At 53.8% G+C, this 57,671-nt stretch carries 54 protein-coding genes (1 of these 54 running past the window's edge); 7 read left to right on the top strand and 47 right to left on the bottom strand.

What is annotated here, in order from left to right:
* The 16 genes from KQX66_RS28640 to cymR all read right to left on the bottom strand — a co-directional run.
* Positions 1 to 911, bottom strand: the 5' portion of a protein-coding gene (locus tag KQX66_RS28640) for a methyl-accepting chemotaxis protein (protein WP_216796260.1). 1,267 nt of this gene lie to the left of the window's left edge; only the first 911 of its 2,178 coding nucleotides appear in the window; the start codon lies at positions 909 to 911; the stop codon falls past the left edge of the window.
* A 385-nt stretch (positions 912 to 1,296) separates the two neighbouring features.
* A complete protein-coding gene (locus KQX66_RS28635) occupies positions 1,297 to 2,586 on the bottom strand; it encodes a peptidase U32 family protein (RefSeq protein WP_216796259.1) in 1,290 nt (429 codons plus the stop codon).
* A 33-nt stretch (positions 2,587 to 2,619) separates the two neighbouring features.
* Positions 2,620 to 3,561: a peptidase U32 family protein gene (locus KQX66_RS28630; protein WP_216796258.1), complete on the bottom strand. Its 942-nt coding sequence runs from the start codon at positions 3,559 to 3,561 to the stop codon at positions 2,620 to 2,622.
* Positions 3,562 to 3,593: 32 nt separating this feature from the next.
* Positions 3,594 to 4,652, bottom strand: a complete 1,059-nt coding sequence (mltG, locus tag KQX66_RS28625; protein WP_216796257.1) for an endolytic transglycosylase MltG — start codon at positions 4,650 to 4,652, stop codon at positions 3,594 to 3,596.
* Between the two features lie 85 nt (positions 4,653 to 4,737).
* A complete protein-coding gene (locus KQX66_RS28620) occupies positions 4,738 to 5,034 on the bottom strand; it encodes a DUF1292 domain-containing protein (protein ID WP_036689997.1) in 297 nt (98 codons plus the stop codon).
* A 69-nt stretch (positions 5,035 to 5,103) separates the two neighbouring features.
* A complete protein-coding gene (locus KQX66_RS28615) occupies positions 5,104 to 5,430 on the bottom strand; it encodes a DUF1292 domain-containing protein (protein WP_216796256.1) in 327 nt (108 codons plus the stop codon).
* Between the two features lie 6 nt (positions 5,431 to 5,436).
* Positions 5,437 to 5,859, bottom strand: coding sequence for a Holliday junction resolvase RuvX (gene ruvX, locus KQX66_RS28610; protein ID WP_216796255.1), 423 nt, complete (start codon positions 5,857 to 5,859; stop codon positions 5,437 to 5,439).
* A gap of 192 nt (positions 5,860 to 6,051) precedes the next feature.
* Positions 6,052 to 6,315 (bottom strand): IreB family regulatory phosphoprotein, encoded by a 264-nt coding sequence (locus KQX66_RS28605; RefSeq protein WP_025850272.1) that lies wholly within the window; start codon positions 6,313 to 6,315, stop codon positions 6,052 to 6,054.
* A gap of 77 nt (positions 6,316 to 6,392) precedes the next feature.
* Positions 6,393 to 9,014: an alanine--tRNA ligase gene (gene alaS, locus KQX66_RS28600; RefSeq protein ID WP_216796254.1), complete on the bottom strand. Its 2,622-nt coding sequence runs from the start codon at positions 9,012 to 9,014 to the stop codon at positions 6,393 to 6,395.
* 387 nt (positions 9,015 to 9,401) lie between these two features.
* Positions 9,402 to 9,686, bottom strand: coding sequence for a hypothetical protein (locus KQX66_RS28595; RefSeq protein WP_088832898.1), 285 nt, complete (start codon positions 9,684 to 9,686; stop codon positions 9,402 to 9,404).
* A gap of 32 nt (positions 9,687 to 9,718) precedes the next feature.
* Entirely contained in the window at positions 9,719 to 10,999 is a 1,281-nt protein-coding gene (locus KQX66_RS28590) for an ArsB/NhaD family transporter (RefSeq protein ID WP_216796253.1), read from the bottom strand.
* Between the two features lie 265 nt (positions 11,000 to 11,264).
* Positions 11,265 to 12,335 (bottom strand): AI-2E family transporter, encoded by a 1,071-nt coding sequence (locus KQX66_RS28585; RefSeq protein WP_216796252.1) that lies wholly within the window; start codon positions 12,333 to 12,335, stop codon positions 11,265 to 11,267.
* A 159-nt stretch (positions 12,336 to 12,494) separates the two neighbouring features.
* On the bottom strand, positions 12,495 to 12,692 hold the full coding sequence (locus tag KQX66_RS28580; RefSeq protein WP_010497085.1) for a YrzR-like zinc ribbon domain: 198 nt from the start codon (positions 12,690 to 12,692) through the stop codon (positions 12,495 to 12,497).
* A 10-nt stretch (positions 12,693 to 12,702) separates the two neighbouring features.
* Positions 12,703 to 13,224, bottom strand: coding sequence for a PRC-barrel domain-containing protein (locus tag KQX66_RS28575; protein ID WP_010497083.1), 522 nt, complete (start codon positions 13,222 to 13,224; stop codon positions 12,703 to 12,705).
* A gap of 36 nt (positions 13,225 to 13,260) precedes the next feature.
* Entirely contained in the window at positions 13,261 to 14,412 is a 1,152-nt protein-coding gene (locus KQX66_RS28570) for a cysteine desulfurase family protein (RefSeq protein ID WP_216796251.1), read from the bottom strand.
* A gap of 38 nt (positions 14,413 to 14,450) precedes the next feature.
* Complete coding sequence (cymR, locus tag KQX66_RS28565; protein ID WP_216796250.1) at positions 14,451 to 14,873, bottom strand: cysteine metabolism transcriptional regulator CymR; 423 nt, start codon at positions 14,871 to 14,873, stop codon at positions 14,451 to 14,453.
* A 173-nt stretch (positions 14,874 to 15,046) separates the two neighbouring features.
* Between cymR and mnmA the strand changes: the two genes are divergently transcribed.
* The gene (mnmA, locus tag KQX66_RS28560) at positions 15,047 to 16,138 is read left to right on the top strand and encodes a tRNA 2-thiouridine(34) synthase MnmA (RefSeq protein ID WP_438804214.1); all 1,092 of its coding nucleotides are present in this window, start codon (positions 15,047 to 15,049) and stop codon (positions 16,136 to 16,138) included.
* Between the two features lie 67 nt (positions 16,139 to 16,205).
* On the opposite strand, the gene KQX66_RS28555 is transcribed toward mnmA, so the two are convergent.
* From KQX66_RS28555 to KQX66_RS28540, 4 genes are all read right to left on the bottom strand, one after another.
* A complete protein-coding gene (locus KQX66_RS28555; RefSeq protein WP_216796248.1) occupies positions 16,206 to 17,495 on the bottom strand; it encodes an extracellular solute-binding protein in 1,290 nt (429 codons plus the stop codon).
* Positions 17,496 to 17,653: 158 nt separating this feature from the next.
* The gene (locus KQX66_RS28550) at positions 17,654 to 19,207 is read right to left on the bottom strand and encodes an MDR family MFS transporter (RefSeq protein ID WP_216796247.1); all 1,554 of its coding nucleotides are present in this window, start codon (positions 19,205 to 19,207) and stop codon (positions 17,654 to 17,656) included.
* The gene (locus KQX66_RS28545; protein ID WP_216796246.1) at positions 19,188 to 19,910 is read right to left on the bottom strand and encodes a polymer-forming cytoskeletal protein; all 723 of its coding nucleotides are present in this window, start codon (positions 19,908 to 19,910) and stop codon (positions 19,188 to 19,190) included. The genes KQX66_RS28550 and KQX66_RS28545 overlap by 20 nt, the downstream gene beginning before the upstream one ends.
* Before the next feature lie 47 nt (positions 19,911 to 19,957).
* Positions 19,958 to 20,584, bottom strand: a complete 627-nt coding sequence (locus KQX66_RS28540) for a YhbD family protein (RefSeq protein ID WP_308647293.1) — start codon at positions 20,582 to 20,584, stop codon at positions 19,958 to 19,960.
* A gap of 284 nt (positions 20,585 to 20,868) precedes the next feature.
* On the opposite strand from KQX66_RS28540, the gene KQX66_RS28535 reads away from it, so the two are divergent.
* Positions 20,869 to 21,549 (top strand): sensor domain-containing protein, encoded by a 681-nt coding sequence (locus tag KQX66_RS28535; protein ID WP_216796245.1) that lies wholly within the window; start codon positions 20,869 to 20,871, stop codon positions 21,547 to 21,549.
* Positions 21,550 to 21,613: 64 nt separating this feature from the next.
* Here the strand turns inward: KQX66_RS28535 and KQX66_RS28530 are convergent, their stop codons facing one another.
* The 12 genes from KQX66_RS28530 to KQX66_RS28475 all read right to left on the bottom strand — a co-directional run bounded on the left by KQX66_RS28530 (position 21,614) and on the right by KQX66_RS28475 (position 36,700).
* Positions 21,614 to 22,867, bottom strand: a complete 1,254-nt coding sequence (locus KQX66_RS28530; protein ID WP_216796244.1) for a replication-associated recombination protein A — start codon at positions 22,865 to 22,867, stop codon at positions 21,614 to 21,616.
* 133 nt (positions 22,868 to 23,000) lie between these two features.
* Positions 23,001 to 23,465 carry a hypothetical protein gene (locus KQX66_RS28525; protein WP_216796243.1) on the bottom strand — a complete coding sequence of 155 codons (465 nt, stop codon included), beginning with the start codon at positions 23,463 to 23,465 and terminating at the stop codon, positions 23,001 to 23,003.
* Between the two features lie 2 nt (positions 23,466 to 23,467).
* A complete protein-coding gene (locus KQX66_RS28520; RefSeq protein WP_216796242.1) occupies positions 23,468 to 24,253 on the bottom strand; it encodes a hypothetical protein in 786 nt (261 codons plus the stop codon).
* A 143-nt stretch (positions 24,254 to 24,396) separates the two neighbouring features.
* The gene (locus KQX66_RS28515; RefSeq protein WP_216796241.1) at positions 24,397 to 25,149 is read right to left on the bottom strand and encodes a tRNA threonylcarbamoyladenosine dehydratase; all 753 of its coding nucleotides are present in this window, start codon (positions 25,147 to 25,149) and stop codon (positions 24,397 to 24,399) included.
* A 32-nt stretch (positions 25,150 to 25,181) separates the two neighbouring features.
* Positions 25,182 to 26,969, bottom strand: a complete 1,788-nt coding sequence (gene aspS, locus KQX66_RS28510) for an aspartate--tRNA ligase (RefSeq protein WP_216796240.1) — start codon at positions 26,967 to 26,969, stop codon at positions 25,182 to 25,184.
* 25 nt (positions 26,970 to 26,994) lie between these two features.
* Entirely contained in the window at positions 26,995 to 28,257 is a 1,263-nt protein-coding gene (gene hisS, locus KQX66_RS28505) for a histidine--tRNA ligase (protein ID WP_216796239.1), read from the bottom strand.
* A 464-nt stretch (positions 28,258 to 28,721) separates the two neighbouring features.
* The gene (locus KQX66_RS28500; RefSeq protein ID WP_216796238.1) at positions 28,722 to 30,683 is read right to left on the bottom strand and encodes an FAD-dependent oxidoreductase; all 1,962 of its coding nucleotides are present in this window, start codon (positions 30,681 to 30,683) and stop codon (positions 28,722 to 28,724) included.
* Positions 30,684 to 30,757: 74 nt separating this feature from the next.
* On the bottom strand, positions 30,758 to 32,296 hold the full coding sequence (locus KQX66_RS28495; protein WP_216796237.1) for a coproporphyrinogen III oxidase: 1,539 nt from the start codon (positions 32,294 to 32,296) through the stop codon (positions 30,758 to 30,760).
* Between the two features lie 199 nt (positions 32,297 to 32,495).
* A complete protein-coding gene (locus KQX66_RS28490) occupies positions 32,496 to 32,672 on the bottom strand; it encodes a hypothetical protein (RefSeq protein WP_010498701.1) in 177 nt (58 codons plus the stop codon).
* Positions 32,673 to 32,811: 139 nt separating this feature from the next.
* Positions 32,812 to 33,258 (bottom strand): D-aminoacyl-tRNA deacylase, encoded by a 447-nt coding sequence (gene dtd / locus KQX66_RS28485; RefSeq protein WP_216796236.1) that lies wholly within the window; start codon positions 33,256 to 33,258, stop codon positions 32,812 to 32,814.
* A 41-nt stretch (positions 33,259 to 33,299) separates the two neighbouring features.
* Positions 33,300 to 35,495: a RelA/SpoT family protein gene (locus KQX66_RS28480; RefSeq protein ID WP_127461949.1), complete on the bottom strand. Its 2,196-nt coding sequence runs from the start codon at positions 35,493 to 35,495 to the stop codon at positions 33,300 to 33,302.
* A gap of 134 nt (positions 35,496 to 35,629) precedes the next feature.
* Complete coding sequence (locus KQX66_RS28475) at positions 35,630 to 36,700, bottom strand: CotH kinase family protein (RefSeq protein WP_216796235.1); 1,071 nt, start codon at positions 36,698 to 36,700, stop codon at positions 35,630 to 35,632.
* A gap of 486 nt (positions 36,701 to 37,186) precedes the next feature.
* On the opposite strand from KQX66_RS28475, the gene KQX66_RS28470 reads away from it, so the two are divergent.
* Positions 37,187 to 37,834 carry a hypothetical protein gene (locus KQX66_RS28470; RefSeq protein WP_216796234.1) on the top strand — a complete coding sequence of 216 codons (648 nt, stop codon included), beginning with the start codon at positions 37,187 to 37,189 and terminating at the stop codon, positions 37,832 to 37,834.
* Between the two features lie 119 nt (positions 37,835 to 37,953).
* On the top strand, positions 37,954 to 38,616 hold the full coding sequence (locus tag KQX66_RS28465) for a YwrJ family protein (RefSeq protein ID WP_216796233.1): 663 nt from the start codon (positions 37,954 to 37,956) through the stop codon (positions 38,614 to 38,616).
* Between the two features lie 54 nt (positions 38,617 to 38,670).
* Here the strand turns inward: KQX66_RS28465 and KQX66_RS28460 are convergent, their stop codons facing one another.
* The 6 genes from KQX66_RS28460 to KQX66_RS38030 all read right to left on the bottom strand — a co-directional run bounded on the left by KQX66_RS28460 (position 38,671) and on the right by KQX66_RS38030 (position 45,662).
* Complete coding sequence (locus tag KQX66_RS28460) at positions 38,671 to 39,183, bottom strand: adenine phosphoribosyltransferase (protein ID WP_216796232.1); 513 nt, start codon at positions 39,181 to 39,183, stop codon at positions 38,671 to 38,673.
* Complete coding sequence (gene recJ / locus KQX66_RS28455; protein ID WP_216796231.1) at positions 39,180 to 41,633, bottom strand: single-stranded-DNA-specific exonuclease RecJ; 2,454 nt, start codon at positions 41,631 to 41,633, stop codon at positions 39,180 to 39,182. The genes KQX66_RS28460 and recJ overlap by 4 nt, the downstream gene beginning before the upstream one ends.
* 23 nt (positions 41,634 to 41,656) lie before the next feature.
* A complete protein-coding gene (locus KQX66_RS28450) occupies positions 41,657 to 42,607 on the bottom strand; it encodes a cation diffusion facilitator family transporter (RefSeq protein ID WP_216796230.1) in 951 nt (316 codons plus the stop codon).
* A 96-nt stretch (positions 42,608 to 42,703) separates the two neighbouring features.
* On the bottom strand, positions 42,704 to 43,621 hold the full coding sequence (gene secF / locus KQX66_RS28445) for a protein translocase subunit SecF (RefSeq protein WP_216796229.1): 918 nt from the start codon (positions 43,619 to 43,621) through the stop codon (positions 42,704 to 42,706).
* Positions 43,611 to 44,843: a protein translocase subunit SecD gene (gene secD / locus KQX66_RS28440; protein WP_216796228.1), complete on the bottom strand. Its 1,233-nt coding sequence runs from the start codon at positions 44,841 to 44,843 to the stop codon at positions 43,611 to 43,613. Before secD ends, secF begins: the two co-directional genes overlap by 11 nt.
* A 111-nt stretch (positions 44,844 to 44,954) precedes the next feature.
* Positions 44,955 to 45,662: a post-transcriptional regulator gene (locus tag KQX66_RS38030; RefSeq protein WP_306665896.1), complete on the bottom strand. Its 708-nt coding sequence runs from the start codon at positions 45,660 to 45,662 to the stop codon at positions 44,955 to 44,957.
* A gap of 182 nt (positions 45,663 to 45,844) precedes the next feature.
* Between KQX66_RS38030 and spoVB the strand changes: the two genes are divergently transcribed.
* Positions 45,845 to 47,410, top strand: a complete 1,566-nt coding sequence (spoVB, locus tag KQX66_RS28430; protein WP_216796227.1) for a stage V sporulation protein B — start codon at positions 45,845 to 45,847, stop codon at positions 47,408 to 47,410.
* Positions 47,411 to 47,423: 13 nt separating this feature from the next.
* On the opposite strand, the gene KQX66_RS28425 is transcribed toward spoVB, so the two are convergent.
* The gene (locus KQX66_RS28425) at positions 47,424 to 48,098 is read right to left on the bottom strand and encodes a DUF421 domain-containing protein (protein ID WP_216796226.1); all 675 of its coding nucleotides are present in this window, start codon (positions 48,096 to 48,098) and stop codon (positions 47,424 to 47,426) included.
* A gap of 178 nt (positions 48,099 to 48,276) precedes the next feature.
* Between KQX66_RS28425 and KQX66_RS28420 the strand changes: the two genes are divergently transcribed.
* Positions 48,277 to 48,639 (top strand): TIGR04086 family membrane protein, encoded by a 363-nt coding sequence (locus tag KQX66_RS28420; RefSeq protein ID WP_253957495.1) that lies wholly within the window; start codon positions 48,277 to 48,279, stop codon positions 48,637 to 48,639.
* Positions 48,640 to 48,778: 139 nt separating this feature from the next.
* Here KQX66_RS28420 and yajC read toward each other — a convergent pair whose 3' ends face one another.
* The 8 genes from yajC to KQX66_RS28380 form a co-directional block, all read right to left on the bottom strand.
* The gene (gene yajC / locus KQX66_RS28415; protein WP_216796225.1) at positions 48,779 to 49,102 is read right to left on the bottom strand and encodes a preprotein translocase subunit YajC; all 324 of its coding nucleotides are present in this window, start codon (positions 49,100 to 49,102) and stop codon (positions 48,779 to 48,781) included.
* Between the two features lie 96 nt (positions 49,103 to 49,198).
* The gene (tgt, locus tag KQX66_RS28410) at positions 49,199 to 50,338 is read right to left on the bottom strand and encodes a tRNA guanosine(34) transglycosylase Tgt (protein ID WP_216796328.1); all 1,140 of its coding nucleotides are present in this window, start codon (positions 50,336 to 50,338) and stop codon (positions 49,199 to 49,201) included.
* Between the two features lie 33 nt (positions 50,339 to 50,371).
* Positions 50,372 to 51,433 (bottom strand): tRNA preQ1(34) S-adenosylmethionine ribosyltransferase-isomerase QueA, encoded by a 1,062-nt coding sequence (gene queA, locus KQX66_RS28405; protein ID WP_216796224.1) that lies wholly within the window; start codon positions 51,431 to 51,433, stop codon positions 50,372 to 50,374.
* A gap of 79 nt (positions 51,434 to 51,512) precedes the next feature.
* Complete coding sequence (locus tag KQX66_RS28400; RefSeq protein ID WP_253957494.1) at positions 51,513 to 53,645, bottom strand: SpoIID/LytB domain-containing protein; 2,133 nt, start codon at positions 53,643 to 53,645, stop codon at positions 51,513 to 51,515.
* A 45-nt stretch (positions 53,646 to 53,690) separates the two neighbouring features.
* A complete protein-coding gene (ruvB, locus tag KQX66_RS28395) occupies positions 53,691 to 54,695 on the bottom strand; it encodes a Holliday junction branch migration DNA helicase RuvB (protein WP_010498666.1) in 1,005 nt (334 codons plus the stop codon).
* 71 nt (positions 54,696 to 54,766) lie between these two features.
* On the bottom strand, positions 54,767 to 55,408 hold the full coding sequence (gene ruvA, locus KQX66_RS28390; protein ID WP_216796223.1) for a Holliday junction branch migration protein RuvA: 642 nt from the start codon (positions 55,406 to 55,408) through the stop codon (positions 54,767 to 54,769).
* A complete protein-coding gene (gene ruvC, locus KQX66_RS28385; protein ID WP_036689929.1) occupies positions 55,405 to 55,908 on the bottom strand; it encodes a crossover junction endodeoxyribonuclease RuvC in 504 nt (167 codons plus the stop codon). Before ruvC ends, ruvA begins: the two co-directional genes overlap by 4 nt.
* Positions 55,909 to 56,118: 210 nt before the next feature.
* Entirely contained in the window at positions 56,119 to 56,823 is a 705-nt protein-coding gene (locus KQX66_RS28380; protein ID WP_216796222.1) for a BofC C-terminal domain-containing protein, read from the bottom strand.
* Positions 56,824 to 56,957: 134 nt separating this feature from the next.
* Here KQX66_RS28380 and lepB point away from each other — a divergent pair, with 134 nt between their 5' ends.
* Positions 56,958 to 57,506 (top strand): signal peptidase I, encoded by a 549-nt coding sequence (gene lepB / locus KQX66_RS28375; RefSeq protein ID WP_216796221.1) that lies wholly within the window; start codon positions 56,958 to 56,960, stop codon positions 57,504 to 57,506.
* Positions 57,507 to 57,671: the final 165 nt, after the last annotated feature.

Raw genomic sequence — 57,671 nt, 5'->3', positions numbered from 1 at the left:
TTGTCTTCTGTAAAGGCTTCCTTCGTTACCCCCAGCTCGCTCGGCTTGCCAAGCACCGCAACGTCCTGGTTATAGATGTAGTTCATGTCAGGTGTGACGATGACCGTTTTACCGCCTTCGCCCATCGAGATTTGACCGAGCTCCTTACCGACCGCTTCCAGATTGATCTCCAGCAGAAGCACGGACTGCACGGCATTGGTCGTCGTATTTTTCAGCACGCGGCCCAGACCGAACGAAGCTGTGCCCGCATTGCCCAGCGAATCCGAGTAGCCCTTTGCTCTGGATTCCAGCCAAGTCGCTTTGCCGTTGCCTTCGACGATCTTCTTGAACCAATCTTCCTGCGCCAGGCTTTCCTTACTCATCGCTGAACCGGCCGAAGCTACAGGTTCTCCGCTTGCTTTAAATAGATAGATTGATTTAAGCGTTTTATTCGAGTACGAATAAACGTTCAGCTTGTCGCCGAGCTTCTGCCGGAGCTGTAGAAAATCGTAGCTGTTTTTGTTCACGGTATCCATATCCGCAAGCAGCTTTTTCAAATCTTCGTCCAGCAAAATTTGCATCGACAAGTCTTCATACGTGGCGTAAAGCAAATCGAGCTTTTGCCCGGCTTGCGTAATGGTGCCTTCCGACGCATCGGCCACCTTTTTCTGAATAACGCCTTTGGAGATGTTATAAGAAGTCAGACCTACGGTCAACACGAAAAACAAGATGCTGATAAAAAAGATAAGGAACAGCTTGCCCCCTACCGACCTCAACAAGTTCATAAGACCTACTTCTTTCAGCGAATCCACGACTTTAGAAGCACGTGAACCTTCGGAACGATTCGGATCGGACGAATTGGGGATCCCCTTTTTCAACGATTTGCCGGCTTTTTGCAGGCTGGCTTTAAGTGAAGACCATTGATCCTTCACAGGAAACACCACCTAGATATGTATTAGTTTGATAAGTATGCAAGCATTTAACCGGTTAATCTTGGTATTCGACATGAAATGTCAAAATCCCTTTACTTCATCAGGTTCGATTGAAAAAAAATATTAGTTCCACCGCCTCAATTCATAATCACCTTACGAAATATATAAATTTTTAATTGATAAAAAAAGAGTATCTTTATCTATATCGGGACCAAGTAGGTAAAATGTTATAGATATTTTAACAAAAATCGCGACTATGTGACCGAAGGCGCATACTTAGGCCATTTGACCGACTTTTCGCACTGGGATTATCCGGCTGCAAACGCAAAAAAGCCCCGTCCCTAAGGGACGGAGCGTCGTCAAGCGGCGGTTATGCCGCGGCCATTTACGAATTTCTCATTTTTTTGCGCATCATATCAAACGGACGGACCGGCTGTTCCACTTTCATCCGGATGAGCTGCAGCGGATGCCGCGCAGCGTCGAGCGCTTTGCCCTCTTCATCGTGCAGCTCGCCCACCGTCTGCTTGAAGAACGTGCCCTTCGGACCGAAGAACTCCACTTCCTGCCCCGGCTTAAAATGGTTCCGCTGCTGGATGAGCGCGGTCTGCGTCGCTTCGTCATACCCCATCACAACGCCGACAAAATCGTACGGAGCCGCTTTGTCCTCGGGCTCGAAGATGTGGTCCTCGTGCCCCGGACGGTCGTAGAAAAATCCGGTATTGAGTGGACGGTTAGCCGCCTTCTGAATCTCGTACAGCCATTCCGGCTTCATTTCATAATGTTCGGGATCGGCAAAATACGCATCAATCGCCTGACGGTACGCATTGACGACCGTAGCGACATAGTGCACGCTTTTCATGCGGCCTTCGATTTTGAAGCTGTCGACGCCGGCGCGAATCAGCTCCGGAACGTGCTCGATCATGCACAGATCCTTCGAGCTCATCGAAAACGGATTGTCGCCCGTTTGGAACAGCGGAATTTCCTTGATGCCGATCTGCGGTCCGTTCAGCTCTTCCTCGGTAGTAAACAGATCATATTTCCAGCGGCAGGATTGCGAACAGCCGCCGCGGTTCGAGTCGCGGTCCGTGAAATGGTTCGACAGTACGCACCGTCCCGAATAGGAGCTGCACATCGCCCCGTGAACGAACACTTCGATCTCCATATCGACATGCGTCTTGATCTCGACGATTTCTTCCATGGTAGCCTCACGGGCAAGCACGACCCGGTCGATGCCTTCTTCTTTCCAGAACTGCACGGCTTGCCGGTTCATGGTGGACTGCTGGGTGCTCAGGTGAATTTCCAGCTTCGGTGCCGCGCGCTTGCACGTCTCGATAATGATCGGGTCCGCCACGATGATCGCATGCACGCCTGCATCCTGAATGCCGCGAAGATAATCTTCCAAACCCGACAAATCTTCATTGTGGGCATAAATATTCGTAGCGACGAATACTTTGGCGCCGTACTTCTCCGCAAACTCGACTCCTTCGCGCATTTCCTCGAAGGTGAAGTTGTCCGCGTTCGACCTGAGGCCGTATTGCTGCCCGCCGATATAGACCGCATCCGCCCCGTAATGAACGGCGAATTTCAGCTTTTCCAAGCTTCCGGCCGGCGCGAGCAGCTCGGGCTTCTCGAACCGCACTCGCTTGCCGAGCAGCTCTTGCTTCAACAATGTCATTTTATTCCACCTCGCTTATAGCTTCGAATCGTATTAATAAACCTGCTCTTTGAAAAAGAAGCCGTACGTCAGCTCGCGGCGTTCATCCTGCAGCGCGCGGATGGGATCGAGCCATTCCTCTTGAAACTCGTATTCCTCCGGATTCGCCATATACGCATCTATCGCCTGCCGGTAACCGCGCACAACCGCTTCATTGTACTCCGGCGATTTCAGCAGCGCCTCCAGCTTAAAGCTGTCGATGCCGCCTTCCATCAGTTCGTGCAAGCTGTCCAGCACACAGATGTCGTCCGAGCTCATAATATGTGTGCCGTTCGCATCCTCGTAGATCGGATAGCGTTCGTTCGGCCGCTCCTGCTCAATCAGGAACAACCCTTCCTCTTTATCAAGCTCCAGCTTTTCAAGCTCTTGCGGACGCCCTTGGTGCTCCTTGTAATTGGTCAGCAGGCTCCGCTTCGAATGATATATATTCGTAATGCCGTGCACCTGCACTTCCACTTCCATCGAGCCGTCAAGCTGACGCGCAATTTCCAGCGTCTCCTCCAAGTTCAGCTCGCGGGCCAGCACCATGCGGGCCGCCCCTTTGCTTGCCCAATAGCTGGCCGTCGCATAGTTGGTGGAGGTCATCTCCGCATTCCAATGCAAACGCATGCCGGGTGCGAAGCTGCGAACCGCCATCAGCACGGCCGGATCGCCGAAGACGATGCCGTCGACGCCAGCTTGCTGCAGCTGTCCTACATATTTTTCCAGCTCGGGCAGCAAGTCGTTGTCCATAATATTGTTGACGGCTGCGTATACTTTCGCTCCGTGTTCATGCGCCCATGAAACGAGCGAGGCCAGTTCTTCCGCCGTTACTTCCCCCGGCAGCCGCAAGCCGAACCGGTGCTCGCCTACGAGGACAGCGTCCGCCCCTGCCTCGATATACCGCTTCGCTTCTGCGGATGATCCGGCCGAAATCAACAGTTCCGGTTTTTTCATCTGCCTGCTCACCTTCTCCTCACATTGTAAACCTACGGCTTGGCGCTCTTGGCGCTCTCCGCAATATTCTTCTTATGCTGCTCGAACGTTTCCGCAAACAAATGCGCTTTGCTTCCGTCCTTTTTGGTAACATAAAACAAATATTTGGTATCTGCCGGATAAATCGCCGCTTTGATCGAGGCGAGGCTCGGACTTGCAATCGGTCCGGGCGGCAGCCCTTTATTCAAATACGTATTATAAGGACTTTGGATCTGCAAATCCTTCTCGAACAGCCGTTCCTTCGGCTTGTCGAACAAATACTGCACGGTTGCATCGATCTGCAGCGGCATCCCTTGCTTTAAGCGGTTATGAATCACGCCGCTAACCAGCGCGCGCTCGTCCTCGACAACAACCTCGCGTTCGATGAGCGAAGCCAGCGTCAACATCTGGTGCACGGACAAGCCGCGCCGGGCCAATGTCTGCTTCCAATCCTGCGGCAGCTGCCCGAGCTTCTTGTCGAGCTCCTGCGTCATCGTCTCGATCATCTCTTGCGGACTCGTACCCTTTTTCCATTCGTACGTTTCCGGGAACAAATATCCTTCGAGACGGGACCGCAAGGACGTGTCGGCCGGAATTTGCGCCGCTGCGGAGCCTTCCGGCCCCTTGTAGCCTTGTACAAGATTCATGAACTGCTGCGGGTCAACGCCTTCCTGCTGCTGCAGCTTTTCCACGATCTGACGCACGGTAAAGCCCTCAGGCACCGTCAGGCGGATGCCGGCTTCCTTCACCGTGTCACCCCGATTCAAGTGCTCGATGATCTCGTCCGGCGACAGCCCCGGCTTCATGGCGTACTCGCCTGCTTGGAAGCGGCCGCCTTCCTGCTTGTATTTCAAGTACCACGTAAAGACGCGGGCGCTGCGAATAACGCCCTTGCTCTCCAGCTCGCCCGCGAGCTGCCCTGTCCCGGCACCCGGCGGCAGCGAGATGCGCTGCTCCGTCTCCGCAGCCGGCATCGGCTGAAGCGAGCGGGTGACATACCAACCGAACCCTGTCCCGGCTCCGGCCACTATTGCAACAATTCCTATTGTTCCCCAAATCCATACCCGTTTCACGGCGCCGCTCCTTTTACATCTCCGCAAACAAACGAAAAAGAGCGGATCATCTCCGCTCAGGCTTCCTTAAGAAAAAAGTTGTACATTACAACTGTTCGTCAGCCGGAAAAGTCAACTCGTCGAAAAGCTCGGAGACGTTTTCCCATTCATCGTCGTCTTCGATCGTTTCAAGCTCAAGCTCCCCGTCATCTTTCCGTGTCACACGGTAAATTTCCGGTTCGTCTTCCTTGCCCGGCTTCGCTTTTTCAAGCATCGCGTACCCTTGATCGCCCAGGATCAATTCGGAGACGATACGATAGACGACGGATTCCTGCTCTTCGTCATACAAAATAATATCATCTCCGAACGTTTCCCGCAACTGACGGGTCGGCGTCGCTTCCATATTCGGGTTCAACGTTCCAGCCTCCTTATGCAAACGGCCAGCCTCCCGGACGGGAGACCGGGCGCCGTCTTACTTGGACGATTCTTCTTCCTCGTCGTCGTATTGGTCCATCAGCGTGTTGAACGTTTCCTCCACGATATTCCATTCTTCTTCGTCCTCAATCGTATACAGCTGCAGATCGTCGCCGTCTTCTTCATAGCGGAACGCGTACACTTCGTCGGATTCCTCGTCGGCATCGACAGGAACAACCATCATATACTTTTTATCCGAGCCGTCCACATCGAATTTCATGATGACTTCGAATTCTTCTTCATTACCTTCTTCATCGGGAATGTAAATAATTTCGGGCTCTTCCTGCAGTTGTTCCTGATTGGCATTTTGGTCTTTATCTGTCACCGTTCTTCACCTCTTCGAGTTGGATTGGGCATCCATATATCCTTGCAAAATGAGCGCAGCCGCCATCTTGTCGATGACCTGCTTTCGTTTCTTGCGGCTAACGTCCGCCTCCAGCAGCGTGCGCTGGGCGGAGGCGGTTGTCAGCCTTTCGTCCCACAAATGCACCGGCAATTGTAGGGTTTCATGCAGTTGCTCTGAAAATGCAATACAAATTTCTCCACGGGGACCGATCGTGTTGTTCATGTTTTTCGGCAGGCCTACGACGATTTCCGTGACACCGTATTGCGCGATAATCTCCCGAAGGCGGGCCATATCGCGCTCCTCGGTCGTTCTACGGATCACTTCAAGCCCTTGCGCCGTCCAACCAAGCTCGTCACTGACGGCGACGCCGATCGTCTTGTCCCCGTAATCCAGTCCCATCAAGCGCATGAGGTTCTCCAGTCTGGCGGTTAAAAGTCCAGTGAATAAAAGGCCGCTGCGTGAGCGAATCATTCTTCCGATCGCTGTTGTCTCCGGATTCTTAGATCAGATAACCTTTGAGAGGTTAGAATCCGGAGACAAAGGCGACCGCTAACGCTTCTCCAGAACGATTCCGCCCCCTCCGCTGTATTCACCGGACTTTTAAGATTTATAGTGCTGCAAGTAGGAACGAACCAGTTCCTCGATCAATTCGTCCCGCTCCCGCTTGCGGATGATGCTGCGCGCATTGTTGTGACGCGGAATGTAAGCCGGGTCGCCCGAGAGCAAGTAGCCTACGATTTGGTTGATCGGATTGTACCCCTTCTCCTGCAGCGCATCGTACACCGCTAGAATGACTTCTTTGGGCGAGGTCTCGATCTCTTCCGCTTTTACATTGAACTTCATCGTTTTATCCATCGAACTCATTTAGAGGCACCCCCCTGCATTGATCAATACTGACTTATTCGCCACGATCCTAAAAATTCCTGTTTACGGCAAAATTATTATTTTGCCGCGACGAGCTGTTCCACGCTTTGCAGCGCTTCTTGCAGCTTGGATGCGTCTTTGCCGCCGGCCTGCGCCATGTCCGGACGTCCTCCGCCGCTGCCGCCGCAGCGGGAAGCGACTTCCTTGATCAGCTTGCCGGCGTGGTAGCCCTTCGACACCAGATCCGGCGTAACGGCCGCAACCAGATTGACCTTGTCCTCTGCAGCCGCTCCGAGTACGATCACAGCCGAGCCAAGCTTCGTCTTCATCTGATCGACGATATTGCGGAGCGACTCCATATCGCCTGCGCTCACCTGAGCGGCAAGCACCGTTACGCCGTCTACCGTTTTCGCCTGATCGGTCAAAGAACCCGCTTCAATGCCGCTGAGCTTCGCTTTGAGCGATTCGTTCTCGCGCGATACTTCCTTCAGCTGTGCAAACAAGCCATCGATCCGTTTCGGCACGTCGCCGATGTTCGATTTCAGCAAACTTGCGGCATCGCGCAGCAGTTGCAACTGCCCGTCCAAATATTGATAGGCGTTCCGGCCCGTCGTCGCTTCGATCCGCCGTACGCCGGAGCCGATCCCCGACTCGCTGACGATTTTGAACAAGCCAATCTGGCTCGTGTTCCGCACGTGGCAGCCGCCGCACAGCTCCAGGCTGTAGCCGCCGACCTGCACGACGCGGACGATGTCGCCGTATTTTTCACCGAAGAGCGCCATCGCGCCCATGGCCTTGGCTTCGGCAATCGGTTTGAGCGAAATCTCGACTTCGATGCTCTTCCAAATTTGCTCGTTAACCCGCTGCTCGATATCCTGCAGCTCTTCGGCCGAAATGCTGCCGAAGTGCGAGAAGTCGAAGCGCAGGCGCTCAGGCGCAACAAGCGATCCGGCCTGGTTCACGTGCTCGCCGAGCACTTCCTTGAGCGCTTTGTGCAGCAGGTGGGTAGCCGTATGATTTTTGATGATATCTTCGCGCACATCCTGCGTTACCGTCGCTTGAACGGTGTCGCCCTTGCGCAGCACGCCCGCCTCCACGACAACGGTATGCACATGCTGTCCGTGCGGCGCCTTGCCCACGTCCTCAACCTTGAGCACCGTATCGCCTGCAGTAATATATCCGTGGTCGCTGACCTGACCGCCGCTTTCGGCATAGAACGGAGTATAGTCCAAAATCACCTGGCACGTCTCGCCCGTTCCGACCAGATCAACGAACTGGTTCTCATGCACCACTGCGATCACTTTAGCAGCAGTTACCAAATCAGTATATCCAACAAACTCGCTTTTAACCGTGAAATCGGCCAGCGGACCGCCCTGCACCTTCATGCTGTCGGTCTCTTTGCGAGCCTCACGGGCACGGTGGCGCTGCTCCTGCATCGCTTGATCGAAGCCTGCACGGTCGACCGTCATGCCTTTCTCGGCGGCGAAATCCTCGGTCAGATCGAACGGGAAGCCGTACGTGTCATACAGCTTGAACGCATCCGGACCGCTGATGACCGTGCTGCCTTCGTTGCGGGCTTTGTCGACCATTTCGGCCAAAATCGCCAGGCCGTCGGACAGCGTCTCGTGGAAGCGCTCCTCCTCGATGCGGATGATCTTCTCAATGAATTCGCGTTTTTCGACCACTTCCGGGTAGTAGACGCCCATCACGTCGCCGACAATTGGCGTCAGCGTGTACAGGAACGGCTTGTCCATACCGAGCACCTTGCCATACCGCACCGCGCGGCGGAGCAAACGGCGAATGACATAACCGCGGCCTTCGTTGGACGGAAGCACGCCGTCGCCGACGGAGAAGGCAACGGTACGGATGTGGTCCGCGATCACTTTCAGCGCCACGTCGAACTCTTCGTTTTGCTTGTAAGTCACGCCGGCAAGCTGGGCCGTCTTTTGAATGATCGGCTGGAACAGATCGGTATCAAAGTTCGAATCGACATCCTGCAGAATGGAAGCGAAGCGCTCGAGGCCGGCGCCGGTATCGATGTTTTTGTTCGGAAGCGGCGTATAGCTGCCGTCCTTGTTATGGTTAAACTGCGAGAAGACAAGATTCCATACTTCAAGGAAGCGCTCGTTCTCTCCGCCCGGCCAGCACTCGGGATCGCTGAGATCGCCGTACTTGTCGCCGCGGTCGTAGAAAATTTCCGTACACGGGCCGCAAGGACCTTCGCCGATGTCCCAGAAATTGTCCTGCAGCTTGTAGATGCGCTCCTCCGGCAAGCCGATCTTTTTATTCCACAGCTCGAACGCTTCGGTATCCTCGGGATATACCGTGACAGACAACCGGTTCGGATCGAAGCCGATCCATTCGGGGCTCGTCAGAAACTCCCAAGCCCAGGTGATCGCTTCCTCCTTGAAATAATCGCCGATAGAGAAGTTGCCGAGCATTTCAAAGAACGTATGGTGACGGCGCGTTTTGCCGACGTTCTCAATATCGTTCGTGCGGATGCACTTCTGCGAGTTCGCGATCCGCGGATTTTCCGGGACGACGCGGCCGTCGAAATACGGCTTCAGCGGCGCCATGCCTGCGTTGATCCACAGCAGCGACGGATCGTTGTGCGGCACGAGCGGAGCGCTGGGCTCGATCGCATGTCCTTTGCTTTCAAAAAACTTCAACCATTTTGCGCGAATTTCACTTGCTTTCATTGGGTTCATTTTCCTCCCGACACTTCATTTTAATACAAAAAAACGCCCCTGAAACAGGGACGATTTGCTCGCGGTACCACCCTGGTTATTGTGCGGCTGCATGGATACGCCTTCACAATCTCCTCTGTCCGGACGATAACGGGTCCGCCCGGCGGACTTTTTGAATCCGCGCTCCGAAATGAGCGTTCGGTCATCCTTCATTAGAAAGGTTTTCCCAGCTGGAGCTGCGAGACTGCAAGCAAGCTTGCCGCGCGACGCTTCCAAAACCTTCTCTCTGGCTAATGGACTATGACGTACTTAAATTTCATCAACGCTTTCCTGTGCCTGAAAATAAGCACTATTTATCAAAATTATAGCTTTCGGGCAGCAGACTTGTCAACAGAACGTCTACTGCTCCCAAGCCATGCGCTGGACAAGCCGGTGCCTGAACAGGCTGATCACGAAATCCTCATAGAAGTCGTGTCGGACAATCCATTGATACTCGGCGTCTTCGTGGGCATAGAACAAGACGTCCGTGATCACGTCGTTATCGTCGAAATAATCGCGAATCCGCTTTACTGCCTTCTCGACACCGGCATCGGGGCGATGGAGCTTCATCCGGAACTCGACATCTTGTCCGTTCGATTGCTCTTCAATGGTCAGAAGCTCCCGGTCGTATTCATAGTGTAGCATAGGCGAAGCCTCCTTCGGTTAACCGACTGCTGTTACATCAAATATCTCACATACACGTATACATTTGCAACAGCTATCGAAAGTAGCATGAGCGGAAAGGCGATCACGAAAAATTTCATGAACGAAATCGGATGCCCTTCCTTTGCCGCCATACCGGCTACGATCAGATTCGCGCTCGCGCCGATCAGCGAGCCGTTCCCCCCGAGACAAGCCCCGAGCGCAAGACTCCACCAAAGCGGCTCCAGATTGCTGACCCCCATCGTGCCCATTTCCTGAATCATCGGAATCATCGTCGCCACGAACGGGATGTTATCCAGGAAGGCCGAAGCGATTCCGCTGAGCCAAAGAATCAGGACCGCCGATTTCGTCACATCGCCGCCCGTTACCCCGACGGCATAGTTCGCCAACGCGGCGATCACGCCGGTTTCCACCAAGCCCGAGACTAGCACGAACAATCCGACGAAGAAGAAGATCGTCGTCCACTCGACCCGCTGAAACGCCTCTTCCAAAAAGTGCTCGCCGGTCAACAGCAGAAGTAGGAACGCGCCGGCGAGCGCCACGGTCGCCGATTCCAAATGGACGATCTGGTGAACGAAGAAGCCGATCAAGGTTAATCCAAGCACCACAAGACATTTTTTCAACAGCACCGGATCGCGGATTTCCGCTTTTTCGTTCATTTTCATCAGTCCTAGCCGCAGTTCTTCCGTCGTGCGAATCTGTTTGCGGTAAAACAGTACGAAGAAAGGTACGGTAATCGCGAGAATGATCGCCGCAATCGGCGCCAAATTGTTGATGAAGGCCATAAACGTCAGTTCTTTCACCGCGCTGCCGATCATGATGTTCGGCGGATCGCCGATCAGCGTCGCTGTGCCGCCGATATTGCAAGCGAGAATTTGCGACATCAGAAAAGGAACCGGATTCACTCGCAGCTGCCGCGTAATGCTGAAGGTTACCGGTACCATCAGCAGCACCGTCGTCACGTTATCGAGAAACGCCGAGCCGATCGCCGTGACCAGCGAGAGCACGACCATGATGCGGACCGGGTGACCGCCCGCCTTTTTGGCCGACCAGACGGCAATATATTTGAACAATCCCGTTTCCGCGGTAATGCCGACAATAATCATCATGCCCACCAGCAGGCCGAGCGTGTTGAAATCGATATGATGAAGCGCCGTTTCCTGATTGACGATCCCCAGCACGACCATCAAAATGCCGCCGATCATGGCAACGATCGTCCGGTGAATTTTTTCCGAAACGATAAAACCGTAGGCTACCGCAAACAATCCGATAGCGATAAGTGCTTGTTGATCCATAATGAAATCCTCTCTCCGATGCAATTTTATTGGTGCCGCCAGCTCGCGCCGCTTTTCCGCATAACCCTAAAAAAAGCAAAAAGAAGCCCTTGGTGACAGGCTCCTCCGAAAATCAACGCGATTATGTACTTGTCTTGTGCAACAGGCAGGTCTCCGGTCAACGGCCGGATATCGCGACATTCCCCCCCTGCCGGTACCAACCTATATATACGCACAAAGCAGCCGCTTGGTTTCGCCCGATAAAAAATTTTTTTCTAAAAAATAATCACGTCATTTTCCGGTGAATGTAGTACATAAACACATGCTGCAGAATCACTTTCATGACCGCAAAAAACGGAACCGCCAGGATGAGCCCCGTTACTCCGGCAATCTCCCCGCCCACAAGCAGTGCGAAAATGATCACAAGCGGATGCATATTGAGCGAACGGCCGACCACTTGAGGCGAGATTACATTACCTTCCAGTATTTGGCACGTCGTGTTGATGAGTCCGACAAACAGCACCATCTTCCAGGAAATCGTGGACGCCACGATCAGTGCAGGCGCCGCTCCGAGAAAAGGACCGAGGTAAGGGATAATGTTGAACACCGCAACGACGCTGGCCAGCAGCAGCGCGTAAGGCATGCCGATTAGCCAATACCCGATGTAGGCGAGTAGCCCGACGATCATACATACGGTAAACTGGCCGCGGATATAGTTGCCGAGCGCCATATCGATATCCATCAGCATGGACACGATTTCTTTGCGGTGCGTTTTCGGTACGATGGCCAGCGTCGATTTTTCGATCAGTTGAAAATCTTTCAGGATATAGAAGGCGACAAACGGAATGATGAAGAGAAGAAAGACCGTATTGATGGTGCTGCCGATACCGTGAATGTATTCCGCAATCGCGAGCGAGATTCCGTTCTCCAGCTTGGAAAGCGACTGCTGAATGCCCATCCGTACGCTGTCCGGGAGAAAGTTGAGTCCGTTTAAGCCGTTTACAACGCTTTGCGCCTTAAAGGCGACATCCGGCAGCTTATCGTTCAATTCCGCGAGCTGCCGCACGAACATCGGAATGAGGTTCATGAGCACGACGGTCGCCGAAGTAATGAAAACCGCATAAATGAGCAGCACGGCCATCGTTCGCGGCACTTTGCGGGCGCCGAGCAGTGTCACCACCGGATTCAGCACGTAAGAAATGATCAGCGCGATCGCGAACGGCGTCAAAATTTTTTTCAAAAAATCATACAAACCCGCAATCATCGGACGGAGCTGCAGCAGCATGTACAAAATGATCAAACCGAGCAGCGTATAGATCATACCGACGAGCAGCCGTTGTTTCGGGAACCGGTCCATAGCGCCCCCCTTTACCTCGATCTGACTTCTGACGAAGCGTTTGCCTTTTTACAGTATATGTACAAGTCCGCGCTCTTAACCCAGCGAACAAAAAAACCGCTTCCCGAGACGCCTGTTCAAAGCGTCCGGGAAAGCAGTTTGACTATACAATGCTGCTCGTCAGTTAGCATGAAGCTCGGGCATTTCCTCTTCAAAAAACAAATCGTCGAGTGAGCTAAGCGTGCCGTCTTCCTCTACTTGGAATACGGACATTTTTTCCCCGTTCACCGTCAGTTCGATAAAACAGCCCCAGCAGTAAAACTGATGGGAGCCGATCTTGCCAATATCCTTGGAATTGCAATTTGGACAACGTAACATCGGTATCACCCTATTCTTCTTTTGGTCCGAAGATTTCTTGAAGCGCTTCGCTGGCGTGAACGGGAACAATTAAGGCGTCGTCGCCGACCTTGACCGCATCCGGCATCGGTAGCCATCTGCGCCCTTCCGTTAGATCCGAGATGAAACCTTCGGTCAATTCATAACCTATTACCTTTATGCCCCCATCCGCTTCCAAATAAACATCCTCGATCACCCCGAGCTGCTGCCCGTTGACGGTAATGACCGGGAGTCCCTTCAGCTTGCGTTCGCCAAACAGCAGCGCCCTGCAAGCGGAGCTTGGATTCAGCGGGCGGACGGCTTGTTCTGCGGCAATCGTAACAGCGTCGTCGCCCATCGCTATCACGTCTTTTCGCTCAATACACGTGGCTTCGGAAAACCAATGCCCCGCTTCGAGCAGCACGGACTCGACCTCCCAGCCTTCGTTCAGCAACAGGTCTTTGGCGCTGCCCACTTGTTTTCCTGTCTCTACGCAAATGACCGGCAATCCGATAACATCGCGCGCTTTTTTCAACGAGCTTCTCTCCCAGCCGGCAAATCGGAATTTGCCCTATCCTTTAGTACGTAATCGGCTGACAATGGTTTCAATGGCCATGGCGGCAGCAGCAAGTTGCTCGGAGTCGTTGCCCGGTCCGAAGCTGAATCGGATGGCCGACTGCGTCACCTCATCCGGCAGATTCATCGCCTTAAGGACATGAGAGATTTCCAAGGAGCCGGACGTACAAGCCGAGCCGCTTGAAGCCATCACTCCCGCAAGATCCAGATTCATCAGCATCGTCTCGGTAGAAACACCGGGAAAGCTGACATTCAAAATGTGCGGAAGCGTCTCTGTAGGATGACCGTTGACGACAAACTGCCCGGGGGTCAGACGCCGTTCCAGTTCGGTGACCATTTCTTGACGTAGTTTTTCCATCTTTTGTTGCACTTCATACCTATTCCGGTCAAAAATTTCTACGGCTTTTGCAAAGCCTGCGATGCCGGCCGTATTTTCCGTCGCCGGACGGCGTTTTCGTTCTTGAGCGCCGCCGTAGAGCAGCGGTGTGACGCGAATGTTTTTGGCTATATATAACGCGCCGACCCCTTTGGGACCGTTCAGTTTATGCGCGGAAAAACTCATCAAATCTACCGGCAGCTCACGAAGATTGATAGGCGCGTGAGCCAACGCTTGAACGGCGTCGACATGAAAACAAATGCCGCGCTCCCTGGCAAGGCGTCCGATCGCTTCGATCGGCTGGAGCGTACCGACTTCATTGTTGCCGTACATGACGCTGATCAGGATCGTATCCGGCCGAATGGCCTCTTCCACATCGTTCGGCGAAACTTGGCCGAATCGGTCCACAGGTACATAAGTCACTTCGTATCCAAGCTGTTCCAATCGCTCGCAAGCATGAAGAACGGCATGATGTTCGATCTGTGTCGTTATGATATGCCGGCCGCGTTCCCGGTACGCCTCAGCCGCACCGAACAACGCCATATTGTCGCTTTCCGTTCCGCTCCCTGTAAATACGAGCTCGGACGGCGCGCAGCCGACAAAAGCGGAGATCCGGTCCCGGGCGGCGCTAAGCGCCATTCTGGCTTCCCGACCGGCTTGATGCGTGCTTGAGGGGTTCCCGTACGCCCCGGTCCAATATGGAAGCATCGCTTCCACGACTTCGGGAAGTACGGGCGTTGTGGCGGCGTGATCTAAATAAATGAGCTCCAAAGCTTTCACCACATCTGTTAGGAGGATTTCAAAGCGGTCTAAATGTAAAACATGTAGCTGTCGTTCTGACTTCCTTCGTCTTTGTAAGAAATCAAATCGTGCAGCGTCGTCGAATCAAGCACCTGCGCAATTCCGTCGCGAATCCGAATCCAGAGCTGGCGCTTGGCCGGATCGTCTTCCTCGGTGAAGTCGACCGGGCTGATCGGACCTTCCAGCACCCGAATCACATCGCCGGAGGAAATATCTTCGGGCGATTTGGACAAAATATATCCGCCGTATGCGCCGCGGATGCTTTTAACAAGACCTGCGTTACGCAGCGGAGCAACCAATTGCTCCAGGTAATGCTCGGAAAGCTGATGCTTTTCTGCGATGCTTTTCAGTGAGGTGGGGCCTTCTCCGAACTTCGTCGCGAGCTCCATCATGATCGTGAGTCCGTAGCGGCCTTTGGTGGAAATCTTCAACTTGTAGCACCTCGTTTACATTTCATACATTTTTGTATCGTTTCTATGGTAACATAAAACCTTGTAATTTGGGAGAAAAACCGTGGCATATTCATGAAAAATTTTATTCTTTCTCGATTTGAATGTATAATACTTTTAATGTACGAACGATGTACAGGTATAGAAGCGAGGTAATGATCATGACAACAAAACCGCGAGTCGTTCTCGGGATGTCGGGCGGCGTCGATTCTTCCGTATCCGCGCTTGTTCTGAAGGAACAAGGATACGAGGTCATCGGCGTGTTCATGAAGAACTGGGACGATACCGATGAATTCGGGCATTGCACGGCGGAAGAGGACGCCGAGGACGTGCGCCGCGTCTGCGACCAAATCGGCATTCCCTATTATACGGTAAATTTTGAGAAACCATACATGGATAAGGTGTTCGCCTACTTCCTTGACGAGTACCGCAAAGGACGGACGCCGAATCCCGACGTGATGTGCAACCGGGAGATCAAATTCGGGGAGTTTTTAAATAAAGCGTTGGAGCTCGGCGCCGACTATATCGCAACCGGACATTACGCCCGCGTCGAGGAGCGGGACGGCAAATACCGGCTGCTGCGCGGGGTCGACAGCAACAAGGACCAGACGTATTTCCTGCACGCCCTGAACCAATACCAGCTGTCGAAAGCGATGTTCCCGATCGGCCACCTTCCGAAGCCGGAAGTCCGGGCTATCGCAGAGAAAGCGGGACTCGCAACGGCGAAGAAAAAAGACAGCACCGGCGTCTGCTTCATCGGCGAGCGGAACTTCAAGGAGTTCCTGAGCGGCTATCTGCCTGCGAAGCCGGGAGAGATGAGAACGCTGGAGGGCGAGGTTAAAGGACGGCACGACGGCCTCATGTACTATACGCTCGGTCAGCGTCAGGGTCTCGGCATTGGCGGCTCCGGCAGCGGTGAGCCTTGGTTCGTCGCCGGCAAAGATTTGGAGAACAATATTTTGTATGTCGTGCAAGGCGAAAAGCATCCGGCGCTCTACTCGACCGGACTGCTGGCGACAGATTTGAACTGGATCGCCGGCGAACCGCCGAAAGAGCCGCTGCACTGCACGGCGAAGTTCCGCTACCGTCAACCCGACCAAGGCGTGACGGTTCATTTCGGCGAAGGCGGCCGCTGCGAAATCGTGTACGATCAGCCGCAAAAGGCGATTACCCCAGGGCAATCCGTCGTCTTCTACGACGGGGAAGTCTGTCTCGGCGGCGCGGTAATCGACAAGATTTTGCAATAAGGCTGATCAGTAAAAAAGGGAAGCTTTTCGGTGTAAACCGGAAGCTCCCTTTTTATTTATGCCGGCATTATTTTTTCAAGGCTTGATCCAACTTTAATTGTCCGATTTTATCCAACTCCATCAGCACGTTGTCCAGTTCAAGCTCTCCTTCAATCACTCCGGTCATGGATTGTTGGACTTGCTCATAAAACTCGATTGAAAATTCATAGGGGACGGAAGGCGTATAAGCGTCTTGGGGGTACAGTTTATAGAATGCTTCCATGTTATTATCCTTCTTTTGCATGCTGTCGATATAAGCTGGAAGACTGCCGCGGGTACCTGCCCGGCTATTCAGCTTCGCAAACTTCTCGCTATAGATATACTCCAGCAGCTGCCAGGCTCCGTCTATGTTTTTGGAGCCGGAATAAATTCCGAACAATTTATTGGGAGCAAGAGACGTGCTCCGGTCGGGTGTAGCGGGATTCACTGGCTCCGTAGCGATTCCCCATTCGAAATCAACGTTTGAAAGATACTCCAATTCATATGAGTACTCTACCGTCATGGCCGCTCGCCCTTGTATGAACGGATTTTCATGCAGCAGGTTTCCCTTTTGCATGTCAACCGGTTGGTTGATATAAACCGTGCCTTCCTTTGTTCTTGAAATGACCATATCCAAAATACGTCTCCAGCTTGGAGTATTGATCATGATTTTCTTTCCGGTTGAATCCGTCAAGCTTAGGCCTTCGGTTTCTGCGATATTTTGAACAAGCCAGAAAGGATGGCTGACGTTATGGTAGTAACCATATGTGCTACCGTTATTGCGCTCTGCTTTTGCAAACCGTGCAGCCAGTTGAAACACTTCCTCCCAGCTCATATGATCCGTTGGATAACGTATCCCGAATTGATCGAATAACGTCTTGTTATAAAATAAGGCTTTGGATTGAAAGGTCGGTGACAGGCCGTATAATCGTCCCCCGCCTTTATTCCTTAGGTAAGCGGTCATATTTTTGTTCATCCGTTCCAGGTTGACGTCTTTTGATTTTTTTAGAAGTGGCTCCAGATCGATAAGCATTCCGTCCTCAACAAAGCTTTGAAGATCAAAGTTGAAGATAAGATCGGGCTGTTCTTTTTTTACAAGCTCCCGATACCCTTCCATGGAAAAACCTTTCTTGTAGTAATCGTCCAATGAGACGACTTCGATCTCGACTTGAGGGTTTTGAGCGGTAAACAGCTTACCGTAAATCTCATAGAAACTTTGTTTATCGTGATAAAATACCTTTAGCTTCGTTGCTTTGTCTTCGGGCTTCATGCCGGAACAACCGGCTGTGAGACAAATCAAACAAAGAAGCAGTTTCAATAGCATATTCTTTTGATTCATTTTCCCCGGCTCCCTATTTTAACAATGAGCTATATCCAAGCTTCCAAAATTGGATATACATTCCTATTGTAACATGTTATTTGGGGAATGGGATTTAAAAAATTAAGAAAGCCCGCTGAAATGACTCAGCAGGCTCTCTATACTGCAAGATGAAGTTTTTACGATTGCGATACAGCCTGTTCGGAGGATACTTCCCGTTGTGCCGGGGATATGTGGATTCTTTCCCGGCTCATCCATAAGACGCACAAAATCGTAAGCGCAGCAGGGATCAAAGCCCACAGGAACGTGTGCGAAATCGACGCCGACAACGACGCCGTAATTTTGTCCAGAATCGGCGCCGGGATGGCGCTGCGGGTTGCCGGCGACAACAGGTCGCGCGGATCTTTCAGGTTCACCCCCTGCGGCGCTCCGGCACCGTCGAACGCGTTGCCCAACGACGCTTCCAAATCGTTCCGCTGAATGATTCCGTACACGGTAATGCCGATCGTCATTCCGAGCGAGCGTACAAACGACATCGTCGAGCTGGCCGAGCCCCGCTGCTTCGCCTCGAAGCCGTGAATCGCCGACATGCCGAGCACGGAGAAGGATGCACCCGTACCGAGGCCGACCAGGATCATGAACAACGTTACCAAATACCACGGCGTATCCGGCGTCAGGGTAGCAAGCAGCAGGATGGATACCGCAAATAATATGGAAAAAATAATCATGACGCCGCGGTAAGACATTTTGCCGGAGCCGGCGAGAAAACCGCCCAACTGCGCGGTCACGACCGTCCCCAGCATCATCGGAAGCAGGATAAGGCCCGAATTGGTGGCGCTGCCGCCGAACACGCCTTGGACGTAGATCGGAATATAGACCGTCGCCACGATAAACGACGCGCCGTAGAACAGGCCAACCAGATTGCTGGAAGCAAACAGACGGTTTTGAAACATCGCAAAGGAAATGATCGGCTCCCGGGCCCGGGTTTCCGCAAACAGAAATGCGCCAAACAACACGACGAATCCGGCAATCAGACCGAGGATCGTTCCCGATGTCCATGGATAGGTGCCGCCGCCTAATTCCAGCGCAAACATGAGACATACGATCGCGCCGACCAGCGTGACCGCTCCCCACCAGTCAATCCGCTGTTTGGCATGCACCGGCGACTCCCGATAGCACACGACGATAAAAAACAGGGCAAGCAGACCAATGGGCACGTTGACATAAAACACCCATTTCCACCCGATATAATCGGTAATATAGGCGCCCAGCAGCGGTCCGAAGATGCTGGACAGTCCGAATACCGCGCCGAACAATCCCGACATTTTGCCCCGCTTCTCTGGCGGAAACACATCGAAAATGATCGTGAACGCAATCGGCATCAGCGCGCCTCCTCCGATACCCTGGATGGCGCGGTAAATGCTGAGCTCGGTAATACTGCTTGCCGTCCCGCACAGGACCGAACCAAGCAAAAATACGATTAAGCCGAACACGAAAAAACACTTGCGTCCGTACATATCAGACAGCTTGCCGAAGATCGGCATCCCCGCCATCTCGGCCACCATGTAAGCCGATGTCACCCAGACGAATTTGTCCAATCCGCCGAGCTCGGCTACAATCGTCCCCATTGCCGTCGCTACGATCGTGTTGTCCATTGCCGCCATCAATATGCCAAGCAGGAGACCGGCGACGACAAAGCCAAGACGGCTCCCGTTAGATTTGCCGATACTCATGGATTTTTGCTCCCTTGAACGGGTTCAAGCTTTCCTTGTATTCGACCAGATCGATTTCACAGCCCGGCCCGATCGTAATCCGGCTGCCGCGGACGACCTTGGCCGTCGTATTCTCCAAATAAATTTCGTCCCCTTCGATCGTTTCAGCGTCGAGCTTCGCGTCGAGCATCGGCAGTAACGATTTGAGAAGCGACTTGAAGCCTTTTTTGCGTACCGTGATCACTTCACCGCCGATTTCCTGCACGGAGCTGGCACCGTAAAGCGAAATATCGATAACGCCCGCATTCAATAATCCGTCGATCCGGAACGCTCCCTTGGCATTGAACGTTTCCGCCTCGCAGTCACCGGCCACGGTCAAATCCCCTTCCAGATCGATCCGGTCGCCGTTCATGTTCCCCCGAACCCGCGCGCTGCCCCGGCATTTAAAATCCAGATACGACACATTTCCTTCCAGCTTGGCGTCCCCATAAACTTTAATGTCCTCGCTTTCAACATTTCCATTCATCGACGACACACCGTTCACTTGAATGAACTTGGCCTTCACATGGCCGGAGATTTCGCTGACTCCGTTCGTCTTGAACTGCAAGCAATCGATATCGCCATAAACTTTGCCTTCACCGTTAATTTTCACGTCCCGGTAGCTTCCGCCCGAGGAAGAGCCGCTGCCGGAAATAACGAGATCGCGGCGGTTATTGCTGTCCATAGTTATCCCTCCGTACGTGCTGCATTTTATATTTTTCGTAAAACGCCTTACGATAATTTGATTTTCAATTCCTCTGCGCACTGGCCTATCGAGATCCGCGCGACCACCCTCACCCGCGGTTCAAAATACACCTCGCCCGGACTTGTCGCAATCACGAAGCCGGACATGCCCATCTTGCGAAAAAAGATCAGCTCGGCCGTTTTGCCTTGAAGCTTCGAATAGTGCTCCGCCATGGTCTGAATCAGACCTTTCCCTTCCTCCAACGTCATCTCTCCGGTTTGCAGCAGCTTGTCGAGCGCATACATGCATATGATGTTTTCAAAATCGTAGACCGCGTTCGTTCCCTGCTGGTCGATGTAAAAATCGAGCGTCTCTTTCGTAACAATGTTGCGTTTTTCCAGCTCCGCTCGCCCGAGGGCAACTTCGCTTAAATTCGGCGAAAACACATCCGCCAGTTCATCCAGCGATAAATCGTCTTTCATATTCACGATTTTATCGATCCGCGCCAAAATGCTCTCCTTTGGAAAAAAGGTCTCCTGTCCCGTAAACGTCGACTTTCGAATAAACCATTCTTCCGGAATGAGATTTTTTCGTTTCCAGCGGTATAATTGGCCATAAGAGATGCCTGTCAGTTCAAGCAAATCTTTTTTGGAGATCAATTCCCGTTCCGTCACCTTCAACGCCTCCTTACGAAAATAAGTGTAACATAACATTGTTACGTTGTAAATCATATAACAAAAAAAGCTTCCAGATCATCGAAGCCTTTTTTGAGAAAAATATGTGGTGTCTGAAGACATTGCACGCTGCCTGCCCGCCCGGTAAGGCGAACCGACGCACTCCCTTGGATGTGTCCTTGTTATCCGACGATGTTCTTCAGAAACTAATTTGAAAATAATTGAAGGGGGTAAACCCGGCAGGAACGTCAAAAGGTTCAAAACGATATGAGGATGTGGAACCATTGAATACGCAAAAACCAGGATTTATCGGGGCCTTTTACTATTTGCTTTATCTTCTGCCCGCAGGCATCATCGGATTCACGCTGACGATCGTCGGTGTCGTCTTGTCCATCGGACTTATGCCGCTGTTCGTCGGCTTTCCGCTTATGCTCGTGACAGCGCGGCTTGCCAAACACATGACGGTTTTGGATGCAAGGCTGGCTGACCGGCTGCTCCAATCCCCTTCGACGGTCGCAGCTTCCGTTCGGTCGGATGATTTCGATCCCGGACGGCATGGCCGAAGAGGCCTCTTCGCCCAGCTAGCCACGGAGCTTTCCGACCCGGCAACTTATGTAGGACTGCTGTTCCAAATCGTCAAGCTCCCCTTGGGCATCATTTCGTTTACGCTTGCCGTTACGATCGTGGCCGTTAATTTGGGGCTCTTGGTGTCGCCGCTCGTCTATACGGTTTTGCTGCAGTCGATCGGCATTGACATTTTCGAGAATGAACTGTTCGCCCGTTTGCTTCCGTCGGATTTCAGTTCGTTCCAGATCTCGCTTATTTATACCGGCATCGGTCTGCTGCTTCTCCCGGTGACCAATAAATTAATCCGTCTAAGCGCCTTATTCTTCGGACGCATCGCTGTCGAAATTTCCAATCCGGCGGGTGGAAGAGCCGCTGAAGTTCCGCTGCAGCGAGCCTAATCATAATCGGGCTTATTTCCCCGGAAATGTTTCATCCCGACCTCTGCCGGTATGCCCTGCGGCTTTACTCTGCCGCAGGCTTGTTATATTTCGCGTAAATCTTCGCTTCCACTCCGCTATTTTGCGGCTGATAAAATCGCTTACTCTTCACTTCCGGAGGAAGATATTCGTTCCGGGCGTTCGGATGATCGATAGGATTCGAATAAGTTCTCGTACCGTCGCGGACATCTGCGGGGACCTCGTAAGCTTTCGTCTGCTTGACGTAGTCGAGCGCTCCGTTGATTGCTTTATAGACCGCATTGCTTTTCGGACTCTCGCAAATGAACACGACGGCTTCGGCGATCGCCATTCGCGCTTCCGGCATACCGACAAACTCGACGGCATCTTTGGCCGCCAATGCAATTTGCAGCGCGGTCGGATTGGCCATGCCCACATCCTCCGTCGCATGAACGACGATTCTGCGGCAGATGTATAGCGGGTCCACTCCCGAATACAGCATACGAGCCAGCCAATAGATGGCCGCGTCCGTCTGACCGCCGCGGAGCGACTTGCAAAAGGCGGATGTCATGTCATAAAAATCGGTATGGGTAATTGCATTAATCCGCGACTCGAACGATTCCTGAATCGTCTGCAGCTCGATCGTTTGCGAGTCGTGCAGCGAATAGGCGGCCGTTTCCAAGGCGATCAAAGCATTTCTTACATCGCCATTGCAGACGTCGCATAAATAATCCATCGCTTCCTCTGAAATCCCATACTCCCCGCCCAGCCCTCTTTCCGGGTCCGCCAATGCTTGACGCAAAATTTGCTCCAGATCGTCTTTTTGCAGCGCTTCAAGCCGATACACGCGGCAGCGGCTGACAAGAGGCGGTATGATATCGTGTGCGATGCTTTCCGTCGTCGCGCCGATCAGAATAATGGTTCCGTCTTCGACGATAGGCAGCAGCGACTCCTGTACGTTGCTTTTGAGCGCGTGGATTTCATCCAAAAACAGAATCGTCCGCTGATTGTACAGCTTCAGATTGTCTTTCGCTTTACGGGCGACTTCCCGCAGATCCGAAACCGAAAGCGAGACGCCGTTCAATTTCTCAAAATGCGAGCTGGTCATGCCGCTGATGATCGTGGCGAGCGTCGTTTTGCCGCTGGAAGGCGGACCTTGCAAAATCATGGAGCCGATCTTGTCCGTTTCGATGAGCCGGCGCAGCACCTTGCCTTCGCCGAGCAAATGCTTCTGTCCGAAAAATTGCTCCAGATTTTGCGGGCGCATTCTTTCCGCCAGCGGCTTATATTCGTTCGTCCGGTTAAAATCGAATAAGTCCATGGTTTCCTCTGACCGCCAATCCTGAATATTCGCAAAAAAAGCACAGGCCCCTGGCGCCGCATATATGCTGCGAACGGGTGACCCATGCTTTTTATTATAAAAGCACTTTGCGCGATTTACAAAGGTTTGAAGCTCAGCCCGAGCCAAGCCGGCCGATTCCCAGGGCCAACCAGCGTTCCATAATGTTCTGGACATCCGGTGCTTGATCGGGGCTGCACTCCACAATGACAACGACGTCCACGGCGTTTTCTCTCCGATTGCGTTTTTTTCGCCGTTTGAAGTTGATCAGCCAGTCCAATACAAAGCCAAGAACGGCGCCTGCCGCAAGACCGAGCAGTCCACCGATAATGGGGCCCATCGCCCAGCCGAAGCCCCGCGATGCTCCCAGCACGGAACCGATCGTGCCAATCACGGCGGGGCCGTCCAGCAGGCTGATCCCATCCGAGTGGCGAATCGTATCGAGTACCCGGATCGCCTGCGGACTATTTTCCTTTAACGGAACGGCAGTAATCGCTTCAGCAAGGATGCCTTGCCGCTCCAGTTCGCAGATGGCCAGCTCCAGCTCCGACGAATGACGAAAGGTCGCTACGATATACATCTTCACCGCTCCGTTGCCCGGCAGAAGCCGGGACGCAGCGTTCCATAGCGGCGCTCCAGCCACTGCCTCTGGGCCTTGTCGAACAATTTGTTATATTCGACCGAATACACATAGGCCTCATAAGCCGCAAAGCAATAAAACGAAGGCATAAATAAGGCGCACTGCGAATTCATGGAATGCGACGTCTGGATATACTTTCCTTCCAGGAAGACGAGCACGATTTCCGCAACGCCCGAGAAATACATAAAGGAGATCCAACCGGCCAACAGAAAAAAACCGACAGGAATGCGGCGAAGATACAGCTGTCCAAGCCCCGGCATGAGCATGGACCATGCGATTGCGAGCCAAGGCGAGCTTTTGTCCAGATGGTTCAAAGACATCCCGCCCATCTTAAAGGAAACAATGGGTGCACGCTCCCACTCGGCCAGCACCCATTCCTTATTCAGCTCGATCGACTTGCGGTAGCTGTCCCAAATGGCATAAACATAGACGGGAATATACAGCAGCAGCAAACGCGGATTCAGCATCTGCTTCGACAAGTCGGCCCGGCCCGTAAAAGTGCTCACCATCGACTTATTGATTCCCGATTGCATATTGATCCCAATCTCCCACAAAATCAAAATAAACCCTTTGATCTGGCTGCCGAGAAGCAAATGTCCGAATCCCGGGAATGCGGCCGACCACCAAGCGATCACCCAAGGTTTACGCAAATGAAGCACATTGATATTCAGGGTTCCGAAATAAGCCAAATATCGCCTGTAATTCCCCTTGGCTGGGCTTCGTTTCATGATCTGCAAGCACTCCGATTGGTAAAGATGTAATGACGTTCGAATTCACTTTTTCTATCTTGCCCCAAAAATGACAAAGAAAGCATCCTTTTTCGCCTATTCGCTGCAAAGGATGCTTTCTTTATGCCGTATCACTGAATATGCTACTTTAGTCCGGACTTAGCCAGCAAGTCGCGGACAGCGACGCTGACCATGATCAGCCCGGCGACCGGTGGTACGAACGCGTTGCTGGCCGGCGGCTGCTGCGCTTTACGAATCTCAGGGGCATTCTCCGGCACGATCCGCTGCGTGACGTCAACTCGCGGCTTGATCGGCTCTTCCGTCGAAAAAACGACTTTGACGCCCTTCTTGATGCCTTCTTTCCGCAGCTTGTGACGAATCACCCGCGCCATCGGATCGACGCTTGTCTTGGAAATATCCGCCACCTGAAACCGGGTCGGATCCATCTTATTCGCAGCGCCCATACTGGAAATGAGCGGAATTTTCCGCTGCAGGCACTGCTTGATCAGATGAATTTTGTAGCTGATCGTATCCGAAGCATCCAATACATAATCCAACGGATATTCGAACAACTGCTCATACGTTTCTTCGGTATAAAACATACGCAAGGCGACGGCATCGCATTCCGGGTTGATTTGCAGGATACGATCACGCATCAGCTCCGCTTTCGGCTGGCCGACTGTCGTCATCAAAGCATGAATTTGCCGGTTCACATTCGTAATGTCGACGACATCCTTATCGATCATGATGATCCGGCCGACGCCGGTGCGGGCCAGCGCTTCGGCGGCGATCGAACCGACGCCGCCGATGCCGAGAACCGCCACCGTACTATTTTTCATTACCTCAAGCCCTTCCGGGCCGATTGCCAGCTCCGTACGGGAAAATTGATGCAGCATGGCTTACTGTCCACACTCCTCTTATTCGGGTCTTAAGCTTTGGCGGAAGGCTGCTTGAGCGCCAAACGAATGGACAGGTCCTCAAGCTGCTTGGCATCCACGGGACCCGGAGCTCCCGTCAACAGGTCCGATGCGCTGGCCGTTTTCGGGAAGGCAATCGTTTCGCGCAGGTTGGTGCGGCCGGTAATCAGCATGACGAGCCGGTCGAACCCGAAAGCAATCCCCCCGTGAGGCGGCGTACCGTATTCGAAAGCCTCCAGCAGGTAGCCGAATTTCTCCTGCACATCTTCTTTGGGAAGGTTCAGCGTAGCAAACATTTTCTCTTGCACTTCGCGCTGATAAATCCGCATGGAGCCGCCGCCGACTTCGTAGCCGTTCAGCACAAGGTCGTAGGCCTGCGCACGGATTTGGCCCGGATCGGTGTCGAAGTAATGCATGTCTTCTGCCTTCGGACTAGTAAACGGATGATGCTCCGCCACATAGCGCTTCGCTTCTTCGTCATAGCTGAGCAGCGGGAAGTCTACCACCCATGCGAACTTGAATTTGCTGTCGTCGATCAGGCCCAACTGACGGCCGATTTTCAAACGAAGGTTACCGAGCACGTCGGCAACGACCTTCTTCGTATCGGCGGAGAACAACAGCAGGTCGCCTTCTTCGGCTTCCAGACGCTGCTTGAGCTGCTCCAGCTCCTGCTCGTTGAAAAATTTCACGATCGGCCCTTTCAGCTCGCCGTCTTTATACGTCATCCACGCAAGCCCTTTGGCTCCGTAGCGTGCGGCGTATACGCCGAGATCGTCGATTTCCTTGCGGCTCCAAGCGGCGCAGCCTTTGGCATTGAGCGCCTTTACCTGGCCGCCCTTTTTAATGATGTTCGCAAATACTTGGACGCCCGATTCGGCGACAATGTCCGAAACGTCCTGCAGCTCGAGGCCGAAACGAAGGTCCGGCTTGTCGGAGCCGTATTTGCCCATCGCGTCCGCATAGGTGATGCGTTGGAACGGCGTTTCGATGTCGGCGCCGGCCGTTTCTTTAAACAGACGTACGACGAGCTTCTCCATCATATCGAGCAATTGATCCTGCGACAGGAACGATGTCTCGATGTCTACCTGCGTAAATTCCGGCTGGCGGTCGGCGCGCAAATCTTCGTCGCGGAAGCAGCGGGCGATTTGGTAGTAGCGCTCCATGCCGCTTACCATCAGCAGCTGTTTGAAGATTTGCGGCGATTGCGGCAGCGCGAAAAATTCGCCCGGGTGAACACGGCTTGGCACCAAGTAATCGCGTGCGCCTTCCGGCGTGCTGTTGATCAAAATCGGCGTTTCCACCTCGATAAAGCCGTTCTCGTCCAAATAATCGCGGAATACTTTGGCCGCTTTCGCGCGCAGCATCAACGTACGCTGCATTTCCGGACGGCGCAGGTCGAGATAGCGGTGCTTGAGACGCAGCGATTCGTCGATTTCGATCCCGTCTTCGATGAAGAACGGCGGGTTTTTCGCGGCATTCAGGATCTCGATCTCCTTGATGCGAACTTCGATCTCTCCGGTCGGAAGGTTCGGGTTGACGGTCTCCGCATCCCGTTCTACGACTTCACCGCGTACCGCGAGCACGTATTCGTTCCGCGCCCGGTCGGCTACCGCAAGCGCTTCGCCGGAAAAAGCCGGATTAAATACGATTTGCACGATTCCGCTCCGGTCGCGCAGATCGATGAACAATACCCCGCCCAGGTCGCGGCGGCGCTGTACCCAACCGTTCAGCGTTACCGTTTCTCCCACATTAGCTTTGCTCAAAGTGCCGCAATGATGCGTTTTTAACATCGTCGTCATGGTGTTTTTTACCTCCATTTTATCGTTAAACTTGCCCAGCCCGTTCGCGCAATGTCTGCACGAAATTGGAGAGAGCCAGCGTTTCTTGTTCGCCGGTAGCCATTGTTTTCAAGGTAATCTCGCCCTTCGCGAGCTCGTCGTCGCCAAGAATGGCGACATAAGCTGCGTTGTACCGGTCGGCCGATTTCATTTTCGCTTTGATTTTGCGGCCCAAGTAGTCTTTTTCCGCAGATAGCCCCGCCAATCGCAAATTTTGCAGCAGCTTCACACACTCGCGCTCTGCGGCTTCGCCGAGGCCGATCAAGTACACATCCAATGGCTTAGCCGCCGGAATATCGACTCCCTGTGCCTGCAGCACAAGCAGGATACGCTCCATGCCGAGCCCGAAGCCGACGCCCGGCTGGTCGGTTCCGCCGATCTGTCCGACAAGGCCGTTATAACGCCCGCCGCCGCCGATCGTATCGATCGCGCCGATACCCGCCGCTTTGTACTCGAACGCGGTGTGCGTATAGTAATCCAGCCCCCGCACCAGACGCGGGTTGATGCGGAACGGAATTTCCATCGCAGTCAAATATTGTTGCACCGCTTGGAAATGCGTTTGGCATTCCTCGTCCAAGTATTCGAGAATGGTCGGTGCGCCTTCGCCGTATTTCTGATCGACCTTACAGTCGAGAATCCTCATCGGATTGCGGTCGTAGCGCGATTGACAATCCTTGCACAGCTTATCCTTCACCGGGGCAAAGAACTGCTGAATTTTCTCGCGGTACACGGCCCTCACGGCCGGATTGCCCACGGAGTTGATTTCCACCGTGACGTCTTTTAACCCGAGCTCTTTATAGAACGTGTAGCCCAGCGCAATGATTTCCGCATCGAGGCTCGGGTCCACCGAACCGAACGCTTCGATGCCGAACTGGTGAAACTGACGGTAGCGGCCGGCCTGCGGCTGCTCATAGCGGAACATCGGGCCGATATAATACAGCTTGCTGACATCCGGCTCGCCGTACAGCTTGTTCTCCACATAGGAGCGAACGACCCCGGCCGTCCCTTCGGGACGAAGCGAAATGCTGCGGTCCCCTTTGTCCAGGAAGGTGTACATTTCCTTCTCAACGATGTCCGTCGTCTCTCCTACGCCGCGCTGGAACAGCTCCGTGTGCTCGAACATCGGTGTACGGATCTCGCGAAAATTGAAACGCTGACACAGTTCCCGGGCCTTCGCCTCGATATACTGCCATTTCTCAATTTCGCCGGGCAGCAGGTCTTGCGTGCCCTTTGGTTTTTGGATGCTCATGTAAGCCCAGACTCCTTTCTGTCGCGTTTCAGCACAAAAAAATAAAAAACTCCCGCCCCTGAACTAATTCAGGGACGAGAGATTGTACTTGCACAAAGTCTCCCGCGGTACCACCCACGATTCGAACGAGCTTGCTCGCTGCCGGGCCCAGCTTTCCGCAAAATAACTCGCTCACACTCTTCAAGCGGGTAACGTCCGCCAGCCGCAAACGACTACTATCCGGCACTGGCTATAAACGCCTTCGTCTGGCCGGGGTTCCCCGTTCGTCCTCCGGGAGGTCTGTTCGTCCGATTCGCATAAGGAAGCTTGCAGCCTGGGCTTCCCTCTCTGGATACGCAAGGTTCGAATTACTTTGTCCCATCAACGGATCTACAAGATATGACATGGAATTAGAATTTATTCTACCCGCGAAGGTATCCAAAGTCAAGAAAAAACATCCGCTTGCTTGCAAATTTTCATGCGGATTATTTTGCCGCTTTCAGCGCGTTATATACGTCTTTGATCAGCATATACGTATCGCCGTTGGTCAGCTCCTGCTTGTTCGCAATGCTGTCCAATGTTGCGGCCGCAAGCAATCCTTTGCTCTGCAGCGTCTGCAGCGCCTGCTCGGGCGCCGTTTCTACCTTCAGCAGAAGGGCGATCATGTGCGCCGCTTGGTCCAGCGTAACCGGCAGCGTCTTCGGATCGGTGCCTTTGGCGAGCGCCTCTCCCGGGTTCCCGGCCATGGCCTCGGGCTTGAATTTGCGCATACCCAAGAGAAGGTTGACTAACCGCTGCTGGTTGGACTTGCTGTCCAGCGCAAAGTTGTTGTCGTATCCGCCTGTCGCAAGACCGAGCGTGACCGCTACCTTCAGGCCTTCGTACGCCTTATGCTCCATGAATGGCTGCGCCTTGATGCTGAACGGCTTCAGTACCATTCCCTGATTATTCAGCGTATCCTGAAGCTTCGTAATGGTTTCCTTATTGGCGGACATTTGACGGAACGTGATTCCGGAATCCGCTGCGATCTTCGCTGCCGATCCGGCCGCTTCGGCGGCTGCCATGCCGACCGGAATGACGCGCGCGGTCCCGTGCGGGAGCGAGTCGAAGCTCGCCGCGCGTCCGACGACCAGCAGCCCGTCCACTTTCAGCGGCACGATGCTGCGGAACGGTACGGCGTATTGCTGAGGCACGGTAATAACGGCACCGGTGTCCGCAGGCGACATCCGCTGAATATCGACCGGATAGGAGCCGAAACCGATGCGATCCCATTGATCACGGTTTTCAAGCACGTCAATAATGCTGAGGCGGTATTCGCCTTGGATGTGGCGCGTTTCGCGCACATACAGCTCCGGCGCTGTATCGTCCAAGTCGATGCCGGCAAATTCAGGATATTTTTCCTTCATGTATTTCACAATATTCGGAAGCTCATCCTTGCCGAGCTTAAATGCTTCTTCCCGCGATTTTGGGTCGGTTCCGTCGATTCCGAAAATTTGCAGCGCGTTGATCAGCATCGTATCGTTGTTCTGACGCCCGATGTTCAATCCCCGCATCCGCACGCGATCTTTATTGACCGCGGGATAATCCTTCATGTCTTTGTAGCCCCAGGCGCTCATTTCGTTCGCGCCTGTTCCAGCGTCGTTATCTCCATCCAGACGCTTGCGGACCTTCTCCCATACGTCCGGCGTGACGTTCTTCAACCGGAAGACGAGCGTCACGGCCATACGCGCCTTCTTGTCGCCAAGATCTTCGCGCCCCGTCGTATAAGGAACTCCGGCGGCTGCGGCCATGTCCGCATCCTGCGTCGCATCGATAAGCGCTTTGGTCTGGACGGTTTTGACACTGCCGTCGGCCAACGTCAGCTTCATGCCCGTGATTTTGGAGACCGTTCCGGAAGGCGAAGTGATCGGCTCCATCGATTTAACCTTCAGCAGCACGTCGATATTTTTCTCCGCGGCTACCAGCGAGTTAAAGGCATTTGCCGCCGTCACGACATCGAACGAATCTCCTTCGATTTTGCCGTACCATTCCGCAAATATGCCCTTGTTGAGCATTTCCCGTTTATGAAGGACGCTTTTGTCCGGCTCATAGTTCATGTCCAAGCTGTTCAACCATCCGAGCGTCATCAATCCGCCCAAGATCTCGCGGTCTTTTCCGTCAACCAGCAATGTCTTCTGTCCGTTGCGCGCCGCGGAAACGGCCGCCGCCACTCCCTCGGGATCGGTCCCAGCCACGATAAGGTCATAGCTTTCTTTCGGAGCACTTACCGTTTTCACTTCTTCCAGCTTCTGGGCGGCTTTTCGTTCACTGTTCCCCGCTCCGGCTTTCGTTCCCCCTGCTTTCCAATAATGCCAAGCGCCGGCGCCAGCTGCAATTAGAACGATTAGTGCGATTACTAGTACGTATCCTTTTGCGCTGCCTCCGGAATAGTTCGATTTCCCTGCCATAATACACCTCTGCCATGTTATGATTACTACCTGATCATTTGAAATGAAAACGAAGCATGATCCGTTACGTCGCCTTACGAAGGCTGGCTTGCCGGAATGCTATAAGCATCGTTCAGCAGCCTGATTTTTTTGTCGACATACTCTTGATAAGCCTCATTGTAGAAGGAGGGCTCCTTTGGGTTCGGCATCCGTTCGATGCGCTGCTCGTAGCCGTCCTCATGCTCGACTTTCGGATAAAGCACTTTGCTTACCGCGCCGCAGCCGAGTCCGATAATCGTCTGACGCTCTTCCATCATCAGAATGTTGTACAGACTCTCGAACCCTTCGAGCGAATAGCCGACGTTCTCCTGATTACCCAAAATGTTTTTCTGCCGGTACATATAATATGGCTTGTACCCGTGCTGCTCCGTCCATTTGGAGGCCGAGCGGATCATCTCGGCGATTTCGTCCCGCTCCGCCACTTCGTACTCGCTTTTGTTCTTCGTCATCTTGGAAGCGCGCTTGAAGGAGAGCGTATGAACCGTCAGCGATTCCGGCAGGAGCTCGGCCGTTTGATCGAGCGTCCTCTGAAGTTCGGCCATTCCTTCATTCGGGAGCCCGATAATCAGATCCATATTGATGTTATTCAGCCCAAGCTTCCGGGCAAGCTTGAACTTCTCGATCGTTTCCGTCACCGTATGGTGCCGTCCGATCGCATCGAGCGTCGCCTGCGTGAAGCTTTGCGGATTAATGCTGATCCGGTCGACCTTCCACCGTTTCATCACTTCGATCTTGTCTTCGGTAATCGTATCCGGACGGCCGGCCTCGACAGTCAGCTCGCGAACACGGTCCATGGCCGGAAACGATTCGTGCATCGTGACAAATAGTGCATCCATCTGCTCGGCCGTAATACTCGTCGGCGTTCCCCCGCCCCAGTAAATCGTCGTTATGCCGACTCCGGCTTCCCGCATCCAGCGGCCCATCTCGCGAATTTCGTAATGCAGTCCTTCCAGGAACGCCTCGACGGAGCCGTTATTTCCCCGAATATCGTAGGCCGGAAATGTACAATAAGCGCATTTGGTCGGACAAAACGGGATTCCGATATAAATGCTTACTTCCCTATCCAAATGGAACAAATCGGGGATCACTTTCAACTGGCGTTCGGCTATTCCGGCGAGCAGCTCCACTTTCGGTTCGGTGACAAGATACTCGTCGCGCAGCGTTTGCTTGCAGCTTTCCATCGGTTGTTTCATCATCATGTTATGCATTAGCTTGGTCGGACGCACGCCGGTCAAAATCCCCCACGCCTGCTCCAGCCCGGTATACTCGCGAAGCACTTGAAGCAGCCCATAGCCGACCGCCCGCTTGACGGTGCGTTTATGCCCGGCGTCCCGCGCATCCATCGCCCGCTCATGTTCGTTGTCGTAAGCGGCTCCCGTCTCCCGGTCGGTCAGTCGGATCTTGGACCTGATTACACGTTTCGTTTCATCGGCGTCCACCTCGACGCGAACGTGAAGGCGCGCATCGTCCGTTCTCTCGTAGACCACTTCGACCTCTTCGAAAAAAAGCTTGCCTATATGAAACAGCTCATTGGCCTGTTCACCGAAACCGACACGCTCGAATTCGATTTTCAATGCATTCCATCCTCCGTTAATCGTCTGTGCGAGTCAGCCGCCGGATGCCGAAACGAATGCTTCGTCACTTATAAGACGGGACTACCGCACAAGAAGTTTCAAATTGGAACAAAACTAGCAATAGTTTAGCATATTTGGCTGTCTAATGAAACAAACGGGCCGCTTTCGCTCAATCCACGAAAACGACCCGTCTTTTTGGTCAGCGGAACGGCTTGCGCGCCGTCCGCTTCAGTTGCTCGCTGGAAGAAGAGAAATCGGCACGGATTTCCGTATCGTCCATGCCGGACGATTGCAATGCCGCCGCCTCCGCCAGACCGCCGGAAACAAGCTGCAGTTCCGGCATCAGTAAGCTTTGTTCTTTCGGCGATCGGTACATAATAGGCATAGACTCCTTAGATGTCGGGCAGCCGCGCAAGATGAAATCGTGCGCAGGCTTATCTCTCATTGTCTCCCGCCTGAGCCTTGCTTATTCGTATGGATAAAAGCCGCTGTATGTGCGGCTCCTTTCCCGGATTCTAATCCTGCTTGCTTTCGACGATAAGCGTAACCGGTCCGTCATTGACGAGCGATACGTCCATCATTGCCCCAAACCGTCCGGTCTCCACATGAAGCCCCGCTTCGCGAAGCATACCGTTAAACCGTTCGTAAAGCGGCTCCGCAAGCTCGGGACGAGCGGCCGCCATGAAATTGGGCCGTCTTCCCTTCCGGCAGTCCCCGTATAAGGTGAATTGAGAGATGGACAGCACCTGGCCTCCGGTCTCAAGCACCGAATGGTTCATTTTCCCTTGTTCGTCTTCAAATATGCGCAAGCCCGCTATTTTATCGGCAAGGTAACGGGCATCCTCCTCGGTATCGCCGTCCGCAATACCAACCAGCAGCACCAAGCCATGGTCGATGCGGCCTACCGTTTCACCGTTCACCGTCACTTGTGCCGCTTTGCTTCTTTGCAGTACCACTTTCATAAACGTCCTGACTCCGTTTCAAAAATAAAATTTCCGCGCCTTTAAGCCTGCATAATGCGCTGTACCGAATATACGTCCTTGATCCGCTTGATTTTTTCTACGACCGAATGAAGATGATCGATATTGCGGATCAATATCGTCATGTGGATGACCACCATCTTATTTTTATCCGAGCGGCCGGAAACGGCGGAAATGACCGTTTTGCATTCCGACACGACCTGCAGCACTTCGTTCAGCAGTCCGCGCCGGTCGTGACCCGTTATTTCGATCTCGACATTGTAATTCGCCTCGATGTTGTCCGCCCACTCCACCTCGATCACGCGATTCCCTTCTTCGCTGCATTCCGGCGAAGGAATGTTCGTACAGTCCGAGCGGTGAACGGATACCCCCCGCCCGCGCGTAATATACCCGATAATCACATCGCCCGGAACGGGATTACAGCAGCGGGCAAACCGCACAAGCAGGTTGTCCACTCCTTTGACCCGGACCCCTCCTGTCGGACGGCCTTTGCGCTCCTTATCCGACACCGGCGCTTTCATTTCCTTAACCTCGGACGTAAGCATCGCCTGCTGCTGGGCTTCCTCCGCTTCCCTGCGAACCTTCTCGGTCAGACGCGTTACGATCTGGGCCGCGGTGATGCCGCCGAAGCCGACGGCCGACAGCATGTCCTCGATTTCGTTAAAGTTGAATTTTCGTGCGACCTCCAGCATCTCGTCATCTTTCGTCAGCGCAGGAACGTCGTAGCCGAGCCGCTTCAGCTCGCGCTCGATCATTTCGCGGCCCTTGAGCACGTTTTCTTCGCGGCGCTCTTTCTTGAACCATTGGCGGATCTTGGTCCGGGCGTGCGACGATTGAGCAATTTTCACCCAATCCTGGCTCGGGCCGTACGAATGCTTGGACGTCAAAATCTCGATAATATCGCCGGTTTTCAGCTTGTGATCGAGCGGGACGATGCGACCGTTGACTTTGGCGCCAATCGTACGGTTCCCGACCTCCGTATGAATCCGGTAAGCAAAGTCGAGCGGGACCGAGCCCGCAGGCAGTTCGATGACTTCCCCCTTCGGCGTAAATACGAACACCAGATCGGAGAAAAAGTCCATTTTGAGCGACTCGACGAACTCCTGCGCATCCTGCGTATCGTTCTGGAGCTCTAGAATTTCGCGGATAAAATGCATCTTGTCTTCGTAGCTGCCTGACGGGACGGACGTGCCTTCTTTATAGGCCCAATGCGCGGCGACCCCATACTCCGAGGTACGGTGCATCTCAAACGTGCGGATCTGCACTTCCAACGGTTCGCCTTTCGGACCGATGACCGTCGTATGCAGCGATTGATACATGTTCGGCTTCGGCATGGCGATATAATCTTTGAAGCGGCCGGGCATCGGCTTCCACAGTGTATGGATGATCCCCAGCGTGGCGTAGCAGTCTTTAATATTGTCGACGATGATCCGCAGCGCCAGCAGATCGTAGATTTCATTGAACTGCTTGCTTTTCACCGTCATCTTCTTGTAAATGCTGTAAATATGCTTCGGTCTTCCCGAGATGTCGCCGTCGATCCCCATCTCCTGCAGCTTCTCGCCCACCGACGCAATGACGTCGCTTAAGTACTGCTCCCGTTCGGCGCGCTTCTTCTGCATAAGGTTCACGATGCGGTAATACTGCTGGGGATTCAAGTATCGCAGGGCAATGTCTTCCATCTCCCACTTGATCGCCGATATCCCCAGACGATGCGCGATCGGGCAAAAGATCTCCAGCGTCTCGTCCGCGATGCGCCGCTGCGCTTCTTCCGACTGGTGCTTGAGCGTTCGCATGTTGTGCAGACGGTCCGCCAATTTAATAAGAATGACGCGAATGTCCTGTGCCATGGCGACGAACATTTTGCGGTAGTTTTCGTTCTGGTGCTCTTCCTTGCTCTTGAATTTGATTTTCTCGAGTTTGGTGAGTCCGTCGACGATCATCGCACAGGTAGCGCCGAACTTTTCATGCACCGTTTCAAGCGATACCGTCGTATCCTCCACCACGTCATGGAGCAGCGCAGCAATGATGGAAGTCGTATCCATCTGCATGTTAACCAAAATGTCCGCTACGGCAAGCGGATGCAATATATAGGGCTCTCCGGATTTGCGCACTTGGCCGTAATGCGCCTGATCCGCAAATTCATAAGCTTCCCGGATTCGTTTCAGGTCATTTTCTTTCACATATGTGGATGCCTTCGCAAGAAGCTGCTCTATCCCCATCCGTTCATCCATTCCCTTAATTCGATTTTAATCCATTATGCCCTTGAACCGGGGGCTGCGTCAAGAATTTGCGGGACAAACCGACATATTACGCGCAAAACGGACAATTATACACGCTCCGCGTACGCTAACGGCTACAAATCCCGCAGCGCATCGGCTACGAGCCTTCGGCGTTCTTCGATGTACCTGCGAATCATCCATACTTCGCCCTCGAACTCGGAAACCGAGCATTTGCGGGCCGTATCCTGCACCACATGAGGCCTTATCGCGTTGTGCATGGCGTGGGCGACGGGAATGATTTTTCTTACTGTGAACGGGTCGTTCAGCATAGCCGCAAGCAGCTTTTTATACTTGCTCCGGACGGCAGGAAATTTCAACAAGGTACGTGTCAGCCGGTTATAGCCCGTTACGCGCACCAAATCGCTGCCGCACGGTTTGCCGAAGCAGTTCCTCCCCCAGGTGCCTTCGTAATCCCATGGAATGATCCGGTATTTTTGTGATTTTCGGTGCCGGTATATGGCATAGTTCTGATCGAAGCCGTCATAATTTCCGGTTAAAACGGCGCCTGCCAACCAGCGGAGGTAATTGTCGATGTCCAAGCGAAGCTGCAGATAGGATAACAGCGCTCTAGAGCTGTCCGAGCCGAGCGTATTCAGCTTGCGGATAAACCATGTGAACTTGCTCCGGTCATCCGAGGATCCGATCATTTGCTTGTAGCCTGAGAACAAAGAGGATTTTTTGCGGCTCGAATCGTTCGCACACAAGCTGAAGTTCGCATTATCGTTCACGGCATAAAATAGCGATTGAACCGAGATTCCCCGTCTTCGGAAAAAATAATGGTCGACCCCTTCGATTTCCAGATACACCCCTAAATTTTGGCCGTTGAGCCGCAGTAAACAATGTCTGGTCTGAGGACAAGGCACCCCGATCCACTCGAAAAACCGAAACGACAAAGCATTCCGAATCATTGAAGGATCGTCGTACTCGGCATTATAATGATACGTCTTTCCGCCGCGAACTACTTCGTAGGAACGTTTCGGGTAGTCGCGCGTATGTCCGCCCCGGTAGCGAACCCTGATCTCCTTTTTCGTCCCCTCGGACACCATGCTTCCTTGAACGAAGCGGTTGCTCCATACATTTTTTTGCAGCTGCTTCAACTGCGGCTCGCCAATTAGCACGTGTCTCACAGGCAGTTCTGCAAACATCGACCTTCCGCCTTTCTCTACAAAGCAAAAAGCCTATCCTTGAGGATAGGCTTTTTGTGTTACTTTACCGTATGCGTCTGTAAACAGCTCAGTCACGGCGATCGCCTTGTCTGCATACGTCTATGGTGTTTGACGCCAATTAACGCTAGCTCCGGCCGCTGATAGTTTTAGATTATGCTGGCGGTGACAGCGTTGCCATGAACAAACGTTAATTTTTGAAAAAGCGCACTTTCTCCTTGTCTCCCAAATCTACCAATACCATGGCCAGACCTCAAGATACTAGCGGAAAGTAAAAGACAACTAGATTTCAGACTATACCGAATGATGCGAGATACATATAAATAAATTACAAATCAACTCCATCGACAAATGAAAGGAGGTTAGTGCCCCTGCGGTAAGTTGGCGATTCGGTCAGAAGCCGTCGGCAGGGCATCTATTCAGATCATCGGAAAAACCACAATATTATTACACGGAGGAGAATTCATCATGGCGGAACATAGCACGTTTAAAAGTTTGATCGGTTCAGAGGTAAAAATTAACGGGAGAGGTCCGGATGCCATTACCGGTAAATTGATCGGAATTCATTCCAACTATGTGGCCCTAAGTACAGAAGATGGTGCCGTCTATGTAAATACGAGTCATGTGAAGAGCATTTTGCAGTCCCCCAACCAAAAAAGCTCGGGGACGATCGGATCGGTCACGACGCACATCAAAGCCTCCAGTTTTAACGATTTGCTGCAAGAGCTTCGCCACACTTTCGTGAAGATTAACCGGGGAGGTCAGGAAAAACTGGAAGGCATTATTTCCGATGTCACATCGGACCATCTTATCGTCATTATCAACAACGAACTTATTCGCGTCCCTCTCTTCCAAATTAAGAGTGTTACCGTCGGACTAAAAAGTCGTGGAGTTAAAAGCGGAAATAAAAACGGGAAGGCAAGCGGAAATGCAACCGCAAAATCAGGCGGCAATGTAAACAACAAGAGCAGTCGCAGCCACACGAATCGTAGTGACCTCAGTGACCGCAGTGACCGCAGTGACCGCAGTGACCGCAGTAATCGCAGTCACCGCAGCGGTAATCACAGTGAGAAATCACAAGGGTTTAACTTGTGGAAAGATCCTTTTTTCACTTAAGCCGCGGACAAGGCACTGCAAGCCTGCAGCCACCGGTGCGTCCGACAGCTTCGGGCGGCCATTTGGGGGACATCGTTTTCGCTTAAGTACTGCAAAAAGGTTATAAGGAGGTGTTTCATATGAAAACGATGCGCTCGTATATCAACCAGTACGTCGAATTGTCCGTCTCCGGCAAAAGGGATTGTGTCCGTGGTTTATTCATTGATATCGGCAGCGATATTATGGTACTTCACGATGGGGAAAGGTTTCTCTATCTCCCGCTCCTGCATCTGCAGCAAATGACTCTTTCCGCCAAGCAAGAGGCAGTTGTGGAATTTTCGGGGAGTTCATGGGAACCGTCCCAAGATTTATCGTATCGAAAAGTGTTAATGAACGCCAAAGGAATGTTTACCGAACTGTATATAACAGGGAATCAATCGATTCACGGATACGTCACGAGCATCATGAACGATTTTTTTGTCTTTCAATCGCCGGTTTTTCATTCCGTTTTGATCGCTATGCGGCATTTAAAATATTTGATTCCTTACAGTCCGAACACAACACCTTATGCCATGAATCCGACTTCCTTTCCGGTCAGCACACCAACCATGGCTCTGGCGCGAACGATCGATCAACAATTGAAAAAATTAGAGGGGGAGTTCGTCGTATTAAATCTGGGAGAAAACCCTGGCGAGATAGGCCTGTTAAAAACCGTCGACACCCCCATTATCGAAGTCATTACTTCCGGCGGCGCGTCGATGTTCATGCATATCGATCATGTCAAAACGGTTCACCGGCCCTAAGCTTAAAAAAGCGGCCCAAGGAATTTTTTCCCCTAGGCCGCTTTTCTGCGAATATTAATATTGCACAAGCGAAAATACTTCGATCCCGTCCAGCTTCTCCCGTCCGTTAAGCTCCAAAAGCTCGATCAGGAAAGCCGCTCCCATCACTTCTCCGCCCAACTGCTTGACCAGATTGATCGAGGTTGCAATCGTACCCCCCGTGGCCAGCAAATCGTCGGCGATCAGTACTTTTTGTCCTGGAGCAATCGCATCGTTATGCATCGCAAGCTTGTCTTTGCCATACTCCAGTGCGTAATCCGCTTCAATCGTCGCCCCCGGCAGCTTTCCGCTTTTGCGGATCGGGACGAAGCCGACTCCCAGTGCGATTGCGAGCGGCGCGCCGATCACAAAACCGCGCGCTTCCGGTCCGGCGATGCAATCGATCTCTTTGTCTTTCAAGCGGCGGGCAAGCTCATCAATAACGGCTTTATAGGCTTGGCCGTCTCTCAGCAATGTCGTGATGTCCTTAAAGCTGATTCCCGGCTGCGGGAAGTCTTCGATAACGCGAATATAGTCTTTGAAGTTCATACAATTTCCTCCATCGTGGAATGGTTTGGTTCCTGTCCTCTCAAAAGCTTCAAACGAAGCTCCTTTGCTGAGCAGTACAGAAGCTCCTGTTCTACGTCCGGCCGTTTCGAACGGCTGCGGTAAAGCAGCGACGCAGATAAATCTTTTTTCTCGGAGGAGGGTACAACCCTGTATCCTTCCCCTTCCGGCTCGATCAAGCCGAGCTCGGTAAACACGTCCAATATAAACAGGACGAGATGAGGCGAGAGTGCGCAACGTCTCGCAATCGCCTGAACAACCTGGATAGCTGTGGACCGGCTCCCAACTTCCGGCCGCAGCGCCATGACGGCGCCGTATACGGCCTTGAACATCTCACGGCCCGGCATGACGCTGCCTTGCTTATCCTCTTCGGTGCCACCGAACGCTGCGTAATAGCGCTGTGCAGAGGACGCTTCGGCGGCCAGCGCGTGCAGTTGCTCCATCCTCTGCGGGAGGCAGTAAATAAACACGTCCAAAGCCTCCGATAACGGCGTAAGTTCTGCGCGCTCGTTCACAGGCCGAAAGCGGCCGTGAATGTCGGCACACCACAACGTGTATCGAACAGAAGGGGATTGGAGCGGAGCCGGAACCGCCTCTCCAAATACGATGACGGCAGGCAAAGAGCCATGCTGCCCCGAATGATGGCGTTCCAGCCGTTCGCACAGCTCCGCCAGCTTCTTTTCCGGCTTCGGAGCCCCTCGCCAATCGAACAGCTGTATTTCCGGCACGCGCACGTCCTGGATCATAATTTGCGGACGGCGTACTCCGTTCCATTCGTTGATGGATAACTCCCCGAGCACTTCAAGCTGTGCCGAAGGCGATATCCATTCCGCCAAAGAAGCTTTGCCGAATCCGACCCCATCCATGGCGGCCGCCGTCTCGTCCTGCGCAGACCGGAGAGACAGCTTCAAATGCTGCTGCTCCTTGCCCATCGTGCGCATGTCATTTAAAGCAAGATCGCCGAACACGAAACGCGGAGACGGATTCCCCATCCCGAACGGTCCAAGCCGCTCCAGTTGTCCGATGCTTTCCAAGGTTACGTCGCTGAAATCGCAGACCAGATCCGCATCCAGCTGCGGTATGTAATCGTCCGGCGTCAGCCATTCTTTCGCCAGCTGCTCCAACCGAAGACCGAGTTCCGGCAAATGTGCCCTTGCAAGCGTCATGCCCGCCGCCATCGGATGACCGCCGTAATGATCCATGATATCGGAGCAGTGCGTTAAGGCGCGGTACATGTCGAAGCCGGCGATCGAACGCGCAGAGCCTTTGGCCATACCGGTTTCCGGATCGATGCCCAAAATAATGGTCGGCCGGTAAAACCGGTCGACGATCTTGGAGGCAACGATGCCGATCACACCAACGTTCCATTCTTCGTGAGCCAGTACGATAGCATCGGGCAGTCCGCCGTCCGCTTTGCGTTTTTCGACCATGTCTACGGCCTGCTTGGCCATTTCGTCGACAATGCGCTGCCGTTCCTTGTTCAGCTGATCCAGCTCGAATGCCAGCTGATCCGCTTCCTGTTCGCTCGTGGTCGTCAGCAGCCTTACCGCCGTGTCCGCACTGAGCAGACGGCCGCTTGCATTAATGCGGGGCGCCAGGGCAAACCCGATGTGCGTAGAGGATACCTCCCGAACCGGAACGCCGGCTATTTCCAGCAGCGATCGAATACCATAATTCGATGTCGCTCTCATTCGTTCCAAGCCTTGCTTCACGATGATCCGATTTTCGTCCGTCAGCAGCATGAGATCGGCTACCGTACCGATGGCGGCAAACTCCAGCAGCTCCTCGGGCCAACGGCCGAGCAGCGCTTGTGCGAGCTTAAGCGCGACGCCTACCCCTGCAAGCTGCTTGTAAGGGTATGGACAACCCCGCTTTTTCGGGTTGATCAATACGTAAGCGTCCGGGAGCACCTCCGGCGGTTCATGGTGATCCGTAACGATGACATCGATTCCCAGAACGTTCGCATACGCGATTTCCTTCACGGCGCTGATGCCGGTATCGACCGTCACGATCAGCCCGACGCCCTGCTCTTTCGCCGCGTCAAGCGCAGCGGTATTGAGACCGTAGCCTTCGTGAACGCGGTGCGGAATGTAATAATCGAACGTGCAGCCGAGCTGCCGCAGCAGGTGAACCATCAGCGTTGTGCTGCTGACACCGTCCGCGTCGTAATCGCCGTAGATGCGAATATGTTCCCCGTTATCGATCGCTTTTCGAATTCGTTCCACCGCTTGTTCCATACCATCTAAAAGGAACGGATCGTACGTCTGATCCGTTCCTCCGTTTAAAAAATGAGCGGCTTGCGTGGAATCTGTTATTCCCCGGACAACGAGCAGTCTTGAAATGATCGGCGGCAAATTAAGCTCCTCCGCCAACCTTTCAGCCGCATTGCCGTCTGCCGCGCCGATATTCCATCTTGCCTTCGCCTGAAGCATGACGGCCGTTCCCCCTATTCCTCTTAATGAAGCAGCGTGGGCATATCGTCAGGCTCCGAATCCGTACTTTTGTACGGATATCCTGCATCGTACGGATTGACGTGAACGAACACGTCGGAAACGTGCAGAAACCGTTTCATGAGCGTATGCTTGACGATTTTGGCAATATCATGCCCTTCCTGAATCGAGATGCGCGGATTGACGCTGATTTTTACGTCGACAATGACATAATGGCCGTGTTCCCGCGCCCGCAGTTGATCCACAGCAATAACGCCTTTAATGCGCTGTACCGTTTCAAGCAAATCTGCCGCATCTTCTTGATGCAGTACGTGGTCCATCGTGCTGTGAACCGAATCCATCAATAAACGGTATCCCATTCGAAGCACCATGACCGCGACGACCAAACCCGCAATCGGGTCCAAGTAATACAGGTAAGCCATTCCGAAATAGGAGCCGAGCATCGCGCCCCCGACGCCGATAAAAGCGGCAATCGAAGAATAAACGTCGGAGCGGTGCTCCCAAGCGTTAGCGATCAGGGCTTGACTCGCCAGCTTCTTCCCAAGCCGAAACTTGTATTGAAACATCGCTTCTTTGACAATGATGGACAAGATGAGCACTGTCAGCGCGAAGCCCTCCGGCGGTTCATGCACGCCGCCATAGATCGACTTCACAGCCGAAATGCCGATTTCCACGCCGACCACAAGCAGCAGCACCGATAAAACAATGGCCGCTATCGGCTCCGCCTTGCCGTGTCCGTACGGATGATCTTCGTCAGGAGGCTTCTTGGCCGCGCGAAGCCCGACCAGCACCGCCACCGATCCTACGACATCCGACGCCGAATGGAACGCATCAGCCATTAATGCTTTACTGTTGGCCATATAGCCGGTTACGCCTTTCAGAAGGGCCAGGGCAAGATTTCCTGCTATGCCGATCCATGCGCCCGCAGCCGCTTGCTTGTAACGTTCCTCCGTCATGGGCCACTCCTCCATGAGATTGATAGAAAGGCCGCGGAAACTTGCCGTTTCGCGCGGCCGGCCGCAGATGAACCATGGCTTCGGTAAAAGCGGTTCTTACGCTTTCGCTGCAGAGCTCTTTTTCGAGTCGATCGATTTGCTTTTCAGATCGTACCAGAGCGGGCCTGCAATAAAGATAGAAGAATAAGCGCCGCTGGTCAGACCGACGATCTTCGCAAGCGCGAAGAGCTGAATGGAAGGACTGCCGAGTATAAGCAAACAAACGGCGGCAATCAATACCGTTAGGACCGTATTGATATTCCTTGTCATCGTCTGCCAGATACTGTCGTTCAATAAGGACGCCAAATCGTCCGGCGTCTTCAGCTTGGCAAAGCGCAGATTTTCGCGGACCCGGTCAAAGACGACGATTTTATCGTTAATCGAATAACCGATCGTTGTGAGCACGGCCGCCATAAACGGCAAGTTCACTTCCAGCCGGAATATCGCGAACACGCTGATAACCAAAAAGGCGTCATGCAGAATCGCAATAATCGAAGCAATCGCGAACCGCCACTCGAAGCGGATCGTGACATAGAGACAAATGGCCAAGCTGGCTACCCCGATCGCGATGAGCGCTTTATTGCGAAGCTCCAACGCCATATCCGGCGTAACGGTATTGACTTCCTGCGATACGCCGTTGCCATAGGTTGCCTTGAATTTTTCCTGAATCTGTTTCTGGGTTGCTTCGGGCAAAATATCGTTAAATCTCATGGACAGGCGGTTGTTGTTGTCCCCGCCCAGCGTCATTACACCGGCTTCGACACCGACGCTTTTGAGCAGTTCTTCGGCTTTGGCCTTGTCCATCGCTTGTCCGGCCGAGATGTCCATGGACGTCCCTGCCCGGAATTCTACCCCGTAGTTCAAACCGCTGACCGACAACACGACGGCGCCGATGATACAGATGAGAAGTGAAATGATATAGAACGTTTTGCGATGTTTGACAAAATCGAAAAGTATTTTAGTTTTAGAGTTCACGGATTTCCGACTCCTTTACGCCAAAGTAGACCGGCTTCTTGAACAAATTGCTTCGGATGAGCAGCAAGGTCAAAAACCGCGCAAAGAAGACGTTCGTGATCACACTGAGCACGATGCTGAGCATCGTCGTAAGCGCAAATCCGCGGATGGCTCCGTTACCGATGTAAAATAACACAAAGCCGGAAATGATGTTCGTAATATTGGCATCCATAATCGTCCTGAACGAATGCTTCGAACCCGCCTTCATCGAGGAAAGAATGCTCTTGCCGCTGCGGATTTCCTCTTTGATCCGCTCCGCGGTAATGATGTTCGCGTCGACCGCCATCCCGATACCGAGAATAAACGCCGCGATCCCCGGCAGCGTCAATGTCGCGTGAATCCAGTCGAAGACGATGAGCAGCAGCCAGGAGTAGGTGATGATCGATATCGAGGCGACAAGGCCCGGTATCCGGTAAAAGATCAGCATGAAGAGCAGGATCAGCACGGAACCGACAAGGCCGGCTTTAACCGTTTCCTGCAGGGACAGTTGGCCAAGCGTAGCGCCTACGCTCTGCGTATATTTCTCGGTAAGCTTCAACGGAAGCGCGCCGAGGTTGATCGTGTCTTTCAGCTTGTTGGCTTCGTCATACGTATAATTGCCCGAGATGGTCGCTTTCCCGTCGGTCAGCACCTGCTGTACGACCGGCGCGGACAGTTGGGTCTCGTCCAAATAAATGGCAAGCGGTTGACCGAGCAGCTTCTCCGTGACCTTGCGGAATTTCTCTTTATCCTTGACTTCGATCGAAATCATAGGACGGTTCTGCTGGTCGAAGCCGACTTTGGCAGCGCCCTCTACGAAGTCGCTCCCCAGCATTTCCTTCGTGCCGTCCGGCCCGCGGAACGTCAGCTGTGCAGGCTCTTTGATGATCTTTCTAACTTCCTCTTCATTCGAAACCCCGGCCAGTTTCACGCGGATTCGGTCGCTTCCCTCGGTTGTCACTTCCGGCTCGGCAATCCCGAGGCTATCGGCCCGTTTCTCCAGACTGATCGCGGTTTGCTTGAGCGATTCGGGAGTAACCGGCTTCCCGGGCTCAATCGGCTCCACAACGTACAGAATCTCAAAGCCGCCTTTCAAATCAAGCCCCAGCTTCACTTGTCTGACAAGCTGCGGACTCGTCACTCCGATCGCGGCAAGAACGATCAGCACGATAGCGAAAAAAGCGACGATTCTTTTGATGTCCATAAAAGTCTCCTTCCATACTCAATATTCCTATTATACCTACGTGCGAAAAACGAGTCAATTTGCCTCTTTTTTCCTTTCTGTAAAGACGCGCGCAAAAAAGAAGCCCGGTCGCTAGCGATGGGCATCCTTGTATATGCTCATGGTCATCCAGTTCATGAACTGCGTCGCCTTTAAAGATAAAATATCGTTGACGATCCGGTGCAGCGGAGGAACGCCGGTCTTATGGTATTTGTCGCTGACGCACTCCCATATTTCCTCTCCTGTCACCTGCTCGTAACCGATCATGCGGAACTCCTCGGCTTTGCTCCGGCAAATTTCTTCGATTACCCGGCTGAGCTCCTCATCATTCATAGGCTGCTCTTCTTCCGGTTCAGGGTCCGGTTCCGATTCCATGTGCTTCATCCAAAGCTCCGGCAGATTGCCCGCTTCGGGTTCGCACTCCTCGTCGTTCTCCTGAGCCGAGGCCGAGCCGATCTCCTGCTGAGGCTCGACCGGTTTCGGATCGGCCGCCCCTTCCTCCTCAAGCAAACACGGGGCCGAAACCGTCTCCTCCGCCGACGAATCCTCCGGGTGATCGCCATTCTCCCTCTCCGAGTAAAAAAGCTCCATATATGGGATCGGTTCCGCAAGCGGCTTTTCGGCTGCAGCTTCCCGCGCCCCGTCTTCTTCCGGATTCCGGGACTCCGAGCTGTCCGTATTCTCGTTCCCGGTTTCCTCCTCCGTTTCCGGAGCGGAGGTGGCGGCGTGCTCCAGCTCCGCTTCCATGGCATCCGAACGCTTGCCGTCGCTGCGATCCTGTTTCCAACTGTCGTTTTCCATCTTGCAACCCTCCCGCGTGCGCAGCCTCGTTATTGTACCTATTCGCTGTACCCGAGCGTTTTCCTGCCGCTTGTGCCTGCGGCGTGCTCTAAAAATTATTGCATGCTCTTGGACAGGTTATGCATATCCATTAATAACACACGGGAATACAAGCCCATCCAGTAAGAAAGAAGGTCGGTCCCTTGACAAAACAATCATTTATCCAAGGAACGCTCATCCTCCTTGCAGCAGGCATTGTCAACCGCATCCTCGGCTTCATTCCCCGGATCACGCTTCCGCGGGTGATCGGCCCCGAAGGAATCGGCCTTTATCAAATGGGATGGCCGTTTCTCATCGTTATTCTTACGATCGTCACCGGAGGCATTCCGGTCGCGGTAGCCAAATTGATCGCTGCGGCCGAAGCCGAGGGCAACGCGGCCCGGGTCCGTACGATCTTTCGGGTAGCGCTTGCCCTGGCTACCGTAATCAGCTTTGTCTTTACGGCCGTCATCGTCCTCGGTGCCCGCTGGATTACGGACCATCTGTTCACGGACCCTCGGGTATATTACACATTCCTGTGTATGACGCCGATCATCCCGCTCGTCGGCATATCGGCCGTATTCCGCGGGTATTTTCAAGGCCGGCAGGACATGATTCCGACGGCAGTGTCCCAGGTGGTCGAGACGCTCGTCCGCATCGTTACCGTGCTCGCCTTTGCCTTCATGCTGCTGCCTTACGGCATCGAATTTGCCGCCGCCGGAGCGATGCTCGGCGTCATGGTCGGTGAACTGTGCGCCTTGCTCGTTCTGGTGCTGCTATACCGGCATAACCGGTGGCAGCGGCTGGCGTCTCACCGGGCAAAGACCGGAGCCAGACGATCGCTCAACCGCTTCGATAGCCTGAAAAGTCTTCTGCAGTTAGCCGTGCCCGTCACCGGAAGCAAGCTGGTCGGCTCCATCTCGTATTTTCTCGAATCGATTCTGATTATTCAAAGCCTTGCTGTTGCAGGCGTGGCAACCGGCGTGGCAACGGCGCAGTACGGAGCATTGCAAGGCATGATTATTCCGGTGCTGATGCTGCCTAGCGCCCTTACTTTTTCCCTCGCCGTCTCGCTTATCCCGTCCTTATCCGAGGCGGCGGCCAAGAACGACATGAAAACCATCCATATGCGGCTGCACCAATCGCTGAAGCTTGCCTTGGTGACGGGCGCCCCCTTTGCCGTATTGATGTATGTGCTGGCAGAGCCCATTTGCCAGTATATGTACGGGCAGCCCGGGGTCGGGGCGATGCTTCGGATGATGGCGCCCGCGGCGCTTTTCATTTATTTTCAGGCGCCGCTGCAGTCGACCCTCCAAGCGCTCGAAAGACCCGGAAGCGCACTGATCAATACGCTCGTCGGGTCTATCGTTAAGCTGACGCTGATTTATTTCTTGGCCAGCCGTCCGGAATTCGGCATCTTGGGTGCAGTTGTCGCCATCAGCGTGAATATCATGCTCGTTACCTTGCTGCACTGGAACAGTGTCGTGCGCCTGCTTCAGTTTCGCATGCAGGCCGGAGATTTCCTGAAAGTCGGAATAAGTATGGCCGTCGCCGGCTTTGCCAGTTATGTCGTGATGTATACGCCTTGGATCAACAGCGGCTTTACGCGTTTTGCCTTCTCCTGCCTGACGGGAGTTATCGTTTATCTGCTGATCGCCATGCTGCTTAAACTCATTAACCGCGATGACGTTTTCCGAATTTTATGGCTTGGCAAACGGATTGTGAAATAGCGGAGGCGCCGGCTCATCTTTTTTTATCGATAAACCAGCGGCCCCGATGATCGATGGAACAAAAAAATACGTCCTTGAAATCTTTGATTCCCTTATCTTGAAGCTGGCTCTTGAGCCAAAACCGGGTTTGACCGAGCTTGGTCAAATTTTCGTCCTGTACTTTACCGTCCATAATCAGCGGCAAAGGAAGTCCTTCGTAGCGAAACGACGGCGGCTTTTCGCCGGACGCTTCCGTTTCTTGCTTTTTTTCTACCACGGTCAGCTTGCCTGACGATTCGAGAAGGGCAAATTCCACATTCGCAAGGTTCGTCACTTTATTCTCTCGCAATTGCAGCAGCAAATCGTCCAAATTGTATAGCTGACGCTTCATTTCCTTCCGATTCAGCTTGCCGTTCTGAATAATGGGGGAAGGATTGCCTTCAAACAAGCGGCGCAGCTTTTCGTTTTTCAACGAAACAAAAGCAATGGTCAACTGAACCACGACCAGTGTTGCCATGGGAAGGATTCCATCGAGCAAAGGCTTCTTGATATCTTCCAGTACGAACACGGCAATTTCCGCGATCATGATGGAAATGACGAGGTCAAAAACCGATAGCTTGCCGATCTCCCTTTTTCCCATAATGCGCAGGGTAAAAAAAACGATCGCATAGATCAGGATGGTGCGAAAAAAAAGCGTCAGTAGATCCATGGACTCGACCTCCCCGATTGCAGTTCAATGCCTATTGTAGCCTCGGGGAACGATTGTCATGCGGGTGAATTGCTGGTAACCGATCGATGCTTCCGCAGCCGAAGAAAAGCTGTACTATTTCGGTGTACATGCCCATACAATGGGAAATAGAATGGCTTGTAACAGGAGGTCAAAAGGGATGATGAAAAGTTCGCCCTTATTTTCCGGCTTGGTGTACGCCGTGGCGTTCATGCTGGTCGGAACACTGCTAGCTTCGCTTGTATTGCTGGGAACGAATATTCCGGAAAAATCTTGGCTGGGCGCAACGCTGTTTATTCACGGAGTCGCCATGCTGGTGGGGGGCGCGGTATCGGGTAAACGCAGCGGCAGCAAAGGCTGGTACCACGGGGGACTGCTGGGGGCCATGTATACCGTGGTCGTATGGGTGATCGGATTTCTGGCTTACGATGCAGGTTTTTCCAAGGAGATGCTGGGGCTTGCGGTGGTAGCTCTGCTGGCGGGGGCGCTAGGCGGGATGATCGGCATCAATTTGAAGAAATGAACCGGACCGCCGGTCCAATCGAACGCTGCTCCCTCCGTACGGAACGGAAGCAAAAAAAGCGAGATCTCTTATCCCCGCCGGAATCCGGATGGAATGAGACCTCGCTTGTTTGCGTTTGCAGCGAAGCGAAATGGAACTATTATTTACCTTCAGAAGCCGCTGCAGAAGTTGTGACCGTATTAATGGCCGAACGCTCGAAGGTCAGCTTCGTGACGTCGTTCACCCGCAGGACGACCGTATCGTCCGTAAGCTCCAGGATCGTGCCGTGCAGGCCTCCGATCGTAACGATCTTATCCCCTTTTTTCAAGTTGCTCAGCATCATGTTGCGAGTCTTTTGACGTTTTTGCTGAGGGCGGATAAGTAAGAAATAAAGAACGACGAACATCAGGACGAGCGGGCCGTAAGTCACGAGATATCCCTCGATCCCCGGAGCCGCCGCCGTTTCATTTGCCGCTAACCACATTTGTCTGATTCCCCCCTTTCTACAGATTTTCTCTATGTATACCAAATGGTAAGTTCGATGAATCCCAAGCGGCTGCGCTCAGGATTCACCGGGCTTTTAGAACCCTTTGCTGTTCTCGTCGATGCCGTATTTCGCAAAAAATTCGTCGCGGAAATCAAGCAGCCGGTCTTCACGGATCGCTTGACGCACCCCGCGCATCAGCTCCAGCAGGAAATGAAGGTTATGGTATGTCGTCAGCCGGATGCCGAAGGTTTCGTCGGCTTTGATCAGATGGCGGATATAAGCCCGTGAATAGTTACGGCACGTATAGCAGGAGCACTCCGGATCGAGCGGACCGAAGTCTTCGGCAAACTTCGCATTGCGGACAACCAGCCGGCCTTCGCTCGTCATCACGGTGCCGTTGCGGGCAATGCGCGTCGGCAGTACGCAGTCGAACATGTCAATGCCGCGGATCGAACCTTCCACTAAAGCGTCCGGGGACCCTACGCCCATCAGATAGCGCGGCTTATGGGCAGGCAGATAAGGAACGGTGTAGTCGAGTACCTCGTACATCAAATGCTTCGGCTCGCCTACGCTGAGTCCTCCAATAGCATACCCCGGGAAATCCATGGAAGTCAACTCAAGCGCGCTCTGCTTGCGCAAATCCTCGTACATGCCGCCCTGGACGATCGCGAATAACGCCTGATCGTTCGGCCGGGCATGGGCTTTCAGACACCGTTCCGCCCAGCGGGTCGTCCGTTCGAGCGATTGCTTGGCGTAGCTGTGCTCCGCCGGATAAGGCGGGCATTCGTCGAAGGCCATCATGATATCGGAGCCGAGCGCATTTTGAATCTCGATCGATTTCTCCGGCGAAATGAACAGCTTGTCCCCGTTCAAATGGGAGCGGAACTGTACGCCTTCCTCGCTGATTTTGCGCATCTCGCTCAAGCTGAACACTTGAAAGCCCCCGCTGTCCGTCAGGATCGGACGATCCCAGTTCATGAAGCGGTGCAATCCTCCCGCCTTGTTCACAATCTCATGGCCCGGACGCAGGAACAAATGATACGTATTGCTCAAAATGATATGCGCATCCATCTGCTTCAGCTCTTCGGGGCTCATCGTCTTCACGGTAGCCTGAGTGCCGACGGGCATAAAAGCGGGCGTTTCGATCACTCCGTGGGGCGTATGCACCCGCCCCAGCCTCGCGCCGGATTGCTTGCAAGTCTTGATATGCTCATAGGTAACGGCCAATCCAATCACTTCTTTCTCTTCCGGTCAATTTTTCCATATTTAATGAATGAACATCGCGTCGCCGAAGCTGAAAAAGCGGTACTTCCGCTCGACGGCTTCGCGATAAGCGGCGAGCACGTTCTCCCGCCCGGCGAGCGCGCTGATCAACATAAGCAGTGTCGATTTAGGCAGATGGAAGTTGGTTAGCAGCGCATCGACGATGCGGTACCGGTAGCCCGGATATATGAAAATTCCGGTCCAGCCGCTTCCCGCTTGCAGCATGCCATCCTCGCCCGCTGCCGTTTCCAGCGTCCGGGCCGAAGTCGTCCCTACCGCAACCACCCGCCCGCCTTTTCGCTTGACGGCATTGACAAGATCGGCGGTTTCTGCGGATACTTCGTAATACTCCTCGTGCATCTCGTGCTGTTCGACAGTCTCGACCCCGACGGGACGGAACGTTCCCAGCCCGACATGAAGCGTAACATACGCTAATTGTATCCCTTTTTGTTCCAGCCGATTCAAATATTCCTGCGTAAAATGAAGCCCCGCTGTAGGCGCCGCGGCCGAGCCTTGATGCTTCGCATACACCGTCTGGTACCGCTCGCGCTCCGGAAGCTGCTCTTTAATATACGGCGGCAGCGGCATATGTCCCAAGCGGTCGAGCAGCTCGTTAAAAATGCCTTCGTAGCTGAAGCGCAGCACCCGGGTGCCCATCTCGCCTTCGGATTCGACGGTAGCGACAAGCAGTGGCGGCTCCAGATCTCCGTTCGCTTCCGACGGAGCACCGCCACCGAAATGGAGCACGGTTCCGGTCTTTAGCCGCTTGGCCGGACGGACGAGCGCTTCCCAGCGGTCCCCTTCGAGCTGCTTGAGCAGCAGCACTTCGGCTTTGGCGCCCGTGTCCGCTTTCACTCCGAACAGCCTCGCCGGAATGACCCGCGTATCGTTAAGCACGAGCACGTCTCCCGCCTCAAGATACCGTTCCAATTGTTCAAATGTATGGTGGCCAATTTCCCCGGTTCGTTTATCCAGCGTGAGCAGGCGCGAGGCCGTTCGATCCGGAAGCGGCGTCTGCGCAATGAGCGATTCGGGTAAATGGTAGTCGAACAAGTCCACTTGCATGATACGTTTCATCCTTCTGTAGGTTTCGTATTTATATTAACTTTTTTTATGCTGCGAACGGTCATCGTTCCTCAGGACCTCAAGGAGCGGCTTTCTGAATCGAGACGCCCGTGTAATACGTCAGCAAAATTTTCTGGTAATCGTAACCGAGCTCGGCATAGCCTTTGGCGCCCCATTGGGACATCCCCAGTCCGTGACCGTAGCCGGTGCCTTTGAAAATAAACTGCGGGTTCCGCGTAGCCAGCTTCACTTTGCCTTGCGCGTCCATCATAAAGAGCTGGTCATCGGTTTGTTTTCCCTTTCCGCCGCTGCCTGCAACAACGACGGGCTGAGAGGCAGAGGTCTGGCTTCGCGTCGCCCCCCCTGCTCCCAATATAGTATAGCGTCCCGTTTCTTCAATATCAAACCGGGTGCTGGGCAAGCCGCCGAGCATCGTGCGGAGCGAATCCGGATAAGCGGCTTTGAGCGGCTGTCCGTTCGCCGATACTTCCATTGCGCGGCCGGACGCCCCTCTCTTCGACACTTCAAGCCGGTTTACCGCCCCGCCGGTATAAGACGCGCCAAGCTTTTCCTTTAGCTTCGCCGCATCATATGGGCCGCGAATCCAGGAGTAAGCGTTCGATTCGACCTCTTGGCCGATAACGACGAAGCGGTCTCCGATGTCGACCTTGAACGCTGTCGGGTTAGTCGCATTGTCTACGTAGGGTGCCGGGCGGACGCTCACGCCGGTTGCCGTCGACTCGTAATATGGCAAGCCGGCCGGATTTTTTTGCCCTGTTGCCCTTGCGTAGTCGGAGTGGATGTAGCCGGTATTGCCGTTCGGCAGAACGATCCGGTACCATACCTTCTTGCCTGCTTGAGCGCCTTCGTCCGGGGATTTTTGGCTCTGTAAATACGCCACTTCGTTCCCCCATACTTCGGTCGGAGCCGCCGTCATCCCCCCTGCATTGGAATAATACAGCGGATTGATCAACCCGTTCTTATCTACGATCACTTCGCCTTGCGTCGCTTGCACCGCTTGCTGCGCGGCTGCGAATTCCCCCGCCACTCCTTTATAGGCTTGATCCGTGGTCGTGTCGGTGACGTGTGCCATCTGGTATTTGACGCCCTGCTTAAGCGCAAATGTACGCGCGGCGACAGCCTGCGCCTTCAACGCTTCCAATGGCCATTCTTTACTCATCTCGGAGCCGAGGACCGACACGAGATACTGCTCAAAAGGCAGCTCGTTGACGACGGCCAGCTTGCCGTTGAACCGGGACACCTCGATCCCCCCGCGGTAGGCGCGGTCGAACCGCTCGCGAACGGTGACGCCGCCCTGCCCATCCGCCGCCGTGGCCCAAAGCTTCGCGCTACCGCTAAAAGCAAAGGCCGCTAGCGGTCCGCCGGCGTTCTCCCCGCCCATGTCAAGCTCGCTGCGCTTCAGCACGTAGCTCTGCGCGGCGTCCACCGGCGTAAGTGCCACGGCCGGCAGCGCGGCCGTAATCTGCGCCTTCAGCGCCTGCAGCGCCGCGTTGTCCGCGGCTTCGCCGACGAACACGGCGTAGCCGGCTTCGGTCAGCGCCACGTCGGAATCGAAGCCCGCCTGCGACAGCGCTACCGCCTGCGCATTCGCCTCCGCCTCGCCGGCGAAGCTGCCCGCGCTCCAGCGCAGCGGTCCGCTGACGGCCGCGCCGGACTGGCCTGCAGCGGCCGACGCGGCCGCTTCCTTCGTCGCGAACGGGCCTACATAGGCCCGGTACGCCGACTGGCCGCGCTTCACGCGCTGTACTACGCCTGCAGCGGTCCCTCCAGCCGTGAGCTTCTGCGCCTGCGAACGCGCGGCCGTAACGTCGCCCGTCTCCGGCAGCTGCACGTAATACCCGTCCGCATAGACGCGAACCGGCGTTTTTGCCGACGCTTGATGGACGGGCTTCACCCCGGCCCCCCCGCGCAAGCCGAGCTGCAGACCGGCGTCCGCCGACAGCGTAACTGCGGCGGCCGGGCTGACATATTTGCCTGTATCGATAAATAAAGCGACACGAATATTGTCGAGCTTCGGCACCGACACCGCGGCGTAAGCGGCAGGCAGCACGCCTCCTGACGGTCCCGCTAAGCTGATTGCTGCCGCAAGCAGCAGCGCTGCCGGCACCTTCATTCCTGATCTAATGCGACGCGCCGCCCGCCCTACAGGAGTTTGTCCCATAGGATCGAGCGGCCGTTTCGTTGTATACATAAACCGCCGATTCCCCTCTCTTGACGGAACCGCCGATGCTTCCGCCTAAGAGCGGCTTGGCATCGGCAGCCCGAGATGTTTGCACGCGCTCGGCGTTACCATTCGTCCTCGCGGCGTCCGCTGCAAAAATCCGATTTGCAGCAAATACGGCTCGTAGACGTCTTCAATCGTTTGACTTTCCTCTCCGATCGATGCGGCAATCGTATCCAGCCCGACCGGACCGCCCTGAAAGCTCAAAATGATGGCCCGGAGCATCTTGTGATCGATCTCGTCAAGTCCCAGCGGATCGACTTGAATGCTCGACAGCGCGGCCTGCGTAATGTCAAGCGTAATGATGCCGTCGCCCTTCACCTGGGCAAAATCGCGCACCCGCTTGAGCAGCCGGTTCGCGATCCGCGGCGTTCCGCGCGAACGCATCCCGATTTCCCGGGACGCTTCGCCTACGATCTGTACCTGTAGCAGATCGGCGGTGCGGCTGACGATGTAAGACAGCTCGTCGACCGTGTAATATTCCAGCCGGCTGACGACGCCGAACCGGTCGCGAAGCGGAGCCGAAAGCAGCCCGACGCGCGTCGTCGCGCCCACCAGCGTAAACGGCGGCAGGTCGAGCCTCACCGAACGGGCGCTCGGCCCTTTGCCGATGATGATATCGAGCGCGTAATCTTCCATCGCCGGATACAGCACCTCTTCTACCGTTCGGTGAAGCCGGTGAATCTCGTCGATGAAGAGCACGTCATTTTCCTGCAGGTTGGTCAAGATAGCCGCGAGATCGCCCGGCCGTTCGATCGCCGGTCCTGAGGTCGTTCGCAGATTGACGCCGAGCTCGTTGGCGATAATATTCGAAAGCGTCGTCTTGCCAAGGCCCGGCGGTCCGTACAGCAGCACGTGATCGAGCGCCTCCTTGCGCATTTTGGCCGCTTCGATATATATTTTTAAATTTTCCTTCGCCTGGGCCTGACCGATATATTCAGCCAAATAGCGCGGACGCAGGCTGAACTCCATCCCTTGATCCTCCATCATCAGATGCGCCGAGATGATGCGGTCTTCCATGTTGTGCCTCTCCTTCCTGTCGGCTGTCCGCCAAGGCGGACGCCGCCTGCCGCGTCAAGCTTCCACACGGCTTATTTCATCAGCGACTGCTGAAACAGTGCCTGCAGCGCAAGCTTCGTCACCGCATCGGCCGTCTCGTCGCCCTTCAGCTTCGGCTTGACGGTTTGCCCCGCCCGATCGGCCTCGGCTTCGGTATAGCCCAGCGCAAGCAGCGCCGCCTTCGCCTCGCCCCAAGCGCCATTTGCCGTCGGTCCTGCCGCAGCAATTTCCGGCAAGCCAAAGCCGGAACCGTCCGCCTCGGCTGAAGTCCATGCGCCCAGCTTATCCTTCAGGTCGAGCACCATGCGCTGCGCCGTCTTTTTCCCGATACCCGGCAGCTTGGTCAAGAACGAAAGATTCTCCTGCCTGATGGCCGCCGCAATCACTTCGGGGCGGCCTCCCGCCAGTACGCCGATAGCTACCTTCGGCCCGATGCCGTTCACATCGAGCAGCAGCCGGAACAACGACTGCTCTTCCCTGGACAAAAATCCGAACAGCAGGTGAGCGTCTTCCCGCACATGGTAGTGAATGTACATTGTCACTTCCTCGCCGTCTTTACCAGCCCCAACCGCATACGGATTGGCGCAAAACACGCGGTAGCCGACACCGCGTACGTCCAGCACCACATATTCCGTTTCGCGGTGCGCCACCGTCCCTCTTAAAAAGTCGATCATCGCTTGTAAGCTCCGTTCAATTTTTGTTGTAATCCCGAAGAATGGGCATGGCATATAGCCACTGCCAACGCATCCGCCACATCGTCAGGCTTCGGCACGGCAGATAAATGCAGAAACATTTTAACCATTTCCTGCACCTGCTTCTTCTCCGCTTTCCCGTAGCCGACAATCGCCTGCTTCACCTGCAAAGGAGTATACTCGGCAATCGGCAGCCCTTGCTGAACCGCCGCCAGCATCAATACGCCGCGGGCCTGCCCGACGGTCAACGCCGTCGTGACATTCCGGTTAAAGAACAGCTTTTCGATCGCGACCGCATCGGGCTTATATTTTTCGATAAGCTGCACCGTCGCCTCGTATACTTGTTTTAGCCGCAGGGCATCTTCCGTACCGGCTTGCGTCTGGATCGATCCGTATTGAACGGGAACCAGCTTATGACCTTGTTTATCGATAAACCCGAAGCCGACGATAGCGATCCCCGGGTCAATGCCTAAAATCCGCAAGACGCGCACTCCCCCATTCGCTTTCCCCTACTGCGGCTCTCGGACCGCAAGAAGCGAACATATGTATTCACCTGCCATTATAGCAGATTATCCCTTCCATGAACACGGCAAAAAGTCCGCCCGGCCTCCAATGGCGCAGCGGACTTCGTCGCATTTCGTTATAGGACAGAGCTTGTCTGAATCGTTCGCGCGGGATTAAGCGCCTCTCCTCTAAGGAGAAGGCGTCACTTGCATCGCTTTCTCCGTTTCTTCTATCGCATAATCGCTCAGGGTTGAGAGCACGCTGTTATAATCGGCCAAATCCCTTATCCGAACCCCCTGATAAAGCTGCTTGACCGTCTCCCGGGGCAAGCTGCTTTCCAAATGCCGGATGTTCAGTTGAAAAAACGTTCGCAGCACGTTTTGTCCTCCCGCCCCCGGCACCCCTTCGAACAACGACAAGTTGCCTTTGGCGTCCAGTCCGAAATAAGCGTTGTTTTTGCACTGCGGGGATAAGTCGTCCACTTTCTCGATGAAATAAACCCGGTTTGCATTCCCGAGACTAACGGTCATCGACGGATGCGCTTTGTGGTAGGCCAAAATGTCGGCTGCGTTCATAATGCCGATCCGCTGCAGCTCTTCGCCGCAAACATACGATTTTTTTACAAAAGCGTCCCTTTGCCCGCTCATATCTTTTACCATCGCACGCACTTCTTCCTCCGGCTGCACATAGACTTCGACGGCGCGGCTGAAGACGGACTGTTCCTGACCCTGTCGGCTCCCCTTATCGTATAGCGAACCGCGCAGCATCCATGCACCCGCAGCGAACAAGCCGGCTGCAAGCAAAACGACAGCCAGATTCAGCCAACGGCGTTTCAGACGCAGCTTTTTTTTCAATTGCTTCTTTAACTGATTCCAAAAGCCGAGCAACATCATGGCGATCCCCTTCTGTCCGTGGTGTTTTGAATACCTGAAGCCTTTTTACTATTTTTCCCATGGGGATCGACGTTTATACTTTTTCCATGTATACTATGTTGCATACGAACAGCGGAAAGGAAGGGCGGTTGTTTATGCATCCTCTCATCAAAGAAATTTGGGCGTGGGTTCGTTCCATCGCAGCCGCTTTTGCACTGACGCTTGTGATCGGCATCTTTGTGTTTCAACCGACCACTGTGCTGGGCCATTCGATGGACCCTACGCTGCACAACGAACAGCGCATCTATATATCCAAGCTGTCGCATACGTTCCGCTATGCGCCGAAGTACGGAGATATCGTTATTATCGACAGCAGGGTGGAACGGGAGCGCACGCTCAAAGACGATGTGCTGGAACACCCATTGCTGATGTTCATTCGCGGGAGCGAGGACCCGAATATGTACGTCAAACGTGTCATCGGCAAGCCCGGGGATGTCCTGGAGCTCAAAAACGGTAAAGTATACCGTAACGGGGAGCTGCTGGAGGAACCGTACTTGAACGAGCCGATGCAGGTTCTCGGCGAGCACAAATGGACGATCCCCGAGGGCCATATCTTCGTTATGGGAGATAACCGAAATCACAGCAAAGACAGTCGGGAAATCGGTTTTATTCCGCTGGACCACGTATTGGGCATCAAGATGTGACATGAGGGATAAAAAAACAGCCGGAGGCTTAGGCTTCCGGCTCAGCCTGTTGAGAAACCCTCAGCAGGCTATTTCTTTGTTTCCGTTTTTTATCCATTCACCGCGTTAATATGATATAATATTGTTATCCTAACAAGGCGGTGGTTGCATGCTTCGCTCTAATCC

The organism is Paenibacillus oleatilyticus (assembly GCF_018998565.1).
GTDB lineage: Bacteria > Bacillota > Bacilli > Paenibacillales > NBRC-103111 > Paenibacillus_G > Paenibacillus_G oleatilyticus.
This window is presented reverse-complemented; position numbering and strand designations above follow the sequence as displayed.

Coding starts and splice junctions, on each gene's coding strand:
- KQX66_RS28635 (WP_216796259.1), bottom strand. CDS start 2,586: ATGACATTGTTGAAGCAAGAGCTGCTCGGCAAGCGAGTGCGGTTCGAG.
- KQX66_RS28630 (WP_216796258.1), bottom strand. CDS start 3,561: ATGAAAAAACCGGAACTGTTGATTTCGGCCGGATCATCCGCAGAAGCG.
- KQX66_RS28620 (WP_036689997.1), bottom strand. CDS start 5,034: ATGGAAGCGACGCCGACCCGTCAGTTGCGGGAAACGTTCGGAGATGAT.
- ruvX (WP_216796255.1), bottom strand. CDS start 5,859: ATGCGCTTGATGGGACTGGATTACGGGGACAAGACGATCGGCGTCGCC.
- KQX66_RS28605 (WP_025850272.1), bottom strand. CDS start 6,315: ATGAGTTCGATGGATAAAACGATGAAGTTCAATGTAAAAGCGGAAGAG.
- alaS (WP_216796254.1), bottom strand. CDS start 9,014: ATGAAAGCAAGTGAAATTCGCGCAAAATGGTTGAAGTTTTTTGAAAGC.
- KQX66_RS28595 (WP_088832898.1), bottom strand. CDS start 9,686: ATGCTACACTATGAATACGACCGGGAGCTTCTGACCATTGAAGAGCAA.
- KQX66_RS28590 (WP_216796253.1), bottom strand. CDS start 10,999: ATGGATCAACAAGCACTTATCGCTATCGGATTGTTTGCGGTAGCCTAC.
- KQX66_RS28585 (WP_216796252.1), bottom strand. CDS start 12,335: ATGGACCGGTTCCCGAAACAACGGCTGCTCGTCGGTATGATCTATACG.
- KQX66_RS28580 (WP_010497085.1), bottom strand. CDS start 12,692: ATGTTACGTTGTCCAAATTGCAATTCCAAGGATATTGGCAAGATCGGC.
- mnmA (WP_438804214.1), top strand. CDS start 15,047: ATGATCATGACAACAAAACCGCGAGTCGTTCTCGGGATGTCGGGCGGC.
- KQX66_RS28555 (WP_216796248.1), bottom strand. CDS start 17,495: ATGAATCAAAAGAATATGCTATTGAAACTGCTTCTTTGTTTGATTTGT.
- KQX66_RS28550 (WP_216796247.1), bottom strand. CDS start 19,207: ATGAGTATCGGCAAATCTAACGGGAGCCGTCTTGGCTTTGTCGTCGCC.
- KQX66_RS28545 (WP_216796246.1), bottom strand. CDS start 19,910: ATGGACAGCAATAACCGCCGCGATCTCGTTATTTCCGGCAGCGGCTCT.
- KQX66_RS28530 (WP_216796244.1), bottom strand. CDS start 22,867: ATGGACTTATTCGATTTTAACCGGACGAACGAATATAAGCCGCTGGCG.
- KQX66_RS28525 (WP_216796243.1), bottom strand. CDS start 23,465: ATGTATATCGTAGCGACCTTTCGTCATTCGTCGGAGCTGGAGCTGGCC.
- KQX66_RS28520 (WP_216796242.1), bottom strand. CDS start 24,253: ATGAAACGAAGCCCAGCCAAGGGGAATTACAGGCGATATTTGGCTTAT.
- KQX66_RS28515 (WP_216796241.1), bottom strand. CDS start 25,149: ATGCTGCATCAATTTTCCCGTACGGAGCTGGCAATCGGCCCGGAAGGG.
- aspS (WP_216796240.1), bottom strand. CDS start 26,969: ATGACGACGATGTTAAAAACGCATCATTGCGGCACTTTGAGCAAAGCT.
- hisS (WP_216796239.1), bottom strand. CDS start 28,257: ATGAGCATCCAAAAACCAAAGGGCACGCAAGACCTGCTGCCCGGCGAA.
- KQX66_RS28500 (WP_216796238.1), bottom strand. CDS start 30,683: ATGGCAGGGAAATCGAACTATTCCGGAGGCAGCGCAAAAGGATACGTA.
- KQX66_RS28490 (WP_010498701.1), bottom strand. CDS start 32,672: ATGTACCGATCGCCGAAAGAACAAAGCTTACTGATGCCGGAACTGCAG.
- dtd (WP_216796236.1), bottom strand. CDS start 33,258: ATGAAAGTGGTACTGCAAAGAAGCAAAGCGGCACAAGTGACGGTGAAC.
- KQX66_RS28480 (WP_127461949.1), bottom strand. CDS start 35,495: ATGGGGATAGAGCAGCTTCTTGCGAAGGCATCCACATATGTGAAAGAA.
- KQX66_RS28475 (WP_216796235.1), bottom strand. CDS start 36,700: ATGTTTGCAGAACTGCCTGTGAGACACGTGCTAATTGGCGAGCCGCAG.
- KQX66_RS28470 (WP_216796234.1), top strand. CDS start 37,187: ATGGCGGAACATAGCACGTTTAAAAGTTTGATCGGTTCAGAGGTAAAA.
- KQX66_RS28465 (WP_216796233.1), top strand. CDS start 37,954: ATGAAAACGATGCGCTCGTATATCAACCAGTACGTCGAATTGTCCGTC.
- KQX66_RS28460 (WP_216796232.1), bottom strand. CDS start 39,183: ATGAACTTCAAAGACTATATTCGCGTTATCGAAGACTTCCCGCAGCCG.
- recJ (WP_216796231.1), bottom strand. CDS start 41,633: ATGCTTCAGGCGAAGGCAAGATGGAATATCGGCGCGGCAGACGGCAAT.
- KQX66_RS28450 (WP_216796230.1), bottom strand. CDS start 42,607: ATGACGGAGGAACGTTACAAGCAAGCGGCTGCGGGCGCATGGATCGGC.
- secD (WP_216796228.1), bottom strand. CDS start 44,843: ATGGACATCAAAAGAATCGTCGCTTTTTTCGCTATCGTGCTGATCGTT.
- KQX66_RS38030 (WP_306665896.1), bottom strand. CDS start 45,662: ATGGAAAACGACAGTTGGAAACAGGATCGCAGCGACGGCAAGCGTTCG.
- KQX66_RS28425 (WP_216796226.1), bottom strand. CDS start 48,098: ATGGATCTACTGACGCTTTTTTTTCGCACCATCCTGATCTATGCGATC.
- KQX66_RS28420 (WP_253957495.1), top strand. CDS start 48,277: ATGATGAAAAGTTCGCCCTTATTTTCCGGCTTGGTGTACGCCGTGGCG.
- yajC (WP_216796225.1), bottom strand. CDS start 49,102: ATGTGGTTAGCGGCAAATGAAACGGCGGCGGCTCCGGGGATCGAGGGA.
- queA (WP_216796224.1), bottom strand. CDS start 51,433: ATGCAAGTGGACTTGTTCGACTACCATTTACCCGAATCGCTCATTGCG.
- KQX66_RS28400 (WP_253957494.1), bottom strand. CDS start 53,645: ATGTATACAACGAAACGGCCGCTCGATCCTATGGGACAAACTCCTGTA.
- ruvB (WP_010498666.1), bottom strand. CDS start 54,695: ATGGAAGACCGCATCATCTCGGCGCATCTGATGATGGAGGATCAAGGG.
- ruvA (WP_216796223.1), bottom strand. CDS start 55,408: ATGATCGACTTTTTAAGAGGGACGGTGGCGCACCGCGAAACGGAATAT.
- KQX66_RS28380 (WP_216796222.1), bottom strand. CDS start 56,823: ATGATGTTGCTCGGCTTTTGGAATCAGTTAAAGAAGCAATTGAAAAAA.
- lepB (WP_216796221.1), top strand. CDS start 56,958: ATGCATCCTCTCATCAAAGAAATTTGGGCGTGGGTTCGTTCCATCGCA.